Raw genomic sequence first — 55,313 nt, 5'->3', positions numbered from 1 at the left:
TCCGTAGGTTTGAAGCCGCGCCGGGCCGGCCGCCCGGCAATCAAAAGGAGTGATGAAAATGTTTGGAGTTTGGACCGCCGTACAGGTGAAAAATGAAGAAAACCCGCGTTACGGCCAGGCCGGCGTGGTGTTTGGCACGCACCCGGAGCACCCCACGGAAGTGGCGGTGAAATTCGATCTGGACTTTGCCATTGTGCTGGTCCCCATCGCTGATCTGCGGGCGCTGTAAGCCATGGCCCGCATCGGCGAAATCAAGTGCTGCAACCCGGCATGCGCGTGCGCCGATGCGGCGGTGCATCGCACGGCGGGCGGCAAGCTCTCCGCGCGCTGCCACAAGTGCGGCACGGAACGCTGGGCGCCTGTCGGCACCAAGGCGCACCGCGACATGCTCGCGCAAACCACGCTGGACGATCAGGCGGAAGAGCCTGAGTCGAGTACTTTGCCCGCTCCGGCGCCTGCGCCGGCTGCGGTCACGAAACCAATGAAACGCGCGTCGGTACCGTTCGCGCTGGGGAATCTCTGATGGCTGAAAAAACCGATGAATTGAGCGCGCTGGCCGGGCAGGCTGCAGGCCTGGAAACCGCGCAGGAACAGGCCGCCGAGGGGCAGGGCGGGGCGCCCGCGGCGCCCGTGCAGACGAACGCGCAGATACTGGCCGGCGCGTTCCACCTGGGCCGCGAGGTGAGTTGCGCGGTCCTGGGTCTGCAGTCGCCGCGCATGGTGCTGGACGATCCAACGCTCCAGCAGTTGGGCGACGTGTGGGGCGCGGTGGCCGACAAACGCGGATGGGACATTTCCGCGATCCTGGGCGACTACGCCGCGGAGGTGGCCGCCGTCATGCTGTCGATCACGGTCGGCGTGAAGCTCATGAAAGCGGCCGGCGCGGAACTGGATGCGCGCGAGCGCAAGCCCGACCCGGCGCCCTCGCCGGACGCGGTGGGCAATGTCGGGTAAGGCCCTGACCATGGCCGCGTTCGGTGCGCGCGGCACGGGCAAAACGGCCTGGGTCAAGCAGGAAATCGCACGCCAGAAACCGGCCCGGCTGATGGTGTGGGACTTCAAGCACGATCCCTCGCTGATCGGCATCGGCGAGCCCTTCACAAGCCTGCCGGCGTTCATCGAAGCCCTGCGCGAAAAGCGGTTCTCGCTGCGGTATCTGGTCGATCACACGCGCGACGTGCATGCTCAGTTTGAGTTGTTCTGTCAGGCCGCGTGGGTGGCCGGCGACGTGCTCGTTTTTGTCGATGAGTTGCCCGAGGTGACCAAGGCAAACAAGGCCCCGCCCGCGTGGCGCCGGCTGGTCAACGTGGGGCGCGAGTATGCCCACGGCGGCAAGGTCAAGAAGGTGGCGATCATCGGCGCGGGCCAGCGGCCGGCCGAGTGCGACAAGACCTTCATTGCCAACTGCGATGTGGTGCATTGCGGGCGCCTGGGGGACCACGGGGACGCGAAAAAAATAGCCGGGTCGTGGGGCATCAATCCGCAGGAACTGGCCGCGCTGCCGGATCTGCACTGGATCGAAAAACGGGCCGACAGCATCGAAATGACACGCGGTGTGCTGTCTTTTCGCAACGCGGCGAAGCCCGTGAAACCGAAGCCTTAGGCGCTGCGCCTGAGGCGCTCGATTTTGCGAATGGTGCGTGCTGGGGTGTGATCGGGCCTGTCTCGATCAACCCCATTTCTTTTCACGGAAAAATCAGCATGGCTACCATGACTTCCTCGCAAATGACCAAGCTCGCGGTGGCCCTCGCTGCCTGCTTTGCCGCCTACAAATTCGTGCCGCACCCGGCTGCAAAGGCAATGGCCCTGGGCGTGGCCGGCGTCATCGTCGGCAAGCAACTGCCCTACGTCAGCGACGCGCTGTAAAGGGACCGCGGCATGAACAAGCAAATGGTCATGGACCCGTTTCAAAACGTGGTCGCATCGGGCGTCGCCATCGGCGACATGAACAAATTCCTCGGCACCGTGCTGGAGAAGATCACCCTCACGCTGGGTGGCACGTTCACGAAGGCGATGATTTCGAAGATCGAATTGAAGGCCAATGGCAAGGTCATTTTCGAGACGGACGGCGCGAAGCTGGACGCCTCGAATCTGTACCTGGGTGCCACGGCAGATGCGACGGTGCTCAAGATCGATTTCATGGACCGCAAGGCCATCTCCGCCAACGCGCGGCAGGCCGGCGCCATCGATCTGTCGGTTGGCTCGGGCATTACCACGCTGCGCCTGGAGATCACCATCGCCGGTGCCACCTCGCCCACGCTGGTGGGATTCTGCGACGTGTCGCCGCCCACCAACGACCCGGCCGAACAGGGCATTCGCGGCCTGATCGCGCGCCGCCATCGTGCCTCGTACGTTGTGGGAGCGGCCGGCATGTTCGCGCTGCCCATTCCCCACGTTGACCCAGCGGGCGGCGGCTCCAACTACCGGCGCATCTACTTCTACTCGGCCAACATGACGGCGCTCAAAACCGTCCGCGAAGGTGTCACGGAACACGAACTCACGAAGCTGCAAAACGAAGCCGCGCAGAAGGACAATTTCCGCGTGCCGCAGGCCAATCTGATCGTGTTTGACCCGGTGCAGGACGGCCAGCTGAGCGGCCGCACCTGGGACACGCGCCCCGCGGCCGGCGTGCGCTCGGCGCAGTACTACGCAACGTTCTCGGCCGGTGAAACCATCGTGATCGAGACCGAAGAACTGCTGCCCTACTCGGCGTACTAAACATGGCCGGCGAAGTCACGACCCTGGAGGCGCAGCAGGATGCGCTGCGCCCCATCCGCATGTTCGTGGGCGGGCTCACGGGCGTGCTGATGGGCTACGACCAGACGTATGCCGGCGCCGATGGGACCAGCTGGAACACGCCCTACCGGTACCAATCGGTAGGCCCCTATGGCGTGGCCGTCGAGGGCGCGCCCATCAGCACCACGCCGGGCGGCGGGCTGTACGTGTCGCCCATGCTGGTGATGCTGGCCCTCGGCGCCGCCGCCGTGATGGTCTGGAAGCGCTGACGCATGGCCGGGCTCTCTTTCGCACTGCCAGGCGGCGGCGGGCTCAACCTGGGTCTGGGCGGCCTGCCGCCGCTGCAATTCAGCTCGTCGGCGGCGTCCGGCCTGGACAACCGAGGGGCGAACTACTCGGCCTCGGGCGCGGGCGACTGGGTGGTGAACCTGGGCGGCTCTGGCACCGCGTTGCAGGCCGCATCGGGCGGCATCAACTGGCTGCTGGTCGCAGCGGCTGTGGGGGCCACATGGCTGCTGATGCGCAAGTGATCCGGCGTGCCTGGGATGCCTCGCACGTCGAGGCGTTGATGCCGTCCGTGCTGGCGAGTCCCTGGCCCCTGGAGGGCGCGCGCGACGTGCTGCAGGGCGCGCTGCTCTACGAATTCAGCCAAGGGCGCAGCCATGCGCTGCTGGCCGTGCGGCCTGTGCCGCTGGCGGGCGGCCTGCGCCTGGATGTGGTCGGGCTGGTGAGTGATGGCGAGCGGTTGCAGGGCGCGGCGATTGACGCCGCGGCGGTTCAGGTGGCGCGGTCCCTGGGGTGCCAGGCGCTCGCCATGTGCACCGTGTCGGCCCATGTCGAAAAAGTCTGTGCGCGCACCGGGTGGGAGCGCGCGGGCGTGGTGATGCAAAAAAGGGTGGGTCATGTCCAGTAGCAACAGTCGCAGCGAAGCCACCACATGGCAGCAGGACAACCGCCGAGTGATCGGTGAACACGGCGTGTCGGCCGAGGGCGGTTCGACCGTCAACTACACGGTCAATTCGCTCGATAAGGATGTGGTCAACCGGGCCTTTGACTATGGGCGGGATGTGTCGCGCGATGCCTTCGATTTTGGGCGCGATGCACTCGATTTCGGCTCGGACGCCCTGGGCTTCGCGAGCGACTCGCAGGGCCGCGCCTACGGCTTGGCGGGCAGTGCGCTCGATACCGTCAACGATGCCCTGGCCAATAGCCTGGACTTCGGCAAATACGGCATCCGGGCCATGGCCGATGCCAACGCCGACGCGCTGGGCTTCGCCAGCGACAACGCCAACCGCTACGCCACGATCAACGCCAACCTGTACGCCGATGCGCTGGCTTCCAATAGCGATGCGGTCAAGTCGGTGCTGACGCTGGGCGGGGGTCTGCTGAGCGACGGATTTTCGATGATCGGGGCGACGAACAACCTCGTCAAAGATGCCTACGCGGACGCGAAGGGGCGGGGCGCTCTCACGGACAAAATGATCATGGCCGCCATTGCCGCCATGGCAATCGTTGCCTTCATGGCGGTGCGCAAATGACGGTCAAGCCAAGCAAGATTTACGACTTCGTGGTACCGGCCAATGGGCCGTTCCTGCTCACGGTCGCGGGCGACTACTTCAAGATCCTGGCCTCCACGGGGGCGCTCAACGTCAAAGCCGACTGGGGCGAGTTGAGCGGGCTGATTGCGGGCCAGGGCCTGGAAGACAGCCCGTTTCAGCGGCTGTATTTCACGGACGTTTCCGGGGGCAGTAACACGGTGAAGCTCTTCATCGGCGATGAGAAATTCATCGACGGAATGAGCGGCACTTTCAACATCGGCACGGGTTCGGTGCAGGTAACGGCCACTGTGCAGCCGCTGGCCGTGCTGTCGAATCTGCAAAAGACTGTCACCAGCGCCAGCACCCAGTTGCTCGCGGCCAAGGCCGGGCGCAAATACCTGCTGGTGCAAAACCGCGATGGCGCGGCCACGGTGTACCTGTCGTTCGGTGCGGCGGCCACGGTGGCGGCCGGCGTGCGCATCGTGCCCGGCGGCGCCTTCGAATTGGTGGGTACCTGCACGGATCAGGCCATCTTCGCGATTGGCGACGTGGCGAGCCAGTCCAACGTGGTGACTGTGGAGGGCTGACGCATGCCAGTGACTGCAGGGACTGGCGGCGGCGTCCCGAACATGACGCTCAAGGCGTGGGCCTATGTCACCAGCGCGGGCGCGCTGGTGCGTGGGTTCAACGTGGCGTCGGCGAGCCGCGCGGGCCTCGGGGCTTATCAGGTGAATTTCTCCGCCGCCATGGCGACGGCCGAATACGTGGGCCGGGTCGTGGTGGTTTCTTCCGCGTCGAGCGGTGTCATTGCCACCGTGGTGACCAACGGCACGGGCAGTTGCAAAGTGTTCCCCAGCAGTGGCGGCGGTGGTGGCGGTGGCGCGGACTCGGCGTTCTATGTCGAGATTTACGAATGATCCGGGACGCGCTCGCGGTCGTGCTGGTGGTCTGCGGGGCTGTGTGGCTGGCCCAGCAGCGCGCGCCGGCCGCAAGCGGTGGCGGCACCCTCTTTCTGCCGGATGGGTGGGCCGGTGATGCGGCCGGCGAGCCCATCGAACCCGACCAAGGCACCACCATTTTTGAGGACGTGATTGTGAGTCTGACCCCTTCCACCTACGCGCCGGCCGCTGTGACGCCGGACGTTGCATCCCGCAACCAAAAGGCCTTCCTCGACATGATTGCGTTCGCCGAGGGCACGGCCGGGCGCGGCGACGATGGCTACAACATCCTGTTTGGCGGGGCCGAATTTGACGGCTATGCGCGGCACCCGCGCGTGTACGTCCCATTTGGAAACACCACCAGCAGCGCGGCCGGTCGATACCAGTTCCTCGCGCGCACCTGGGACGGCCTCGCGGCAAAGCTGGGCCTGCCGGACTTCGGCCCGGCCAGCCAGGATGCCGGCGCGCTGGAGTTGATCCGCGAGCGCGGCGCCCTGGCCGATGTGCAGGCGGGTCGCACGGTCCGGGCCATCAACAAGGTGGCGCGGGTGTGGGCCAGCTTGCCAGGGGCGGGCTATGGACAACCGGAGCGGCGCCTGTCGGCACTGCTCAACGCATACGCCCAGGCGGGCGGGATTTCTGAGGTCACCACGGCATGAGCGCTGCAGCACCCAACCCAAACTCGAATCTCCTGCTCCTGGCCGTCATCGGCATCGGGGCTTACTACTTCATGTCGCGGCGCGCCGTCGCGCAGCCGGTGTACGCCAGCCAGCAGGCGGCAAATGCTGCCAACAACGCCGCGCGGCTCAACCTGATCAACACGGGCGTGTCCACCATCGGCAAGATTTTCAGCGGCCTGAGCGGCGGGAATTCGGGCGGCTCGATACCGCTGCTGGGCACCTATGACGGCCGGTCGCAAACGCCCTGGGACGTGACGCCCGAAGGCCCCAGTGGGCCGCAGTACAACAACCCAAGCGCCTACGTGGCGCCGAGTGCGCGCGACGATGGCATTGCGGCCAACACGCCCTACGGTGACCCCTGGGCCTACTTCGGTTGATCGACATGGATCGCAAAACCCTGATGGTGATTGCAGCGGCCGGCGCGGTGCTGGTCCTGCTGCGCATGCGCAGCCAGGCGGCGACGGTGCCTGCTGCCGGTGCGGCCGGCTCTGGCACCGGCAGTGCTGGCGTGCCGGCGTCGTGGACCAGCGCGCTCGCGGGCCTCATGTCGCCGCGGCCCAGCGGCAACAACACGAAGGCGCCGCCCGTGGTGGACCACTCCACCGCGCCCGCGCCATCGTCCGCGCCGGCCGTGATCCAGATCGCGCCGCCCGCGGCCCCGGCCCTGGATGGCGCGGCCTGGGGCGGCCAGTCGTACACGCCAGCCGCAGGCTTCAGGGTGACGGTCAACGGATCGGGCCTGATGACCTACGGTGACGGCAGTACGCACCAGATGACGCCCAGCGAATACCACGCCTGGAAGCTCCAGCAATGAGGATCGCGCCCGTGTCCGGTGATCTGCTCGTCAAGCTGGCACTGCTGGCCGGTGGCGCGCTGCTGGCCGTGTACGTGGTGCGGCGCGCAACGCAAGCGGCAACGGATGCGGCGGCGGCGGTGTGGGCGCCGGTCGATGCGGCGGCGCAGTGGGTGAGAAACCAAACGGCGTATGTCGGGGAGGCCGTGGGCGGCGCGGCGCAGTGGGTCAACGATGAAATCCATTTTGAGAACCACCCCGAATACGAATTCATGGGGCCGCCGAATCCCTATGAATCGGGAAGCAACGGCGACTACACCAGCGTGACGCCGCCTGTCACGGGGTCGGGGGGCGCAGCATTTGGCATGTACCCAAGAGTGATTCGGCGGCCCGTGAATACGGGTGGCGCGGAGGGGTCTTGGTGATTTTTTATAGAGGGAAACCATGAAGTACTTTTTGAACCGTCTGCGCGAGCCCTCCACCTGGGCCGCAATATCCGCTCTGGGCGTGGTCTTCGGCCTGCCGCCTGGAACGATCGATCTGGCCGCCCAGGTGGCGGTGGGAATCACCGGCTTGGCCGGCATCGTGCTCAAGGATAAGGGCGATGCACCCAAGTGACGCGCTGCAGTGGCTCAACCTGCTGTTGATCCCCATGGCTGCGCACATCATCCGCACCGAGGGGCGAATCAACCGCATGGAGGCGCAGATCGAACTGATGCTGGAAAGGCTGCTGCCATGAAGCTGCCGGCATTCGTCCCTTCGCCGGCTGAGGTCGGACGTGAAACCATCATCCTGATCTGTGGGGCGCTCCTGGCCGCGCTGATCATGAGCAACTGGCCTGCGGGCCGGACCTACATCCGCAACGCCTGGGGCGAACCCGGCACCCACTGACGAAAGGAGGCACCATGGCACGCAAACGACGCACGCCGCCGCGCGGCAAAAACGGGCGCTTCAAAAAGCGCCGCTGACCCAAGGGGCCGCCGAGTGCGGCCCTTTTCTTTGGGTGTCGTTGGCGCAGCCGAAATCACCGATTCGCTCCAGGCGAGTGATGCGGGCTTGCAGATTCGCCATTTCAAGACCCTGCGATTCACTCAACCTTTTGAACACCATGGCGGTGTTGAAAAGCTCCGCGTCGAGCGCGGACAGGCCGTAACTCGATTCCCAAAAAAGCGCCAGCAGCGCGGCCCGTGGCGCCCGGTCCTGGGCACGCCAGTGGTAAACGGTGCGCTCCGACACGTCCAGATAGGCGGCCACCTCGGCCGGCGTGGGGTCGCCCAGCACGGGCAAAAGCTGGGACAGGGCGGGCAGTGCGCGGGGTGCGATTTGCTTCATGTCGGGGATGCCATGCGGTTGCTGATGCGTGCATTTGGCGTCATCATGAGTAACGTCAAAGCGGCAAAAAGCATGGTCATTACGACTAGATACGATGTATATTCTCAAGCACCTCTTTTGAGGGTGAGCAATAATCACATCTGATTATCTTGAGAATATAAAAAGATAGAAGCATTGCGCCGACCCCTCCGCGCTGAATCAGGTACATAACCTGATTCAGCGAGGATTCCATGCTCACACTCACCGTCGTCGCCACCAAGGGCGGCGTAGGCAAAACCACCCTCTCGGCCAATCTGGGAGGGTTGCTCGCCGATCTCGGCTACCGCGTCCTTCTCGTCGATGCGGACGTTCAGCCATCGCTCACGCGGTATTTCAAGTTGTCCCATGTGGCCGATAACGGCCTGACCAACATGGTAATGGGCGGCATTTTGTCCGCCGACTGCGTGAGCCATATCGAATTGCCTCCGGAGGATTTTCCGGGAGACCATTCTCGCTTGAATGTGCAGGGTGGTTTCATGCACCTGGTCGCCTCCGATACACGCGACGGACGGCTGCAGGACTGGCTGTCCAACCGCCTGGATCGCCTGGTGCGCATCCGCATGTCGCTCGCCAGCGCCGACGTGCAGCGCGACTATGACGTGGTGATCATCGACACGCAAGGCGCGGTGGGCCATCTGCAGGATGCTGCCGTCAACGCGGCCGACATCCTGATCGCCCCCGCCTCGCCCGACATCGTGTCGGCGCGTGAGTTCGTGGACGGCACGCTCAAGCTGCTGGAGCGCCTGGAGTCCTCGGTGAACATGGGGTTCACCGTGCCGGCCATGAAGGCCATCATCAACCGCGTGGAGCGCACCGTGGATTCGGACGCCATGTCGGGCCTCATCCGAAACCAGTTCCTGGAGATGCGCGGGCGCGTGTCCGTCCTCTCCACCACCGTGCCCAGCACGGTCGCCTACAAGAAAGCGGCGACGGCGCAAGTGCCCGTGCACTGGATCGACCCCATCAAGGCGGGCGACGTGATGCATGCGCTGCTTTGGGAATTGATCCCCTCACTCGTCAACAAGTACGCCCCGAACCACCGGGGCGAGATCGTGCAGGCCATCCGGCCAGCACATGAGTCTCCGGCCGAGCCGGAGCCCAAGGAGGAAGCCGGCCCTGCCGGCAGCACGGCATCAGCGTGAGAAGGACGGTGGTGAAACCCCATGCCTTCGCACACCCCCGAAACGCTGACGGCGGCGCAGCGGGCCGAGCGCCTGCGCCTGAGCGGTCATGATGCCGGCCCCTCCACAACACAGGACGCCACCATGAGCACCGAAACCAAACCTGCCCCTACCGCCCCCGCCAAAGCCGCGGCCAAGCCGGACAGGAACGAGAAATACCGCGAGCAGGCGAGGGCGGCGCTCGCGCTGCCGCCCTTGCGCAACGCCACCGAGGGCCTGGACCCGAGGTCCGACATGGACATGTCGTTCTCGCTGCTGTCCGTGGACGACGTGGAGCCCTACGAGCACAACCCGCGCACGCAGCCCAATCCGCTGTATGACGAGATCAAGGCGAGCATCCAGGCCGATGGCATCACCAATGCGATCACGGTGACCCGCAGGCCGGGCCAGGAGCGATACACGACCTACGGGGGCGGTAACACGCGCCTGATGATCGCCAAGGAATTGTTCAAGGCCGGCGACCCGCGCTTCGCGCGGCTGCACGTCATTGTCAAGGCCTGGGCGGGCCATGCCCGCACCATTGCCGCGCACTTGGCCGAGAACAAGATGCGGGGCGACATCTCGTTCTGGGAGAACGCGCAAGGCGTGAACACCTTCAAGGCCGAGTTGGAGAAGGAGCGTGGCAAGGCGCTCACGGCGAGTGAATTGAACAACGAACTCAAGACCATGGGTCTGGGCTTCGGCCTCAAGGTGCTGCAGAACTTCGCTTTTGCAGTCGAATTCCTGGCACCGATCGGGCCTTGGCTGCGGGCCAGGGAAGTCAATTCTGAAATACGGCCATTGGTGGGCGCGCTGCACCAGATCGGCGATCGACTGGACCGGCGTGTGGAAGTTCAGCAGGCGATCCAGGAGACGCTGCGTGGCCACGCCAGCACGATGGCTGCGCAGGCTGCAGCGAAGACAGCGCAACAGCAGCAAGCTGGCAGCGAGGAGAAGGTGACGCCGCCCACGCTGGACATACCGTTGTTGGTGCAGGACTTGCACGACACCGTGGCTTCCGTGCTCAAGGTGGATGCGCAGACCGTGCCCGCGATGATCTCCGCCCTGGAGAGCGATGCCCGCATCTCCGCCGAGACGCTGCGGCAGGTCAAGGTCGCACCGCCTGCGGCCGCGCCGGTGCCGATGCCGACCCCGCACCAGCCGCCGCTGGCCGGCATGCTGGCGCCTGTTCCTACCGCCCGTGCGCCGGCACCCATGGCTGCACCTGCCGCCAGGCCCCCCGTGCCGGCCCATGCCCCCGATCTCCCTGCGCCGGTCCCCGACTCGTCCCTGCTGATGGCCGAATCCCCCAATGCCAACCTGCAGGGCCTGGTGCTGGAGCACCTGAGCAATCTCAACGACGTCGTGCCGTTGCACGACATCCTGTGCCACGCCCAGAGCATGCCCTTCGGCTACCTGGCCGATCTGCCCGAGCAGGATATCGCCCATGCCAGTGGGCAAGCCCTGCCCGAGGCGCAGGTGGTGCTGCGCGCCGCGCTCTGGAAGGTGCTTGCCGCCCTGTCGGGCCAGTACGACCGGCGCGTCACCGCAACGATTACCGACGTGAACGCATCGCGCTGGACGCAGGCCGTGGCCAAGGGTCCCCAGGGCTTCGAGGAAGCGTGCCTGGAGGCCGCGACCGTGCAGGTGCAGTCCCTCGATGGTCAGCCAGCCATCGCGCTGCCGGACCTCTACCAGGTCCTGGCCGCGCCCGACGTGGGCTTCTCGCTCACCCGGCTCATGGCCGTGATGGAGCGCATCCGGCTCAACCACCCCGAGCGATTCCTGCCCGGGTGGGAGCCGCTCTTTTGATGCACCCGGCCTGACACGCCAGGTCAGATCCACAAAACGCGGCACTGCAAGAAATCGAAGCAAAAGGAGAGGTCACATGCCCGCCACGTTCGTCCACAGCGACGGCACCGAATTCATCGCCGAGGGCCTCGCCCACGGCATCCCCATCGATCCCGGGATGCCCGAGGGGTTTGACGACACGCCCAACGATGCGCGTCCGCCCTCGCACGGCAAGTGGTGGTACTTGCCTTTCATCCGCACCGAGACCATCGAAGCGATGGATGCGTTCTACGCCCAGCGAACGGACGAATACGCCGCCGCAGGCCGGGCCCACTGGCGCGAGAACCGCGCAAAGTGGCTCGCCGCCTGGCCCTCGGGCACCCGTTACGACGTGCGGTGCCTGGATGGCGGCGCCTGGGACCGCTCCACCAATTGGGGATCGTTCCCGACGCTGGAACAGGCCGTGGAGTGCGCTTTGACCCGGGGCGCAGACATGAATCGCATCGTCTGCGCGATGCCGGATGCGGTCACCCCAGGAGGGACGCTCTGATGGCGGTCGAATTCTTCCTCATCGATGCGCCGCATACGGTGCCCGTCAAGCACGCTGCTTGGCAGGAGGCGCTGGCAAGGTGGCGCATCGCTGCCGATCGTGTCTTCCAGTGCGAGAGCTGGGACCACTCGCAATTCGAGCGCCTGAACCAGGTTGCCGTGGACGCCAAGCAAGAGGCCGATCGCCTGGAACAGGTCGCGCGCATGGCCTGGCGCAGTGCTCCTCAATCGAACGGGAACTGCTGACCTATGTTGGCCATCACCAACCCCATGCTCAAGCGCATGCTGCTGGAGCACCTCGTGGAGCACATGGACCAGGGCGGCTTCGATGCCTTGTTGACCGCAGGCTTCACGCCCGAGTTCCTGGACAGTCTGCGCCACCGGCCCGCACGCGACCTGATCAACATCGCGCAGACCGAGCTGGACATCCGCGTCGCGCTGCCGCAGCGCGCGATCGCCGCCTGCCTGCAGCGCCTGGACTGGCAGCGCCGGGACGCGCATCTGCGCGAATACTTCATCCGCCACGGCGCCTCGCGCCAGATGGTCTGCCAGTTCTTCAAGTTGACGGCCGATGAATTCCGCGATCTGCGGGAACTGCTGGTCCCCGATGGCGTGCCCAGCGGCCGGCCCTCGATGCCCAGCGAGCGGCTGCGCGACGAGATCCACCGGGTCTGGCACGAGATGGAGCGCTCGGGCGAGCATTCCACGCTGCGCGAGCGCATCTACGCGCTGCACCAGCGCTTTCCGGACCTGCGCATCCAGGCCCTGCACGCCACCGTGACCGAGTTCGACGAGGCCGTGGCCACGGTCGGCGGATCGGTCGGTGCTCCCAGCAGCAACTTCGGCTCTCTCTGAAAGGACACACCCATGGGCGCGAACAAAGTCACCCACCTCTCCAACCGGCATGAGCGGCGCGCGCGCCGGACGACCAGCACGGCAGTGGATATGGCGATCGCGCCCACGGACCCCTCCTCCATGGAACAGACATCCATGCAGGGCCTGACGCCCAGCCCGACCGCGGCCAACGATCTGCACGGTGCGCTGCTCGGCCAGGCGGTCCTGCTCGACTGGCTCGGGCAGGCCCCCATCTCGTTTCACCGGGCCTACGTGGACATCGCCGGTGGCGTGGTGCCGGCGCTGTGGCTGTCCAGCGCCATGGCGCGCATGGTCCATGCGCCTCGGGAGAGCTTCCAGGGCGACACCTTCGTGTTCGCCATGTCGGCTCAGGAATGCGAGCAGGAAACCGGCATCAGCCGCGGACAGCAGGAAACCTGCCGCCGTCAGCTGATCGCAGCCGGCCTGGTCTCGGAGCAGTCCGGCCAGCGCAAGCCCATCGTCTATCGCCTGCACCTGGATGCCATCGCACGGGCCCTGATCGAGCAGGCCGAGCCGCTCGCGCAGATGCTCCATTTGCTGCAGCCGCAGGATGCCGCAATGGATTCTGGTTTTCCTGCGCTGCCTGCTGCGCGGCAAATCGCCAAGTGATCACAGGCCTTCGGCGGATCGAATCCGCCCCAGAGCAGCCCTCGTTCCACGGCTCAGCAGCGCCGGACGAGGCGCTGCGCCTGCTCGCGGCCCAGGGGTTCATCCAGTTCCACCCGGCCCTGGCCGAGCGGCTGGACAACTTCAAGGCCGCGGTGTTCCTCGGGCACGCGCTGTATTGGACGCGGCACCTGGCCAAGACCGGCGCGCACCGCGGTGGATGGTTCTTCCTCACCGCCAAGCAGTGGCAGCAGGCCACCGGCCTGACGACGCGCGAGCAGACGACCGTGCGCGAACTGCTGGTGCGCGAGCAACTGCTCTCCGAGCATCTGGCGGGCAAGCCCGCACGGCTGCACTTCAAGGTCAACCTGCAGCAGCTTGCCACCTGGGCCAACCTGCCGCAGGAGCAGATCGTTTCCAAACCTGGCTCACCGCTGGGCTGGGAGGCGCTCGCACCCTGGTTCGGCCAGTGCGTGAGTTTCTACCGGCCGCTGTCCGATCTCACGGGCAGCGTGGCCGGTGGCCTGTACCTGTCCTATCTTCTGCAGCAGCAGCGCCGCGCGCTGGTGGCCAGGGCGTCATGCCGAGGGCCGCAGGGCGACGGCTACTTCCGCGTCTCCCAAGAGGACATCCGCATCGCCCTGTGCCTTGGCCCCAAGACACAGCGCAATGCGCGCGATCGGCTCAAGCGGGCCGGTCTCGTCCATGAATACTCCACCACGGTCCGGCTCAACCTGGGCGCGATCATGGCCTGCCTGCAGGGCCAGGAGCAAAAGCTGCTGCCCTCCCGGGGCAGGAAGCCGCAGCAGGCGATGCATCTCGTGCCGGCTCCGGCCACGGTCCCGTCCGTTCCGAAGCCCACGTCGGTCGCCCCGATCGCACAACCCGTGCGCCAAGTGTCGGCGATCCCGGCCGAGCCATTGCGGCGCTGGCTGGCCTCGCCCGACAAGCCCGCGGCAAAGCAGCTCCCGCTGTTCGGTCCCATGGTGGCGCGGCCAGTACCTGGTGCGATCGACACGCAATCCGAGGGCCGCGCGGCCAGCAGCGCGCCGGTCTCCCAGGTCATGAGTATGTTCGCTCCCCGGGCGCCCAGCACGTCGATCCGCCAACGTACACAGAATTCAACAGGGCAGAACGCGGTCCCATCCGCGTCCGCTCCACGTTCGGACACGCCCGAGTGTCAATCGTTTGCCCTTTTGTCGAAACTTGAATCGACAAATGCCGAAACGTCGAAACTTGAATGCCCAAACGTCGAAACTAAATTGCCGTTTTGTCGAAACCATATAAATAGGGTATTCAATAAACCTCCAACTCCTCTTACGCGCGACCCTGGGCAGCCTCGCCCTGTGGACAACTCGGCGGTACAGCAGGACGCGGAGTGTGGTCGTGGTCGGAACGTTGATCCTTCCCCGGACAGCCGCGAAGAGACCGCTGCGCCAGCACCAGTGCAGCAGGAACCCGTTGTCCAACAGCGAGAGGCATCGGGGCCACCGGGAAGTCTTGCCGACCAGCCAGTCCACCAGCCGGCACCCGAGCCGACCCATCAAGGCGATTCGCTGGTCATGCCCGAACGGCTGGAGTCGGAATGGCACGTAGGGGTGAACAAGGTCATGGCTACTGCGCCGCAGGCCATTCGGCAGCAGCTGCTGGACGAGTTGCAAGGGCATCTGGCCGGCAACAAGGCGATCCATAACCCGCCCGCCTGGCTGCACGCCCTGGTGCGACACCACGAAAAGGGCACGCTGGTGTTGACCATGGCCGATCGGGTAGCGGCTCGGCGCGAGGTCGAGCGCGAGCGCACGGCAAAGCAAGAAGCCCGTTCGGCCAGGGAATGCACCGAGGCGCAACAGGCTGCCGCGTCCGAGCCGCACCGCAACGACTCGGACACCGCGCTGTCCGCACGGGCCAAGCTGGACAAGCTGCGCCAGGAGCTTCGGCAGAAGACTGGAACGACCGGCATCTGGCGGGGAAAGGCTGGGTCACGATGAGCCGTTGCAGCCGACTTCAGCATGGGGCAGGAACACGTCATCACCACGTGGAGCGTTTTGCACCAACCGGTAACCGTTACCACGTGGAGCGTTTTGCACCAACCTGTTCCTAGGCCACTCAATTCACTATTTCATCAACTCAATAAAAGGGAAGAACCATGGCTAGAAAAATGACCAGCGACCGCCTGTTCGTGGAGCTTTTGCACCGTCTGGGCAAGTACAGCGATGCATTGATGCTTCATACCGCGCTGCGGGAGCAAGCAGATGTCGCAGAATGGAAGACCGCAGTCACTCAGGTTTCGCAGTTCGCTTTGGACGGTCAGATCAACAAGTGGCAGGCACAGCGCGCACTGGACCGTCTTACCCAGTTGGGCCTGATCGAAGTGCGCATCCACGCCAAGACTGCGACCCTCATCACGGTGGACCGCGATGCCGTCATGGAACTGCTCCAGCAGCCCGTAAGCAACACGCTGCCCGGCATGCGCAGAGAGGATTTCGCGTTCCTGCAAGCCTGGAACGACTCTGCCGCCGCTGCTGCGTCCGCCGTCGAGGATGCCGCGTGATGCTGCGTATCGGTGTTTTTCGATCCTGCCTGCGGTGGGCAGGCGCCGTCCTGGCCTCGGCCGGCACGACGACGGCCATGGCAACCACCGCCAGTCAGGCCCAGTTCGAACTTTTGTCCATCGTCTTCTTCGAGGCTTCCTGCTCTGCCGATGGGCAGTTCCAGGCAACCGACGCCTGGATGATGTACTTCATGCCGCAACTGATCCTCGTACTCGCCCTGGGCATGATGGTCCTTCTAACTGCGTACGCTGCGATCTGGATCGCACGCGAAGGCCGGTCCCACGATTTGAAGGTCTTGTATTGGCCATGGCTCCGATTGAATTGGCTCCCTGCCGTGGTCGCCACGGTGCCCGTGAGCGGGCCTGCTATTTTGACCATGGCCTACATCGTTCTCACCGGCCGCATCGATCCGGTCAATTCCGTCATGGTCACCCTCGGCCAATGCACTTCCGCCACTTCGTTCACCCTCACACAGGGCTGGGGTGCGTTCTTCATCGCAATGGTCATCCTGTCCTTCCCGCTCGCATGGCTCCTGCTGTTTCGCACCAGCTTCCCCTTGCTACGTGCGCTTGAGCGCCATCCTCAAAGAAAGATCACGTGAGTTCAACCACCGCGTTTGTCCTTCCAAAAACCGAATAAAAGTCCACCGACGGGCCAAATCACCAACAAAAACAGTATGAGACCTACCGCAAGACAACTCAATTTCCAGAGAATGGATTCCATAGTGTTCACTCGCACTTCTGATGGTGTATTGAAGGTGTATGACGTCTGGCTGGGGCGCTGTTGCACAAATCGAATTGCAGACGGCATGACCCCAACCCCAGACGGACCTATGCCACAGCAGTCACCGACACGGTGTGAGGACGGCCGATCTGACTGAACCGATTGAGCAAGGCCACGCGGACATGCAGCTCCACAACCTGGCGGTCGAACGTGCGCGCGATCACCCGTTCGCCCAGTCGCTTGAAGCAGTGCATCTTCGTCTCCACAAGGCTGCGCCGGTGGTAGCCGCTCCACTTCTTCCAAATGCCGCGACCCAGGCGCTGGCACGCCCGAATGGCCTCATTACGATGCGCCGAGCCCGGACTCGACTTCTTCCAATGGCTGGCGTTCTTGCGGGGCGGGATCACCGCCATCGCGTGCCGCTCGGCAATGGCGTCCAGGCAGGCGCGCGTGTCGTAGGCGCCATCGGCACTGACGCTTTCGATGGATTCGTCAGTGGGAATCTGAGCCAGCAACCCGGGCAACATCGGCGCATCCCCAATGGCGTTGCTGGTCACCTCGATGGCGCGTATTTCCAGCGTCTGCGCGTCGATGCCCAGATGGACCTTGCGCCATTCGCGCCGGTATTCAGCACCATGCTTCTTGCGTTTCCACTCTCCTTCGCCCAGGAACTTGATGCCGGTGCTGTCCACCAGCAACTGCAGCGGCGAGTTGGTTCGCTGGTAGCTCAGTTCGACCTGCAAGGTCTTTTGGCGCCGGCAAACAGTGCTGAAGTCAGGTACCGGCCAGTCCAGCTTTGCCAGCCGCAGCAGGCTCTGCACCATGCCCAGCGCCTGTCGCAAGGGCTGGCCGAACAGGCACTTGATGCTCAGGCAGAACTGGATTGCTGCGTCCGAGAAGGTTCGGCTGCGTCCACGCCTGCCGGTCGGCGTGCCAAACCACTGCATGCCCTCATCTAGTGTCCTGTCCCGTTAATTCGCCCGCATAGTCTGGCGAGTTTTTCGAGGATGGAGTCTGCTGTAGCTGTCCAAGTAAACGGCTGGCAGGACTGGTTGTAATTCGCGATGAATGTGTCGATCTTGTTGATCAGATCCTTCACGCTGGTGAACGAGCCACGGCGGATTGCCCGCGTGGTGATGATCGAGAAGAAGCGCTCGACCTGATTGAGCCAGCTTGAATAGGTCGGAACGAAGTGCATGTGCCAGCGAGGCCGCTCGGCCAACCAAGCGCGCACCTTTGGATGCTTGTGGCTGGCGTAGTTATCAGCTATGCAGTGCACATCCAGTTCGTCGGGCACTGCCTTGTCGATGGCGCGCAGGAAGGCAAGGAACTCTTGATGACGATGCCGGGGCCGGCACTGCGCGATCACTTGGCCATTCATCACGTTCAGGGCCGCGAACAAGGTGGTGGTGCCGTGGCGCACGTAGTCGTGCGTGACACCTTCGACATAGCCAAACCCCATTGGCAGCATCGGCTGCGTACGCTCCAAAGCTTGGCATTGGCTCTTCTCGTCCACGCACAGCACCAGCGCGTTGTCAGGTGGGTTCAGGTACAGCCCCACAACGTCGCGCAGCTTCTCGATGAACAGCGGATCGGTCGACAGCTTGAAGCTGTCGGCCCGGTGCGGCTTGAGGTTGAAGGTCTGCAGATAGCGCGCCACCGTGCTCTTGCTGATGCCCGTATCGGCGGCCAGCGTGCGGGTGCTCCAGTGGGTACCCCCATCAGCAGGCTTGGTGTGCAACGTCTTGGTAATCAACTCAGCAACACGCTCGTCATCTACCGTGCGGGGGCGACCCGGGCGCAACTCGTCGTAAAGCCCTGCAATGCGATGGCGCGCATAGCGCCCGCGCCACTTGGTGACAGTGCTACGACTGATCCCCAGAGCCTGCGCAACCGCGGTGCTGGCTTTATCTGTGCCTTCGCAAGTCAGCACGATGCGCGCCCTGAGCGACAACGCCGCTGGCAGCGAACGTGATCGCGCCATGGACGTCAGTTCCGCGCGCTCCACTTCACTAAGCGCAATTTCTGTTCGGGTCGTTGCATTGGGCATGGCGGCACCTCAAGGATGGCCCGAAACCATGCAGCTATCGTGCCTGCGAATTAACGGGACAGGACACTAGATGAGGGCATGCAGTGGTTTGGCACGCCGACCGGCAGGCGTGGACGCAGCCGAACCTTCTCGGACGCAGCAATCCAGTTCTGCCTGAGCATCAAGTGCCTGTTCGGCCAGCCCTTGCGACAGGCGCTGGGCATGGTGCAGAGCCTGCTGCGGCTGGCAAAGCTGGACTGGCCGGTACCTGACTTCAGCACTGTTTGCCGGCGCCAAAAGACCTTGCAGGTCGAACTGAGCTACCAGCGAACCAACTCGCCGCTGCAGTTGCTGGTGGACAGCACCGGCATCAAGTTCCTGGGCGAAGGAGAGTGGAAACGCAAGAAGCATGGTGCTGAATACCGGCGCGAATGGCGCAAGGTCCATCTGAGCATCGACGCGCAGACGCTGGAAATACGCGCCATCGAGGTGACCAGCAACGCCATTGGGGATGCGCCGATGTTGCCCGGGTTGCTGGCTCAGATTCCCACTGACGAATCCATCGAAAGCGTCAGTGCCGATGGCGCCTACGACACGCGCGCCTGCCTGGACGCCATTGCCGAGCGGCACGCGATGGCGGTGATCCCGCCCCGCAAGAACGCCAGCCATTGGAAGAAGTCGAGTCCGGGCTCGGCGCATCGTAATGAGGCCATTCGGGCGTGCCAGCGCCTGGGTCGCGGCATTTGGAAGAAGTGGAGCGGCTACCACCGGCGCAGCCTTGTGGAGACGAAGATGCACTGCTTCAAGCGACTGGGCGAACGGGTGATCGCGCGCACGTTCGACCGCCAGGTTGTGGAGCTGCATGTCCGCGTGGCCTTGCTCAATCGGTTCAGTCAGATCGGCCGTCCTCACACCGTGTCGGTGACTGCTGTGGCATAGGTCCGTCTGGGGTTGGGGTCATGCCGTCTGCAATTCGATTTGTGCAACAGCGCCCAGGGGCATCTAAACCGCTGGCGGTTAGTTCTGATTTGCGTCTTTGACTTTCATTCGGGGCGCAACTTATAACGGTCAGGCGTGTATGGATATAGCCCACGATAAGTCGTGTTCGACTCCGAATAATGGATCGTCGAAGAAAAAAGCAAGCCATAAAAAAGCCACACGAATGTGGCTTTTTTTGTTGGCTAAGAAGCGTATTAGGCTTCCTTGTTTTCCTTGATGTTGAAGCCCATTTGGCTTTCCGCACCCTTGCCGCCTTGGTTGGTTTGTTCCCAGTACTGGGTCTTGACCTTGGCTGCCTGGAAAGCATAGTTCACCAGGACAGAGTCGCTGCCGTCGGTACCGCTGACGGTCACGCTGGTCACCATCACGTCGGTCAGGGTGATCTTGCCGAATTCGATTTGCGTGCCGCCGGCCTTGCAAAGAGAGATTTCCACTTGGCCCAAGTGCTTGCCGGTGGAGCAGTGCTTGAGCACGGCCGGATAGCACTTGTCGATGGAGGCCACGATGTTCAGGTCATGGAAGGTGACCTTGCCGGCGCCGGCACCACCGCCGCTGGCCATGGAGTTCGGCTGGGTGGCACCCCAGGTGAACGAGTTGATGTCAGTCCAGCCCTTGTGGTTGGAGTCTTGCGACTCACCGCTGGCGCCTTCGACCTTCATGAACATATCGACTGACATTATTGCTTCTCCTGTAGTTGCGATGTTTGGTACGCAAAGTCAATGAAAAGTCTGCGGGCCCTTCAACAGACGGGACGCGCTGACCTGAAGAAACAGTCACTGTGTAGAAAGGCAGCAAGAGGGGAAGATAAATGCCTGTGCGGGCGATCTCCCTCTGGACCGCGATTGCGATGCCGATCCGTGATCTGTTTATCTGCCGGCGATCATAAGAGTGCCACGTGTCATTTCGGTGATACAAGTTCGGACTAATTGGCGCCTCAAAGAAACAGAAGAAACAATTTGTTTTGTGGTTTGAATTGGCTTCAATAGGTAACGGGGTTACCGCATGTGAAGGTAGACTCGCCATTTCCAAAAAATGGACGTGATGGCAAGGGGTCTTGTTTTGGATGCTGCGATCTGAGGGGTCTACAGCGTCCCGGGCCTATCGCTGTTCTATGATGCTGCGGCAGCACGCCAGGGCTAGACCCGGGTCGTGCGTGCAGGAACCCCGTCCACAATCCCACTTGGCCTGTTTGGCGGCAAGTGCCCCTGCTTTTCATCTCTGCCTTGGGGCTCGGTGCGCAGGGCACTCAGAGTTGACTTGATTCGTTCTTCAACTTCCACGACATAGATGCGCAAAAGCGTGAAAACATGCACAAGGAAATAAGTGGTTCGGCGAACTGCCTGGCTCCCGGTGTCCAGGTTGGTGAATACCGACTGAGCGATGTCATTGGAGAGGGCGGCTTTGGCATCGTCTACCGGGCCAGAGACTTGAGTCTTGATCGCATCGTGGCGATCAAGGAGTACATGCCATCGACGTTGGCGGGCCGCAAGGAGTCCAATCAGATCCACGTCCGCTCCCAGCACCGTGGTGCTTTCGATGCGGGGCTGCGCAGTTTCATCAACGAAGCGCGTCTGTTGGCGAAGTTCTCGCATCCTGCGCTGGTGCATGTCTATCGCTTCTTTGAGGCGAACGGTACTGCATACATGGTCATGCAGTATTACGAAGGCCAGACTTTCCGGACGTTTTTGAACCAGCAGCCGAAGGCCATGGACGAACAATGGCTGTCGACCATCATCGCCCCCATCCTCGATGTGCTGGAGATGTTGCACGCTGCGGACTGCTACCACCGGGACATCGCGCCGGACAACATCTTCCTGCAATCTTCCGGCATGCCGGTGCTGCTGGATTTCGGCGCAGCGCGGCGAATCATCGGGGACATGACCCAGGCCCTGACCATGGTCTTGAAGCCGGGCTTTGCGCCCATCGAACAGTACGTCGATGACGGCGCCATGCCGCAAGGCGCCTGGACGGATATCTACCAGTTGGGCGCGTTGCTTTATCTCTCGATCACCGGTCGCCCGCCCGCAACGTCGGTGGCTCGGATGATCAACGATCCGGTGTCCACCCTCGTGCCTGAAAACTGTCCAGGTTTCAGTGCCAGATTCCTCAGTGGCGTGCACCACGCTTTGGCGATCAAACCCCAGGACCGCCCGCAGTCCATCGGCGATCTGCGGCACCTCCTGGGTTTGAAGACGGTCACCTTGTCGTGGCCCAGCTCCGGTTTGATGGGGCTCAGTGCGGCCGAGGAAAGTGATCCTTCGATGGATGCGCCCGTGCACGTCCCATCGGCGGTCGCGGCTCCAGCGGCATTTACCGCACCGCAGCTTCCTGCAGAGGCCGTTGCGCCGGTCGCTCCTCACCCCGATGCGCGGCATGGCGCCGTGCCCAGCGAGGCACATGCCCCCGTTGTGTCCGGCTTGGATACCACGCACCAGCACCGCCCATCCACCGAAGTTCGGCCCTCCAAGGCTGTCAATGCGCCGCTGCATGCGCCGCCATCGCCCTCTGCAGAGTCATCTGCCAAAGCGCATTCCCGGAAAACCAAGCCTGCAGCCAGCCAGCAAGGTGCCGGGCACTCACCGCCCACCAAGCGCCCCGTGTGGCTGATTCCTGCATTGGGCTTCGCTGCGTTGGTTGTTGTGGCAGGCGGTGCATGGTGGATAACCAGCGGTGATGACGCCGCGAAGACAGCGGCCGTGGCCCAGGATGCCCAGGAATCGGACCAGTGGATGTTGGCCGCCCGCATCAATACGCCCGATTCGTTGCGGACTTATTTGAGTCTTTTTCCCAATGGTGCGCACCGTGCTGAAGCCGAAGAGCGAATCGCTGCGCTGACGTCGGCCGTGGCGCCGGCCTCCGCCCCCGTGGCGCAGCAGGTCCCGGCTTCGGCGCCCGTGGTCGCCGCATCGGCACCCATGGTGGTGGCGGATGTTGCGCCCGCGAAGGTGCCTCCCGCATCCGTGCCGACGCCGGCGGCTTCGGCCCCGGCAGCGCCGAGTGCTCTGCCCACGCCTGAAGAGGCCGTGCGTGTACCTGCGCAGGCGACCCGCATGGCAGATGCCGAGAACAAAGGCAAGATTATTTTGCGCGTCATGCCATGGGGGAACGTGTCGGTCGACAGGGTTCCCGCAGGAACGACTCCACCCTTGACCCAGTTGACCCTGTCCGAGGGGCTTCACCGCATCGACATCTCCAACCCGGTGGCACCCACCGTGACACAGATGGTGTTGGTGAAAAAGGGCGAGTCGGTCGTTTTAACGCACAAGTTCGAATGATGCATTTCAGGCCATTCATTGCGCTTGGACGCGTTGCTTGTCTGGTGGCGCTGATTCACGCGCCGTTGCTCCACGCCGCTGCAGATTGCGACGAAAAGGCTGCACCAAGCAGGGCTGAAACGTCCCCGGTCAACACCGGTCGGCAATATTTGGGTCAAGGCATTGCGCTGTTTGACGCCAAAGACTTTCAGACCGCCGAGTGGGCGTTTCAATCGGCCCTGTTTGCCGGCCTTCCGGATGGACAGGCGCGCGCGTCAGCGCATAAGTATTTGGCATTCATCTATTGCACGAACGGAGAGGGCAAGCGCTGCGAATCGGAATTCGACGCGGCGTTCGCAGTACGCCCTTCCTTCAAGATCGATGGTTATGAACTCAACAACACGCCCTGGCGCAGCGCTTATTTCCGTTCGCAGGCACGATGGGCCACCCGCTGCGGTAAACCGGTGCTGGATGCCTCTGCAGACCCTGGGACAACACCGGGCACTACCCGTGCCGCGGATGCGGTCGCCGCAGCCGCGGTTCCCGCATCCGGGGTGACTGCCGCTCAGACATCGAATTCCGTGCCGGTCAGCTCGCTGTTCAAGACCGCAGAGAAAGACGCCGCATTCAATGTCCGCATTCGGCTGTCGCCCTGGGGCCAAGTGCAAGTCGATGGCAAGGCGATGGGGGTGAGTCCTCCATTGACACAGTTGAAGTTGCCGGCTGGCTCCCATTCGCTGGAGTTGTCTAATCCAGGCTTTGAAACCGTTAAGAAAGTGATCACGGTCATCGATGGTGAAACGTTCACCATCGAACATGATTTTGATGCGAGGTAGCATGAAATACAGATTTCCTTTGATTGTTGGCCAGTGCATGCTCGGCCTGTTGCTGACTGCCTGCCAGACGCCCCCTCAGGGCGCGGCGACGCCGGGAGCGGATGCCGCAATCCAGCAGCCTGCCGTGCCTGAACCTGCCAAGCAAGATCCGGTGGCAGCCAAGGAACAAGCGCTGGCGCGTGCTTTGGATGTGTACGCAGATGGTCGTTACGACGATGCGATTGCTGCGTTGACCCCTTTGATCGGCGCTCCTGAACGGCCACTTGCCTCCCAGGTGAAAGTGCTCAAGTTCATCGCTTTCAGCCACTGTGCGATGGGCCGGCTCAGGCAATGCCGCCAGCATTTCGATCTGGCGCTCGAACAAGATCCCACCTTTCAGTTGACCGAGGCGGAAAAGGGGCACCCCGTTTGGGGCCGGGAGTTCAATGCGGCGCGCGCTGCGGCAGCCCGTGCAAAGCAGCGCAGCAATCGAAAAGCCCCTTAAGCAAAGCGGATCAGTCAGGCACCGTCCATGGATAAAGTCGAACTCAGAGTCGTTCAACAGGCCGATCTTGCAGTGGATCGGACTTGGTCTGCAGTTTTCGGCGTTGCCGGAGGCACCATCGGCCGAGGAGGGCAGAACAAGTTGGTGCTGCCCGACTCCGATGCCAGTGTGGCCCGCGTGCATGCGATGGTCCGCATGGAGTCCGAGGCGGCTTTCATCGCCAACCTGTGCGAGCGCCGCTCCATCACTGTGGCTGGACAAGAGGTACGCTCTGGCGAAGAGGTGCCGCTGGCGGTCGGTGATGAAGTGGTCATCGGCCCTTATCGCTTGTACGCGTTGCTGCCAGGGCAGGCCTTGCCTGCACCAGCAGCGCCAGCTTTCGTGCCAGCCGTCAAAGCAGACGTTGCGCCAGTCGCACCCCTGCAGGCCCCCGCTGCCGCTCCGCAGGCGCCTGCAAGCGGCCTCCTGGAGGAGTTGCAAGCCCCGGCTGATGCGGGCGACAGCAATCCTTTTGCCATCCTGGGCCTGGTATCAAATCCCATGGATGCATCCGCCGACGCAGAACGGCCGGCCGTGCCTGCGTTCATGGCGATGCCGCAAGAAGCGGCGGGCACTGCCGAGCTGCCCTCAGGTGTGGCAGCCGAGACTCTCGTCTCCGATGCCTCCCGGGACGCCGGTTTGCAAGTGCCTGTAGTGCCGGCAGACCTATCTCCGGCCGCAGGGGCTGGCACTGCGCCGCGGCCTTCCGGATGGGACGACACCCCCTTGCCTCGGAGCGCGCCAGCAGTTGCGCATCGTGCACTGGTCATCCCGGACGATTTCGATCTGTTTGCACAGGACCCGAAAAAGCAGGCGCAAAAGGGCGACCCTTGGGCCGGTGGCTTGCAGACGAAGAGTCTGACGGACGTCGCCAATCTTCGCCATGACGAGTTGCTGAAAGCGTTGCCGGTCTCCGGACGCTTTGAGCATCAGATGGACAATCCTGCCCATACAGGCCTGCCCAAGGCGCTTGAACCCCGCAACGAGTTGGACCCGTTGCGTCTGTTCCAGCAGGACCGCGAAACGCCAGCCCTTCAAGACAATTCACTCGCAGTGCCTGGATGCGATCTATCGCAGGCTTTCAGCATGCCGAAGAGCGCGATGGCTGGAAGCGGTATGGACGAGCGTCTTCCTGTGGGGGCGTTGGGAATCGAGGCCATCAGCGTCGATGCGGCGGTGTCCTCCACGAAGGCCAAGGTCGCGCCTGTCGATCTGGCGATACCGGTACCGAACGAGCCTTTGGTAGCGCCTTTGCCAGGCCTTCGCAAGGTGGAAGGGCTGAACCTGGACAGCTTCGGAGGCGGATTGCCTGCAGCGGATTCCAATTGGCTGCCTCCCATCGAGCCGGTGTCTCCGGTCTTGGAAAAAAGTGCAGTCCCGCCGGCCTTCTTGGAGGATCGGCCAGTGCAACACCGGGACGAAATCATGTCCTTTGCGGCACCTGTGGAGCCGCTTCCGCCATCCAATTTGCCTGCACCTGCACCTGCACCTGCACTCTCGCCTTCGCCTTCGCCTTCTTCCGACTTTCCTGCACCGGCTACCTTGCCAGGACTGGCGGCCATGCCTCCCGCGGAGTTGAGCGCGTTGGTCACCGCTTTTCTGGACGGCGCCGGGGTGTTGCCGAAGAAACTGGAGCCCACGCTCACGCCGGAGTTCATGCGATCTTTTGGCGAGGCGTTCCGTGTCGCAGTGCAGGGAACCATTGACTTGCTGGCAGCCCGCTCCGAGATCAAGCGGGAGTTTCGCGCGGGCGTCACGGTGATCGCCTCCGGTGCCAACAACCCGCTGAAGTTCTTGCCAACACCGGATGGCGTCATCATGCAGATGATTGGACAGAATTTTCCGGGGTTCATGCAGCCAGTTCCGGCCATGAAGGACGCCTACCAGGACCTGTGTGTGCACCAGTTGGCATTGATGGCCGGTATTCGGGCGGCCTATGCCGAGGCGCTGGCGCGCTTTGATCCGGTCGAACTGGAAAAGCAGGCTGCTTCCATCGGCGGGATGCTTGGAAAGGTTTCCTCCATCGGCCGCAAGGCGGCTTTGTGGGACGAATACAAGAAAAACTTTGATGCCATCCGCCGGGATGCGGAGGACGATCTCACCGCCTTTTCTGGCCAGGCTTTCCTGGAAGCCTATGAGAACGCGGAAGCCGCTGCAAAGGCCAAGTTGTGATTGCACATGTTGTTGGCGATCAGTATCGGTTCCGTCTCACCGCAGCGTCGCTCTCGGACAGGGGCTCGCGCGCGACCAATGACGATTTCCTGGGAATGGTGGATGTGGGAGGCCGCGGGTTTTGCTGCGCATTGGCCGATGGGGCTGGCGGCCACGGCCATGGCGGATTGGCTGCGCGGCTGACGGTCAACGCGGTTCTGGATGGCTTTCGCCACAACCCGCTGTTCGCGCCCGCAGGCCTGGCCTCGTTGATTTCGCTGGCCGAGCATACGGTCGCGGTGGAGCAACCGTTGTCGGTTTCCCGTCGACACATGAGTGCCACGGTGGTCCTGCTTTGCCTGGACTTGGCCAAAGGCCGTGCGCTCTGGGCGCATTGGGGCGATTCACGCCTGTATTGGTTCAGGGACCAGCGAGTGCATCGCATGACGGAAGACCACAGCGTGGTGCAGCAACTGCTGCACGCGGGGGTCTATCGCAACGAGGACCCTCGGGATCTTCCGAACCGGAGCGTTCTTGCGGGCGCCATCGGGGCCGAGTCGCAGATTCCTCCCACGGTGCTTTCCAAGGCCGTCGATCTGGTTGCAGGAGATGCCTTCCTGCTGTGCTCGGATGGGCTTTGGGAAGGCATTCATGAAGACGATATGGAAGAGGCATTGCGGCTCAGCCAGAACCCGGAAGATTGGCTGGAGCACATGGAGGCCACGCTGCGTGCGCAGGGGAAGCCGCATCAGGACAACTTCAGCGCATTCGCCATTTGGGTGTCACCCAGTGAAGACGGGCTGTGAAAACAATTCTACCAACAAAGGAATCGACGATGCTTGATCGGGTTTATGGATTGCGCCGTGCTTTGCTCGGAGGGGCCGTGGGTGTCGGTGTACTGGGCCTTGCCGGATGCGGTGTCATCAGTTCTATGAATCGCCCCCAGGAAGCCCCTACTGCCGTTCCGCCGGCCATTTTCGAAGTGGTCGCCGACGCCAAGCTCAATCCCGATGTGCATGGCGCTCCCAAGCCTATCTTGCTTCGGATGTACGAATTGCGTGCCACCGCGGCGTTCGACAAAGCCAGTTTTCTAGACCTTCAAGAAAAAGACGAAACGCAACTGGCAAGCGACTTCGTGCGACGCGAAGAGTTTCTGGTGGTGCCCGGAGAGCGGCGCGTCTTCGAGCGCAAGGGAAGTGCCGAGGTCCGTGCCTTTGCATTTTTCGCGGGCTACCGTGACCTGGAGAAAAGCACTTGGCGCGCCACTGCGCCGGCACCCAATTCGGTGGAGATGCGCCGGCGCTGGTGGGGACTGGGTGAGACTGAACGCTTGAAGCCCGTGCGCTATTTAGTCACCGTCTCCCAGGACGCCGTCAAAGTTCAAATCCAAGAAAAATCGCAGTAACTATCATGGTCTGGCAGCGCAAGGTCGTATGGGCGGAGGGCATGTTCTTGCGCCCTCAGCATTTTCAGCAGCAAGATCGATTCACCGATTTTCTGGTGCAGGCACGCACGCTGCCCACGCAGTTCTTCTTCTGGGGGTTTTCGAGCCTCGTCCTGGATACGGAGCTTCTCGCGCTGGGCAAGATCGGCTTGATCTCTGCCGAAGGGGTGTTGCCGGACGGCACGCCTTTCAGCTTTCCCTATCATGACGAGCCCCCGCCCGCGTTGAGCATCGGCAAAGACGTCAAAGACACGGTCATTCACCTGGCTTTGCCGATGCGCCGGCGCATGGCTGCTGAGGTGTCCCTGGGGTCAGAGCCGAGCGCGCTCGTGCGCTATGCCGCAGAAGTGATCGAAGTGGCGGATTCCAACGACGTCGGCGCGCAGGCGGCCGAGGTGCAGGTCGGACAGATCAAGCTCGCACTGCGTGCATCGCAGGACATTGCCGATGGCTGGGTCAGCCTGCCGTTGGTGCAGGTGGTGGAGCGCCGCGCAGATGGCTCGCTGCTGTTGGACCCCACCTTCATACCCACGGTCGTCACCAATGCCGACATGTCCAACCTCGCAGTGTTCTGCCGTGAGCTGTTTGGCCTGCTGCGCCAGCGTGGCGCTGCGTTGGAAGAGCGCTTGACCCAGCCGGGTCGCGGCGGCGTGGGGGAGGTCGGTGACTTCCTGATGCTCCAGTTCCTGAACCGCTGGGAGCCGGCGGTGGAACACTGGGTTCGTATCCGCGCCATCCATCCGGAGCGGCTGTTCGATGACCTTCTCAAAATGGCGGGCGAACTGGCTACCTTCACGCGCGACCAGCGGCGTCCTGCGCCCATGCCTGCCTATGACCATGACGATTTGCGAAGCTCTTTCCTGCCATTGATGCTGGAGCTGCGGCGTGGCCTGTCTTCGGTGCTGGAGCAAAACGCCATCCAGATCGAACTGCAGGAACGCCAGTATGGCGTGCATGTTGCACTGATCCCGAGCACCGAACTCTTGACCAGTTGCGACTTCGTGTTGGCGGTGCATTCGCAGGCGACGGTGGAGTTTCTGCGGGCGCACTTTCCGACCCAGATCAAACTGGGCCCGGTGGAGCGCATTCGGGACTTGGTCAATCTGCATTTGCCTGGCGTCACTCTGCGGTCCCTGCCGGTCGCTCCCCGCGAAATTCCCTACCACGCCGGTTACTCGTATTTCGAGTTGGATACGGCGCACGACCTGTGGCGCCAACTTCAAAACTCCGGCGGCCTGGCCTTGCACGTCTCCGGCGAGTTTCCTGAACTGCAGCTTGAGATGTGGGCCATTCGCCGTTAAGAACCGATATGTCCATTCAAACCTCTGGCAATGTATTTGCCTTCGATACGGGCACCGGAACCGCCGTGCCCCGGGCTGGGGCCTCGGCACCCCAAGCCTCTGGCGGCGCGGTGCGCGAAACGGCGCTTCCGGATGTCGTCAGCGGGGGCAACCCCCTGGTGGCTGCCTCCAACACGCTGCTGAATCTGATCCCTCAGATCCGGGCCATGGCCACCAATGGCGACCCTGGCGGATTTCAGCAGTTTCTGCTGGAAAACATACGGCAGTTCGAAAGCCGGGCCGGCAACACCGGCGTGCCGATGGAGACCATCATCGGCGCTCGGTATTGCATCTGCACGGCGATCGACGAAGCGGCGGCGCAGACTCCTTGGGGTGGCTCGGGTGTCTGGCCCAAATACAGCCTGCTGGTCGCGTTGCACAACGAAACCTGGGGCGGTGAGAAGTTTTTCCAGCTGCTCTCCAAGTTGGTGCAAACGCCCAACCAGCACATCGACCTCATCGAGTTGATGTATTTCTGCCTGATGTTGGGTTTCGAAGGCCGGTACCACGTCGTCGAAAACGGCAAGAGCCAGTTGGAGAGCCTCAAAGCCCGTCTGCTTCAGGTCATCGAAGGGGCGAGGGGGGACCGCAGCGGTGCCTTGTCGCTGCATTGGCGTGGCGTTCAGCGCGCGGCGGTGCCGCCGTGGACCTTGATTCCCTTTTGGGTGGCGGCCGCACTGGCCTTGCTGATCGCGTTTTTGATCTTCCTCTGGTTCAACTACCGTTTAGCATCGCGGTCCGACGATCTGTTCGCTTCGATCAACGGCATTCGCCTTCCGCAGGCCCCTGCCGTCATCGCCGCTGCGCCCAAGCCCAGATTGCGCCAGTTCCTGGAGCCCGAAATTCGAGAGGGCCTGGTGGAGGTGAACGACCTGGCCGACCGAAGCATCATCATCCTGCGCGGTGATGGTTTGTTCGATGCCGGGGCCACGGTGGTGAAGCCTCGGTATGTCGGCGTGATCGAGCGCATTGCCGCCGCGTTGAACGAGGTGTCCGGGAAAGTGGTGGTCAATGGTTACACCGACAACTCTCCCATTCGCACCGCTCGGTTTCCTTCCAACTGGCATTTGTCCCAGGAGCGTGCGCAGGCCGTCACCACCATGCTGACGAAGAGCGTCTCCGATGGGCGCCGGTTGCATGCCGAAGGCCGCGCAGAAAGCGATCCGGTGGCGCCCAACACCACACCGGAGGGCAGGGCGCTCAATCGCCGCGTGGAGATCGTTTTGCATGTTGCCCCGCAGACCCGTGACAGCGAGCTGCAGATCACCCCGGGTGCCAATCCCCGGGGCGGCGCCACCAATCAAAAATAAGCATGTTCCGCAAGATATTCGATTTCCTGTTCAACCGGTTCACGCTGGTCCTGCTGGGACTGGTGCTCTTGAGCTTGGTCATCTGGTTCATCGGACCGCTGATCTACATCAAGCCTTACCAACCCCTGGAAAGCCCTCAGGTCCGTGGCTGGTTGATCTTTGCGATCTTCGCGTTCTGGTTCTTGAAGCTCTTGGTTCAATGGTGGCGAGCGAAGCAGGTGAACGCTCGCCTGCTGTCCCAACTGGCCCGTTTCGGCACGGGTGACCGGCCGGCTGAAAAAGCCGGTCCAGGGGAAGAAGAAGTTGCCGAACTCGAAACCCGCTTCAAGGAAGCGATCAGCGTTTTGAGCAAGACGCGCTTTGGACAAACGGAACAAGGCTGGTTCGGACGGCTGAATCGCCGCTACATCTACCAGTTGCCCTGGTATCTGATCATCGGCTCGCCCGGCTCGGGCAAGACCACGGCGCTGGTCAATTCCGGTCTGGACTTTCCGCTGGAGGCGCAGTTCGGAAAGGCTTCGATTCGAGGCGTGGGTGGCACGCGCAATTGCGACTGGTGGTTCACCGATCAGGCGGTGCTTCTGGACACCGCAGGACGTTACACGACCCAGGAAAGCGATGAGACGCAAGACAAGGCCGCCTGGGGCGGATTCTTGTCTTTGCTGCGCCGATTTCGGGGGCGGCAGCCTGTCAATGGCGTGCTGGTCACGTTGAGTGTTCAGGAGTTGCTGAGCAGCACCGACGCGGAGCGTGAACGCTTGGCGCGGCTGATTGGCATGCGCCTGGGCGAACTGTGCGAAGAACTCGCGATCAAGTTCCCCGTGTATGTGCTGGTCACCAAGACCGACTTGCTGGCGGGGTTCAACGAATTCTTCGGCAACATGAACCGTGAGGAGCGGGCCCAGGTCTGGGGGTTCACCAGCCCATACAACGAAGGGGGGGTGCAAGAGGAGCCGGCAGCCCGCTTCCGCGCTGAATTCGACGAACTGGCAGGGCAGATCAATCGCCTGTTGCCGCAGCGCCTGCTCTCCGAGCCTGATCTGGCGCGCCGGGGCCTGATCTATGGCCTGCCGCAGCAGTTCGTCGGTTTGCGCGATGTGTTGCAGGAAACGCTTTCCACCATCTTCGCATCGTCCCGGTTCAAGGAAAAGCCGCTTTTCCGGGGCGTGTATTTCACCAGCGGAACGCAAGAGGGCATGCCGTTCGACCGGGTGCTTTCGGCACTCTCGCGCCGGTTCGCGGTTCCTTCCCCTGCAGGGGCTTCGGTGGGTGCCAAAAGCGGCAAGAGCTATTTCATTGAAACGCTGCTCAAAGGCGTGATGTTCAATGAAGCGGGCTTGACTGGCCGCAATGCCAAGAAAGAACGGCAGTTGCGCCTTGCCCAGGCAGGAGGGCTCATTGCCCTGGTTCTGGCCCTGGTCGGTGTGACCGTGGCCTGGACCGTCAGCCACGACAACAACGTGGCCTACATCGGAGAAGTGAAAGACCGGGTTCCCGCGCTCAAGCAGGCGGTCAACGATGCCCGCGACGCCGACCCCGAAGACATGGTGAGCTTGCTGCCGCTGTTGAACAATGCGGAGTCCCTGGCCGTGAGCCAACGCTACGAGGGCGACTCCGCCCCGTTGAGCTGGCGCCAGGGCTTGCTGCAGGTGCCCAAGGTCCAGACGGCTGCGGATGCCACCTACATGCGCCTGCTCGAAGATGCCTGGTTGCCGCGCCTGTCCCGGCATTTGCGCCGGTCGCTGCAGCAGACGTCCACGAGCAACCCGGAGGCGAGCTTCGAAGCGCTGAAGGTCTACCTGATGCTGTACGAGCCCGAGCGCTTCAATGCCAAGGCCATCCGTGCATGGATGGTCAACGATTGGGAAACGTCTCTTCCGCCTGGTTTGGTGCAATCCGGCGTCGTCAACCAGCTCGCGCATCACCTCGACAATCTGATGGAAGACCGCGCGCTGGTGGCCCCGGTGCCGATGGATCAGCAGCTGGTGGCCGAAGTGCGCCAGCGGCTGGCCCAGATGTCGCCGGCACAACGGGCCTACAGCCGGCTCAAGCAATTGCTGCTCACGGGCAATTCGTTGCCGCCCGAATTCACGGTGGTTCGCGCCAGCGGTCCCGAGGCGCCACAGGTGTTCTCCCGCCGCAGTGGCCGTCCGCTGACCCAGGGCATTTCCGGCCTGTTCACCTATGACGGGTACTACGGGGCGTTCGCGCAGGAGCTGCCCAAGGTCACGGCGTTGTTGTCCCAGGAGGAAAGCTGGGTGCTGGGCAAGGCCGATGGGCGGCGCAGTACGGCCAACGAAGTGCTGACTGGTCAGCTGGCGCTCGAGGTCAAGCGGCTTTATCTGATGGAGTACGCCAAGCTCTGGGAGGACTTCCTGGCCGATGTGCGCCCGGTGCGCATCGCATCTCTCGATCAGGCGGGCGAGCAGGCTCGCCTTTACTCTGCCGCCAATTCCAGCCTGGAGCAGTTCATTCGAGCCGTCGCGAAGGAAACCACCCTCGGCCAGCGCCCTTCCGCGGGGGGCGGAACCAGCAGTTGGCTGGGCGAGAAAATCAACCGCATCAAGGAAGAGCAGGAGCAGTTGAGCCGCCTGACCGGCAAGCAGGTGAATGTGGCGGGGCTGACCTCCAGCGGTACGCTGGAGGCGGATCTGGTCGATTTCCGCTTCCGCGAGTATCGGCGGCTGGCTACTTCGAACGGTTCGGGCCCTTCTCCCATGACCGCGAGCCTGCAGGTGCTGAACGAGGCGGCGGCGGTGATCGCATCGGCGAGGCAGCAGGTCAGTGCCGGTGGCACGGTGCCGCCTTCGCTTTCTGCCACGCTGGAACGGGTGCGCACGGAAGCCAAGCGCGTGCCGCCACCCCTCAACGTCATGTACGAAGATCTGGCAGGAGCCACTTCGGCTTTCGTGGGGCGAGATGTGCGCGCCGCGGTGGGCGGAAGTCTCAACGCCACGATCGGCGCCTTTTGCCGGCGCGCGATCCTGGGTCGCTATCCCTTCACACGCAGCGCAGGCCGCGATGTGACGACGGATGACTTCGCCCGCCTGTTCTCCGTGGGCGGCACCATGGATGAGTTTTTCCGCACCACGCTGCAGCCGATGGTCGATATTTCCACCAATCCCTGGAGCTTCAAGCAGGGGGTGGACGGTTCGCCCGTGGGCGGCTCTGCCGCGCTGGCTTCGTTCCAGCGCGCCTCCGTCATTCGGGATGTCTACTTCCGGGCCGGCGGCAAGGCTCCCTCGATCCGGCTGGACATCAAGCCCTTGGAGATGGATGCTGCCATCACGCAAATGGTGCTGGATGTCGATGGCGAAGTACTGCGCTACCAGCACGGGCCTCAGATTCCGAAGTCGGTGAACTGGCCGGGTGCTCGTGGCACGGGGCAGGTCCGGCTGCAGTTGACCGGATCGGGGGCCGAAAACACCGGCTTGGTCACCGAGGGGCCTTGGGCATTGCACCGGTTCTTCGACCGGGCGCAGATTCTGTCTGGCAACGCACCTGAGCGCTTCATCGCCGCTTTCAATATCGATGGGCGTCGCCTGCGATTCGAGATCACCACAGGCAGCGTGCTGAATCCTTTCCGTCTCAAAGCCATGGAGGAGTTCGAGTGTCCTGGCAACCTGTGAGTCAAGCGTCGCCGCAAGTGCAGTCCCGCATCGCCTGGTTTGGAAAGCTGCCGGGGCAGGGCGATTTCGTGGGACGCAGGATGCCCCGTGCCATCGGTGACGAATGGGACGCCTGGTTGAGCCGTGGGCTGGAGCAATTGCGCGCGCAGGGCCCGGGGCAATGGGAGCCTGGCTTTATTCAATCACCGCTGTGGTTCTTCATTGCCAGCCTGGGCGGGAAGACCTTGCCGGTGTGCGGCGTGCTGGCCCCGAGTGCGGACCGCATCGGGCGGTGCTATCCCATCACGGCGGTGGCCATCGCCACCGATCGGACCAGCGCTTTGGTATCCGACCCGACGCTGGAGCGGTTCTTCTCTGGCACGCGGGACGCCATCATCGAGGCCCGCAGGCTGGCCCTGCCTGCGGAAGAGCTGGATGCACGGCTTTCTTCGTTGCCATGGCCGTTTCACGCAGACAAGCCTGCACCTGCACCAGCGGCTGCGCCTTCGATGGCGGGCATCCTGGCGGACCTGGGGCTGAGCCCATCGTCCGGTGGCGGCACCGTCAATGGCCGGCCCTGGAGCGCCGGGCGCGATATCTTGCGCTCGCAACAGGCGCGCAGCGTCTGGTGGTCCGATGCGGCGGGGGGCAGCGAAATGGTGGAGCACGGAGGTGCCTTCGATGGCCATCTGTTCTCTCGGCTTTTCAAAAAGGCCCCCTAGCCATGTCGGTGCCCTTCTTTCTTCTTTTATTGAGCCCGAGCGAGCATCTTCGATGCGAACTGACAGGTATTTGAATGATCGATCTTGACGCCCTGCTGGCGCCCACCAGCGATGCCCCACCTTGCGGTGAGGATCTGACGTACGACGCCGACTTTCTTGCCCTGGAAAACGCCGCGAATGGCAAGCCGGAGCAGCAGTTCGGCGAGACCGTGATCCCGGCGGAGCCGCCGGACTGGCGTGACGTGGAAAAGCGCTCCACGGCGCTCCTTTCCCGCACCAAAGACATCCGGGTGTTGGCCAAGCTGTCCCACGCCCTGACCAACACGCAGGGCGTTCGCGGCATGTCCCAGGGGGTGCAGCTGATGTCTGCCATGTTCAGCCAGCATTGGGATCACCTCCATCCGCTGCCGGAAGACGGCGATCACTTCATGCGAATGAATGCAGTGGCTTCGCTGAACGACGTGACCGGGCAACTGCGGGATCTTCGCCAACAGGATTTCTTGCGGTCTGCTGCAGGTGCGATCAATGTCCGGGATGCGGAGGCCCTGGCGCGCGGCACGGCAGCTGATGGCACCATCAAGATGTCGCTGGATCAATTGCGTGGCGCCGTGTTCGACGCCTGGCGGCAGGGCAACGAGACGCTCCGCGCGTGGGTCGTGGCCAGCGAGGCTTTCGATTCGATGCAAGCCATCTTCCGCGATCAACTCGACGCGGACCAACGACCCGATCTGGAGCAGATTCGCGGCGTGTTCAGCGTGCTTCGCGATCTGATTCCCAAGGATGCCGATGCTGCCGCGCCGGTGTCGGACGCGGAGGAAGAGGCGGGGGGCGTACCTGTTGAAACTCCTCTGGCTACTGCATCCAACCAGGGATTTGCGCTGCGCACGCGGTCCGATGCCGTGTCGCGCCTGATGGAGATTGCTGAATTTCTGGAACGCACGGAGCCCACCAATCCTGCTCCCTTGCTGATCCGAAGGGCCGTGCGACTGATGAGCCTGGACTTTCTTGACATTCTTCGTGAACTGTCTCCAGACAGCGTGGCCCAAGTGGAAAATATCACTGGCGTGAAGAGCCCTCTGTAAACGTTTTGTAGCATCTAAGCGCGAAGGGCTGGAGATACTTGCGGGACGGAGCGCAGTGCGGATACTACAGCCTGTCCAAAGTTCCATTCATGGGTTTGAGTCTGGATCCGCGGACCCTCTCTGCGGTATGTTCCAGTATCGGAGTGGTAATCCAGCCGACCAAGAACGGTGATGCGGCGTGCCCAAAGAAATGGGCGTTCCATTTTGTTATGAATTTGTAAGTTGGTGTTGTTGCGAAGTCGTTGTAATTGCGATGCCTTCACAAGACCCTACGCTCACGTTTTATAAATCCTAGGAAAAGAGAAGTTACATCATGACACTGAGCAAAACGGGCAAGAGTGGTCAGAAATTCATCGCTCGCAATCGCGCCCCCCGGGTCCAGATCGAATACGACGTGGAAATCTACGGCTCTGAAAAGAAAGTGCAGATCCCGTTTGTGATGGGCGTGATGGCCGACTTGTCCGGCAAGCCTGTCGAAGCGTTGCCGGAGATTGCCGACCGCAAATTCCTGGAAATCGACATCGATAATTTCGATGCGCGGATGAAGTCCATCAAGCCCCGCGTCTCTTTCAACGTGCCCAATACCCTGACCGGCGATGGCCGCCTGCACATCGAACTCACGTTCGACAGCATGGAGGATTTTTCCCCCGCGGCCATCGCCCGCAAGGTCGGTGCGCTCAATTCCATGCTCGAGGCACGCACGCAGTTGCACAACCTGCTGTCGTACATGGACGGCAAGCAAGGGGCCGAAGAATTGATCAGCAAGGTCTTGAAGGATCCGGCACTGCTCAAATCGCTCGCCGCCATGCCCAAGCCGGCCGACAGCGCTGAACCATCGACGGACGTGAAATAAGCGAGGAGTGACCCGACCATGAATGCACGCCAAATGGAAGCGGCACCAGCCGCCCAGACACTCGAAGGCAACGAATTCGCTTCGCTGCTGCAAAAAGAATTCAAGCCCAAGACCGATCAGGCACGCGAGGCCGTCGAAGCCGCGGTGCAGACCTTGGCCCAGCAGGCCCTTGCGGCCTCCGCCACGCTGTCGGATGACGCCTATCAAACGGTGCAGGCGATCATTGCGGAAATCGACCGCAAGCTGTCCGAGCAGGTGAACCAGATCATTCACCACAGCGAATTCCAGCAACTGGAAGGCGCATGGCGCGGTCTGCACCATCTGGTCCACAACACCGAAGTGGACGAGATGCTCAAGATCCGCGTGATGAACATCTCCAAGAAGGAACTGCATCGCAACATGCGGCGCTACAAGGGAGTGGGCTGGGACCAGAGCCCCATCTTCAAGAAGGTGTACGAAGAGGAATACGGTCAGTTCGGTGGCGAGCCCTTCGGCTGCCTAGTTGGCGACTACCACTTCGACCACAGCCCGACCGATGTGGAATTGCTGGGCGAACTGGCCAAGGTGTCCGCCGCGGCGCATTGCCCCTTCATTTCCGGCGCCTCGCCCGCCATGATGCAGATGGAATCCTGGCAGGAACTGGCCAATCCCCGCGACCTGACGAAGATCTTCACCAACACCGAGTACGCCGCCTGGCGCAGCCTGCGCGAGTCCGATGATTCGAAGTACATCGGCCTGGCCATGCCGCGTTTCCTGGCGCGCCTTCCCTACGGCGCCAAGACCAACCCGGTGGACGAATTCGATTTCGAAGAGGAAACCGCCAGCGGCGATCACAGCAAGTATTGCTGGGCCAATTCGGCCTATGCGATGGCCGTGAACATCAACCGCTCGTTCAAGTACTACGGCTGGTGCACGTCCATCCGCGGTGTCGAGTCCGGCGGTGCGGTGGACAACCTGCCTGCCCACACCTTCCCAACGGACGATGGTGGCGTGGACATGAAGTGCCCGACCGAAATCGCCATCAGCGACCGCCGCGAAGCGGAGCTCGCCAAGAACGGCTTCATGCCCCTGGTGCACCGCAAGAACTCCGATGTGGCCGCATTCATCGGTGCGCAGTCGCTGAACAAGCCGGCCGAGTACTACGACGCTGACGCCACGGCCAACGCCAATCTGTCCGCGCGCCTGCCTTACATGTTCGCCTGCTGCCGCTTTGCGCACTACCTCAAGTGCATCGTGCGCGACAAGATCGGATCGTTCAAGGAGCGTTCCGACATGGAGCTGTGGCTGAACGACTGGATCATGAATTACGTCGATGGCGATCCAGCCAATTCGTCGCAGGAAACCAAGGCCCGCAAGCCTCTGGCGGCTGCCGAAGTGCAAGTGGAAGAGGTCGAGGGCAACCCGGGTTACTACACCTCCAAGTTCTTCCTGCGTCCGCACTACCAGCTCGAAGGCCTGACTGTTTCGCTGCGCCTGGTTTCGAAGCTGCCGTCGGTCAAGCAAGCCGGCAACTGATCCAGCGCTCTTGCGACAGGCGTCGGGGGTCATGACTCCCACGCCTTTGGATTCACCACAGCGCTGACTTTCGATGGGTGCAGACCACGGGGTGCCTGACATGGCATCGGCCCTGGTCTCGCGCCGGCTTCCCGCCGGGAGGATGCATCGGCGGCGCTGTCTTCATGCCCTTTCGTTCAAGGTCCCATCCGTCCCATGATCTTTGATTCCAAGCTTCCGTTGGATACGCAGCTGAGTTCGTTGAAGGAGGCCATTCGCAAGGATCCGGCGGATGCGTCTCTGCGCGTTTACTACTTCCAGATGCTGGTGCTGTTCGGCGAGTGGCAGAAGGCGCTCGACCAATTGCAGATGTGCGCGCAACTGGACAGCAAGACGGCGCCGATGGCCAAGGCCTACCGCGAGGTGATTCTTTGCGAAGTGGCTCGGCGGGACGTGTTCGCTGGCCGGCGTACGCCGCAGATTCTGGGGGACCCACCGGCCTGGCTGGGCTGGATGGTCGAGGCGCTCCAGTGCGCGGCGGACGGCCAGGCCGAAAAGGCCGCCGAACTGCGCAGCAGTGCCTTCGACGAGGCACCCGCTTCGCCGGGTGAACTGGACGGCAGCCCGTTCGAGTGGCTGGCGGATTCCGATGCACGGCTGGGCCCGGTCTGCGAGTTGTATGCCAACGGCGGGTACTACTGGGTTCCTTTCACCGCGATCCAGCAGATCAACTTCGAAAAACCGCAGGACTTGCGCGATCTGGTCTGGTCGGCCTGCGAGGTGACGCTGGTCAACGGCGGGCAGATGCTCGGATTCATTCCCACCCGGTACCCGGGCTCGGAAAGCGTGGCATCCGATGGCGTGCGCCTGTCGCGCACCACCGAGTGGAGCGATCTGGGGCAGGAGCAGGTGGCTGGCCTCGGTCAGCGCGTGTGGATTTCCGAGCAGGCAGACCATGCACTGCTCGACGTGCGCCGCATCAAGTTCTCGGCCGAATCGACCCAGGGCTGACCCGATCCATGGCGACCACGCGCCCCAATGACAACTTCGGCAACGGAAAGGACCGCCTGCAGCCGGCCCTGCTGGACCGCCTGACGGACCACGAGCCCAGCAAGCGCACCGAGCGTGCCGATGCCGTCTATGTCACCGAGGTCCGCCTGCGCCAGGCCCTGTTGCGGGATCTGAACTGGTTGCTCAACGCCTCGGATGCGACCTCGCACATCGATTTCGAAGGCCTTCCCGAGGCCGAACGGTCGGTGATCAACTTCGGCATGACGCCACTGGCAGGCCAGTTGCTGTCCGAGCTGGACTGGAAGGACATCGAGAAAGCCATCCGCAAGTCCATCCTGGCCCACGAGCCCCGCATCCTTCGCGACACGCTGACGGTGGCCCTGGCCCCCTCCAGCAAGCTGTTCAGCCACCACAACACGCTGCAGTTCGAAATCCGTTGCCAGTTCTGGTCCGCGCCTTATCCGATGGAATTGCTGCTCAAGACCAGCCTGGACCTGGAAACCGGGCAGGTGGTCGTCTCTGATTTACGGTGAAGTGATCCAGGCCATGCATCATATTTGCGCCATCCGACCGGTCCTCGATGTGCCGGAGGGCATGTCCCGATGAATCCTCGCCTGGTCGAGTACTACAACCGGGAGCTCAGCTATCTGCGGGAGCTGGGCGCCGAATTCGCGGCCGCCTTTCCCAAGGTGGCCGGCCGCCTGTCGCTGCGCGAGCTGGAGGTGGCCGACCCCTACGTGGAGCGCCTGCTGGAAGGGTTCAGCTTCCTGACCGCCCGCATCCAGATGAAGATGGACGCGGAGTTTCCGCGGCTCTCCCAGCGCATTCTGGAAATGGTCTGTCCGCACTATCTGGCCCCCACGCCGTCGATGGTGGTGGTGCAGATGGACCCCAGCGCGAGCGAAGGCAGCCTGGCCGATGGCTACACGCTGCCGGTGGGCAGCGTGCTGAGGGCGCGCAAGACGGCGGAGGAACAGACGCCATGCGATTTCCGCACCGGGCACGAGCTCACGTTGTGGCCGATCGATCTCACGCAGGCCCGTCTTGGCGGCCCGCCGCTGGACCTGCCGCTGTCGCGGCTGCGCCTGCCCGAAGAGCCTGCGGCACACCTGCGCATCGACCTGTCCACCCGTGGAGCGCTGCGTTTTTGCGACCTGCGCATGGACCGGCTGGAGGTGCACATCTCGGCAGGCGATGCGGTGGCATCGCACCTGCAGGAGCTGATCCACGAGTCGCTGATCGGCATCGTGGTGCACGATGCGCAGGACCCCTCGCGGGTCTGGGCCCACCTGCCGGCCGATGCCCTGCAGGCAGAAGGCTACGAGCAGTCGCAGGCCCTGTTGCCGTACTCGCACCGCAGCTTCCAGGGGCACCGGCTGCTCCATGAGTATTTCGCGTTCCCGGCGCGGTTCCGGTTCTTCTCGATTCGCGGGCTGCAGACCGCTCTGGCCAAGGCCGAGACCAAGGCCATTGCGATCACCTTGCTGCTGCGCCGTGCCCAGCCTGCGCTGGAAGCCCAGGTGGATCGGCACAAGTTCCTGCTGCACTGCGTGCCCGCGATCAACCTGTTCGAACGCCCGGCCGACCGCATCCATGTGGCGCCGAACGTCAACGAATACCACGTGGTGCCCGACCGCACCCGCCCTCGGGATTTCGAGATCTACAGCGTTCTGGGCGTGACGGGCCACCGCGAGGGGCAACTCAACGACCGCGAGTTCGTGCCGCTGTTTTCTTCCATCCATGGCATCCGGTCCAGCGACCAGGCCTACTTTGCTGCGCGCAGAGAGCCTCGCCTGTTTTCGGAACATGCGGCGCGCTTCGGCCCCCGAACGCAGTACCTGGGCAGCGAGGTGTTCATCTCCCTCGTGGATCAGCGGGAAGCCCCGTTTTCGGACGATCTCAAGCAGCTGAGCGTGCGCACCCTGTGCACCAACCGCGACCTGCCGTTGCTGATGGGCGGGCGCAGCAGCGAGGGCGACTTCACCACGGTGGAATCCGTGCCGGTGGACCGCGTTCGCACTGTAGCGGGCCCCACGCGGCCCACATCCAGCGTGGCCGAGAACGAGATCACTTGGCGCCTCATCTCGCACCTGTCCCTGAACTACCTGGCGATGACCGACCTGTCGGAAGAAGAGGGCGCGGCCACGCTGCGCGATCTGCTGCGGCTGTACCTCGACCTGGGCGACAAGGACCTGTCCGGCCAGGTCTCCAGCATCAAGGGCGTGGGCATTTCCGCCATCACCCGCCGCCTGCCTCAGCATGGGCAACTGGTCTATGGCCGTGGCGTGGGGGTCTCGGTCGGCGTGGACGAAAGCTCCCTGGCCGGTGTCAGCCCCTGGCCGCTGATGGCCGTCCTGGAGCGCTTCTTCGCGCGGCACGTGGGAGTGAACAGCTACACCGAACTGGCCCTCGATTCGCGCCAGCGCGGCCGCATCGCGCAGTGGCGGGTGCGGCCTGGCCAAAGGCCCTGCACATGAGCCGTTTGCCCACGCTCGACGCGGGCGACGCCCGGCAGGCGCGGATTGCACGGCCGGCAAGCGAGGCCGGGGTGGCGCTCTTTTGGCAGAAGCTGAAAGACAACCCGCACGAATTCGATCTGTTCTTCACGTTGCGGCTGCTGCAGGCCCGCCAGCCCGAGTTTCCCCGGTTCGGCCGGGCACTGCGGCCCCAGGGCGAGTCCCTGCGCCTGGGCCAGGACCCGTCGCTGGCTTTTGCGCCGGCGACCCTCGCGGAGGTCCTGCCCGCTGTGGCGGGCCAGCCAGAGCGGCTGATGGTGTGGAATTTCGGGCTCTACGGGCCCAACGGGCCGATGCCCACGCACCTAACAGAGTACGTGCGCGAGCGCCTGCGGCAGTACGACGACCCGACGCTTGCGCGCTTTTCGGACATCTTCCACCACCGGCTCTTGCTGCTGTTCTTTCGGGCGTGGTCGGACCCGCAGCCGACCACCTCGCTGGACCGGGCGGGCGACGACTCCTTCGGCCGGCATGTGCGCAGTCTGGTGGGGCTGGGCGAGCCCACACAGCGGTCCCGCGACGCGGTGCCTGACCACGCCAAGCAGTACATGGCGGGCCACCTCACCCGCTGGACGCGCAACCCGGAAGGCCTGACCGCCGCCATTCGCCTGTATTTCGGCGTGCCGGTGGAGTTGATCGAATACGTACTGCACTACCTGGAACTCGAACCCCGCCAGCAAACGCGGCTGTCGCGCAATGCCTGCAATTCACAGTTGGGCGTGGACACCGTGGTCGGAAGCCGGGTGCCCGATGCACAGAGCAAGTTCCGGCTGCGGATCGGGCCGCTCACGCTGGCGCAGTACGAACGTTTCCTGCCTTCGGGCGAAGACTTCCAGGCGCTGGTGGACTGGGTGCGCAACTACCTGGGCATCGAGTTCGCGTGGGACTTCGAACTGGTGCTGCGCCGCGAAGACGTGCCCCCCTGCCAGCTCGGCGGCGCCACGCGGCTGGGGTGGACGACCTGGTCCCTGTCGGCGCCCGCCACCCGCGATCCGGACGACTTCCGCCTGGACCCCGAGCACTGGCTGACCCTGCGCAAGGGCGCTGCCCGCCGCGCCACCTCGCCACCCACATCCGCGCACGCCTGATGCGCTCCCTTTTTAAAAACTGACTCACCGAGGTCCCATGTCTGAAATTAGCCGGCAAGCCCTTTTCGGAAAATTGAATCCCCTGCTGTTCAAGTCGCTGGAAAGCGCTACGGTGTTCTGCAAGCTGCGTGGCAACCCGTATGTGGAGCTGGTGCACTGGTTGCACCAGTTGCTGCAGGAAACCGATTCCGATCTGGTGCGCGTGTTCCGGCACTTCGAGATCGACGCTGAAAAGCTCGCGGCCGACGTGCTGCAGAGCCTGGACCGCCTTCCGCGCGGGGCCACCTCGATCAGCGATTTCTCGGCGCAGATCGAGACCGCCATCGAGCGCGGCTGGGTCTATGCCACGCTGATGTTCGGCGAGTCCCAGATCCGCAGCGCCTACTGGCTCTCCGGCATGGTCCGCACGCGGGCAATGGCCAATGAACTGCGGGCCATTTCCAGCGAACTGGGCCGTTTGACGGAGCCGGCCTTGAGCGACGCGTTCGCGAAGCTGCTGCCCGATTCGCCGGAATCGCGCCTGGGCGCGGCAGACGGTTCCGGCCTCTCGGGCGTGCCCGGCGAGGCCAGCGGTGCCACGGGCCCGACCGGCACGGGGCGTGGCGAGGCGCTGCAGAAATACACGGTCGATCTGACCGAGCGCGCGCGCCAGCAGGAACTGGACCCCGTGACCGGGCGTGACGAAGAAGTCCGCCAGATGGTCGACATCCTGATGCGCCGCCGCCAGAACAACCCCATCCTCGTCGGCGAGGCCGGCGTGGGCAAGACGGCCGTGGTCGAAGGCCTGGCGCTGCGCATCGCGGCGGGCGACGTGCCGCCGCCGCTCAAGGACGTGCAGCTGCGCGTCGTGGACATCGGCCTGCTGCAGGCCGGCGCCAGCATGAAAGGCGAGTTCGAGAACCGCCTGCGGGCCCTGCTGGACGAGGTGCAGGCCAGCACGGCGCCCATCGTGCTCTTCATCGACGAGGTCCATACGCTGATCGGCGCGGGCGGGCAGGCCGGCACGGGCGATGCGGCCAACCTGCTCAAGCCCGCGCTCGCGCGCGGCGTGCTGCGCACCATCGGGGCCACCACCTGGGCCGAGTACAAGAAGTACATCGAGAAAGACCCGGCGCTCACCCGGCGCTTCCAGCTCGTGCAGATCCACGAGCCGGACGAAGCCAAGGCCGTGCTCATGCTGCGTGGCGTGGCCGCCAAGCTGGAAGGCCACCACCGCGTGCGCATCGGCGACGACGCGGTGGCCGCCGCCGTCAGCCTGTCGCACCGCTACATCCCCTCGCGACAACTGCCGGACAAAGCGGTGAGCCTGCTGGACACCGCCTGCTCGCGCGTGGCGATGGGCCTGCATGCCACCCCGGCGCGCCTGGAGGCCGTGATCCGGCAACTGGAGTCGCTGGCGGTCGAAAAGGACATCGTGCAGCGCGAACTGGACCTGGGCGTGGGGGAGACCGAGCGCTTCGACGAAATCAATGCGTCGCTGGCGCGGCTGGAGGCAGAGCATGAGGTGCTCAAGGCCCGCTTCGAAAGCGAAAAGGCCATGGTGCAGCAGATCGTGGACGCGGAGGCAGCCGTGCTGTCCCGCCGCGTGGCCAAGGAGGCCGCGGCCCAAGCTGCGCCGCCCGCCGAAAGCGCCGCGCAGGGCGGCACCGTGGCATCCGCCGATGTGCAGGGCCCGGCCGATTCGGCACCTGCGCCAGCGCAGGGCGATGGTGCGGACCCCGCGGCCGTCCAGCAGTTGAGCGGCCTGCGCGGTGAACTGCTGCGCATGCAGGGCGAGGACCCGTTGCTGCAGCCCGTGGTCGATGCCAGCGTGGTGGCCGCCGTGGTGGCGGAGTGGACCGGCATTCCGGTGGGCCGCATGGTGCGCGACGAAGTCAAATCGGTGCTCACGCTGGCGGACACGCTGGAAAAGCGGGTGATCGGCCAGCGGCATGGCCTGGAGGCCATCACGCGGCGCATCCAGACCGCCCGCGCGCAGCTGGACAACCCGGGCAAGCCCATCGGCGTGTTCCTGCTGGCGGGCCCGTCGGGCGTAGGCAAGACCGAGACCGCGCTTTCGCTCGCCGAGGCGCTGTACGGTGGCGAACAGAACCTCATCACCATCAACATGAGCGAGTTCCAGGAAGCGCACACGGTCTCGACCCTGAAGGGCGCGCCGCCCGGCTACGTGGGCTACGGCGAAGGCGGTGTGCTGACCGAAGCCGTGCGCCGTCGGCCCTACAGCGTGGTGCTGCTCGATGAGATCGAGAAGGCCCACCCCGACGTGCACGAGCTGTTCTTCCAGGTGTTCGACAAGGGTTGGATGGAAGACGGGGAAGGGCGTTACATCGATTTCAAGAACACGGTGATCATCCTGACCTCCAACGTGGGTTCGGAGCTGATCGCCGGCATGTGCCGCGACCCCGATCTGGTGCCGCCGCCCGAGGCCCTGGCCAAGGCCGTGCGCCAGCCGTTGCTCGAAAAGTTTCCGGCTGCGTTGCTGGGCCGGCTGGTGGTGGTGCCGTATTTCCCCATCTCCGACGCGATGCTGGACCAGATCATCCGCCTGCAGTTGCAGCGCATCCAGACCCGCATCCTGGAGCGGCACAACGCGCAGTTCACGTTCGACGAGGCCGCGGTGCAGCTGATTCGCCAGCGCTGCAGCGAGGTCGAATCCGGCGCGCGCATGGTGGACGGCATCATCACGCAGAACCTGCTGCCGCGCCTGGCCATGCAGTTCCTGCAATCGTCCGTGGACGCGCACGTGATCCGCCAGATCCAGCTCAGCGCATCGGACAGCGATTTCGAGATCGTGTTCGGTTGATGCCGACGCTCCATGGCCCCTGGCGCAGGGGCCATGGAGGCTGGCGCCAGCCCCAGGACGACCAGCAAGGAAGAGGGAATGGTGCTGGCGGCAGGCGTTCGCACGCCGGTGAAGGCCGCGCGGCATTGCAGTCTGGAAAGGACGCCGTTCATTCGTTCGAACGGATGCATTCATCGCAAAAAAAGCCTGGCTACGCGAGCACGCCCGTTGGCTGGCAAAAAACGACCCTTCGGACGGAGAGTCCGGGAGTCGCCCCACGATGAAACCGATTGGGGGCTGACCGGATTGGCGGTGGATTCTGAGAAGAACCACCGAACACCCTGGCCAGCGATTGACGCCAGTGTATCATTAAATGAGAATGGTTATCAATCAAATGTGCCGCGCTTGCAGCGGCACCTCAGCAGTTCACTGTGGGTCGAGCAGGGGCGCAGCCGGGTGCGCCTTGCTGGCATCGGGCTCGTCCCGCATCGGTTTGAAAAGGGAGCGCAGATGACCGACACGCCGTTGGAAGATCTCATCGAGGAACACCGGGTCCTTCTGGACGGGTATGGGCGGGCGCAGATCCGCTGCAGCCGTTTACTGGCCATGCAGGCTTCAGAGATCGAGCGCCTGCAGGCCCAGTCCATCCGCCTGCGGGCACGGGCCATCGTGGCCGAGACGGCGCTGGCATTCGCCCGGGAGGAGGCCGCCGAAGGGAATGCCGCTGCGCTCCAGGGCCCGGCGCGGCGGCGTGCCATGGGCCGGCAGATCGAAGCCCTGGGGCAGCGCATCCATGAGCTGATGCGCGAGGTGCTGCACTGGCAGTGGCGGGCCGCGCGTTCCCATCACACCATGCCATTGCCTGCCATGGCGTTGCGGGCGGTGGCGACCGAGGGCCTGTCGGCCCGGCCAGGACGCATGCGGTCCGTGGTTTGCATTGCGCCGGATGCCGCGGGCAGCCTGATCGCGCAGCCGGTGGGCCGCAAGCCGGAAGCGGCGGTGGAAGAAAGCGCCGCCGCATTGCCCGGCGGAAATGCGGCGCTGGAAGCCAGCCTGATCGCCGCCGACTTCGTGATCTGCCAGACCGGCTGCGTCGGCCATGACGACTATTGGCGGGTGCAGGACCACTGCAAGCGCACGGGCAAACCGTGCGTGCTGGTGGACCAGCCCCAGGTCGTTCAGATCATGCGGGGGCTGGCGCATCCGCAGGACGAGCCCGTGCTGCAGCGGTAGGCAAGTAGCCCACGCACCGCGGGCTTCGGACGGGCGCGATCGGTAGCGGCTGATGATCGGTTGCTATGAAATTTATAGCTATATGCCCTAGTCGATCATGTGCTGGAGGCCATTTTGACTATCAGCCTCTTGTCACGCATCAGTCCCGTGTCAGGCCATGGTCATCAGGCTGGCATTGCCGCCGGCCGCTGCGGTGTTCACGCTCAGGGCACGCTCGATGACCAGCCGCTCCAGCGGTACCACGGTGCCCCCCGCCGCCAGCGTGGTGATGCCCACGATGGGACCCGGCCGCTGCGCCATCTGATGGCACAGCGCCGCCAGGGCCTCGGCGCTGCCCTGGTGCAGCACGGCGTCCAGCGCCACGCTGGGGCTGCGCCAGTCGTTCGCCAAGGCCACGCGCGTCTGCACGCTGGCGGGCAGCCGGGCATGCAGGGCGCTGGCTTCGGCCGCCGGCCACACCGCGCTGCCCCCGACGGCCATCACCGCCGCCAGCTGGGTCAACCGATCGCTGTCGTTGTCGGCCAGGCAGAGCGTGCGGGCGCGGGGCGCCAGTGTGTACTGGTTGCGCTCGCCCGTGGGGCCCGGCAAGGTGCAAGCCAGGCCGGCCACCGCGGCATCGGCCAAGGCCTTGCAGGTGGCTGCAAGCGTGCCATGGCCTGCGCCCGGCGCCCAGGCGGCCAGGGCCTGCAGCGGGGCCTGCAGCACGGCGCGCGCAGCGGCGTCCGGTGGGGCGGCGGCCGTGCTGCCGATCGCGGCACACGCGGCGTCGGCCGGGTGCTGGGACAGCAGGCGCAGCAGGTACAGCGGCCCGCCGGCCTTGGGGCCCGTGCCCGACAGCCCCTCGCCACCGAAAGGCTGTACGCCCACGACGGCGCCCACCATGTTGCGGTTCACATAGACATTGCCCGCGTGCGCGCGGCGCACCACGCGCTCCACCGTCTCGTCGATGCGCGTGTGCAGTCCCTGCGTGAGGCCGTAGCCCGTCGCGTTGATCTGGTCGAGCAGGGTCTCCAGCCCATCGCTGGCGTAGCGCACCACGTGCAGCACGGGGCCGAACACTTCGCGCTTGAGCTCGCCGATGCTGGACAGCTCGATCAGCGTCGGGACGACGAAGGTGCCGCGCGCCAGCACTTCGGCATCCACCGCTGGGCGGAACACGGCGCGGCCTTGGGCGCGCAGCGTGGCCACGTGCTCTTCGATGCCGGCGCGGGCCTCTTCGTCGATCACCGGGCCCACGTCCACCGCCAGCAGGCCGGGATCGCCCACGGTCAACTCGGCCATGGCGCCCTTGAGCATGGTGATCACGCGGTCGGCTGCATCGGTCTGCACGCACAGCACGCGCAGGGCGGAGCAGCGCTGGCCGGCGCTGTCGAAGGCCGAGGCCACCACGTCGCCCACCACCTGCTCCACCAGCGCGGAGGAGTCCACGATCATCGCGTTCTGCCCGCCGGTTTCGGCAATCAGCGGAATCGGGCGGCCCTGCGCGTCGAGCCGTCCGGCCACGCTGCGCTGCAGGATGCGCGCGACTTCGGTGGAACCGGTGAACATCACTCCCATCACACGGGCATCGCCCACCAGCCGGGCGCCCACCGTCTCGCCACGCCCTGGCAGCAGTTGCACCGCACCGTGCGGCACACCTGCTTCATGCAGCAGGCGCACGGCTTCGGCTGCGATCAGCGGGGTTTGCTCCGCCGGTTTGGCCAGCACGGTGTTGCCGGCGGCCAGGGCGGCGGCCACCTGTCCCATGAAGATGGCGAGCGGAAAATTCCATGGGCTGATGCAGACCACGGGGCCGATCGGGCGGTGGGTCTCGTTGTCGAAATGGCCCTCGGTCTGCACGGCGTAGTAGCGCAGGAAGTCCACCGCCTCGCGCACTTCGGCCACCGCGTTGGCGCAGGTCTTGCCGGCCTCGCGCATCAGCAGGCTCATCAGCTGGGGCAGGCCCGCCTCCAGCAGGCCGGCGGTGCGCCGCAGCGCAGCAGCCCGTGCGTTGGGCGCCGTGGCGGCCCAGCCGGGGCCGGCATCGCAGGCGGCCTGCAGCGCGCAGTCCACGTCGGCATCGGTCGCCTCCTGCACGTGGCCCACGACATCGGTGGGGTCCGCGGGGTTGCGCACGGCGAGCGTTGTGCCTGTGTCGGCCACCGGTCCGTCGATGAGGGGCTCGGCCTGCCAGAACTGCTGCCTTTCAGCGGCCAGCGCATTCGACAGCCGGGCCAGCACGGATTCGTTGGACAGGTCCACTCCCGCCGAATTGGCGCGGCGGGCCCCGTACAGGTCCTTGGGCAGCGGAATGCGGGGATGGGGCAGAGCGGTGGTGCCTTCCGCCGCCGCGGCGGCATCCACCGTGGCGACGGGGTCGCTCACGAGCGATTCCAGCGCCAGCGTGGTGTCGGCCACGCGGTTCACGAACGAGGTGTTGGCACCGTTTTCCAGCAATCGGCGCACGAGGTAGGCGAGCAAGGTTTCGTGCGTGCCCACTGGCGCATAGATGCGGCAGGGGCGGCCCAGCTTGCCGTCCGAGGGTGCGCCCACCACCTGCTCGTACAGCGGCTCGCCCATGCCGTGCAGGCACTGGAACTCGTACTGTCCTGGCTGGTAGCCGGGGCCCGCGAGTTGGTAAATGGTGGCCAGCGTCTGCGCGTTGTGCGTGGCGAACTGGGGGTACACCACGTCGGTGGCGGCGAGCAGCTTGCGTGCGCAGGCGATGTAGGAGACGTCGGTGTGCGCCTTGCGGGTGTACACCGGGTAGTCGGACAGGCCGTCCAGCTGAGCGCGCTTGATCTCGCTGTCCCAGTAGGCGCCCTTGACCAGACGGATCATCAGGCGGTGCCCGGTGTTGCGCGCCAGGTCGATCACCCAGTCGATCACGTGCGGACAGCGCTTCTGGTAGGCCTGGATGACGAAGCCGATGCCGTTCCAGCCCGCCAGCGACGGGGCGCGGCACAGCCGCTCCAGCAGGTCGAGCGACAGCTCCAGCCGGTCGGCCTCTTCGGCGTCGATGTTCAGTCCGATGTCGTACTGGCGGGCCAGCTCGACCAGTTGCAGCACCTTGGGGTACAGCTCGTCCATCACGCGGGCATATTGCGCCCGGCTGTAGCGCGGGTGCAGCGCCGACAGCTTGATCGAGATGCCGGGTCCCTCGTACACGCCGCGGCCGGCGGACGCCTTGCCGATGGCGTGGATCGCCTCCACGTGGGAGCGCAGATAGCGCGCCGCATCGTCCGCGGTCAATGCGGCCTCGCCCAGCATGTCGTAGGAGTAACGAAAGCCCTGTGCTTCCATCGTGCGGGCGTTGGAGAGCGCTTGATCGATCGTCTCGCCGGTGACGAACTGCTCGCCCATCATGCGCATCGCCATGTCCACGCCCTTGCGAATGAGGGGCTCGCCGCCCTTGGCGGTCAGGCGCCGCAGCGCGGAGGTCAGGCCGCGCTCGCTGTGCGTGGCCACGAGCTTGCCGGTGAGCAGCAGGCCCCAGGTGGCGGCGTTCACGAACAGCGAGGGGCTCTTGCCCAGATGGGGCTCCCAGTCGCCCGAGCGGATCTTGTCGCGGATCAACGCGTCGCGCGTGGCACTGTCGGGAATGCGCAGCAAGGCCTCGGCCAGGCACATGAGCGCAACCCCTTCCTGGGACGACAGGGCGAACTCCTGCAGCAAGCCCTGCACGATGCCCGCCCGTCCGCCAGCGCTCTTGCGGTGGCGCAACGTGTCGGCCAGGCGCAGGGCCAGCGCCTGGATGTCGCCGGACACACTGCCCGGCAGGCGCGCCAGATCCAGCAAGGGGGCCAGCGCCTGCGGCTCGGGCCGCCGGTACGCGGCGGTAATGGCATGGCGCAACGGATGGCTGTCCAGGGGGCGGGGCGCGAAGGCGAAATCGTCGGTTGCGGGTGCGGCAGAGTCGGCGGAGAGGGACATGGCGGCGTAGGAAGACCAGTGAGCTGGAGGTCTGTGCATCATGCAAGCGATTAATTTGAATTACTTTCCAAAAAAACCCGATAGAACAGAATAAAAATCCAAAGATGCAAGACGCCGAACCCTCCCTGGATCGCATTGATCGCCGCATCCTCAAAACGCTTCAGGAAGACGGACGCATCGCGAACCTCAAACTGGCGGAACGCGTGGCGCTGTCGCCCACGGCCGTGCTGTCCCGCGTGCAGCGCCTCACCCGCGACGGATACATCTTGGGTTACGAGGCGCGGCTCAATCCGCTCAAGCTCGGGGCCGGGCTGCTGGTGTTCGTGGAGGTGTTGCTGGACCGCACGACTCCCAATGTGTTCGACCAATTCAAGGCGGCGGTGCAGGTGCACCCCGAGATCCTGGAGTGCCACATGGTGGCGGGCGGGTTCGACTACCTGCTCAAAACCCGCTCGGCCGACATGACGGCCTACCGCGAATTTGCCGGCCATGTGCTCTGGCAACTGCCCGGCGTGCGCGAGACGCGAACCTACGCCGTCATGGAGGAGGTCAAGCACTCCACCCACCTGAATCTGGGCTGAACGGGGCGCCGTCTGTCGCACCGGGGCTCCCATCGCTGATCCGCCGTGGCATGAAGTCCGCAATAATCGGCGCCATTCACCTGTGATAACGCACCGAGGAAGGGATCCCACCATGCTAGCCATCCGCTATGCCGCCGCCGCGCTTCTGGCCGGCTTTTTCTCCCAGGGCGCGTCTGCCGCCTGCTACCTCGTCTATGGCGCCGACCAGCAGGTGCTCTACCGCTCGCAACGGCCTCCAGTGGACCTGGCCCGCCAGGTGCACGAAACGCTTCCCCGCGTGGTTCCCGGAGGCACGCTGGTGTTCACGCTGGACAACTATGGCTGCGAATTGGAGATCAACCGGCTTCCCGTGTCTGCATCCATGGGCGGCGCTTCGGTGCAAGCGTTGCCTGCCACCCCGCGCCGCGCACGCGCCGACCGCAGCTGACGCCTCGCGCCGGTAAGGGCGGCCCGGCCTGAGACAATCGGGGGATGAGCGACCCCACAGAAACACCGATCCCCACGAACGAATGGCCGCAAGGCTGGCTGGAAGTCACGTCCATGGACATGGACGCCCAGGGCGTGGCCCGCAAGCCCGACGGCAAGGTCGTCTTCATCGACGGCGCATTGCCCCTGGAACTCGTCACTGCCAATACCCACCGCAAGAAGAACAACTGGGAGCAGGCCAGCCTCACGGCAATCCACCGTGAATCGTCGCAACGCGTGCGCCCGGGCTGCCCGCATTTCGGCCTGCATGCCGGAGCCTGCGGCGGCTGCAAGATGCAGCACCTGCACGTGGCTGCCCAGGTGGCCGTGAAGCAGCGGGTGCTGGAGGACAACCTCTGGCACCTGGGCAAGGTCAAGGCCGAGACCATCATGCGGCCCATCGAAGGCCCGGCCTGGGGATACCGCTACCGTGCGCGCCTTTCGGTCCGCTACGTGATCAAGAAAGGCCAGGTGCTCGTCGGCTTCCACGAGCGCAAGAGCCGCTACGTGGCCGACATGGAGGTCTGCCCCGTGCTTCCCCCCCATGTGAGCGCCATGCTGGTGCCGTTGCGCGCCCTGATCGCCTCCATGGAGGCCCGCGACACCTGCCCCCAGATCGAACTGGCCTGCGGCGACCACGTCACCGCCCTCGTCCTGCGGCACCTGGAACCCCTGAGCACGGACGACCTGGCCAAGCTGCGAGCCTTTGCGGCCGAGCAGGGCGTGCAATGGTGGCTGCAGCCCAAGGGGCCCGATACCGTGAAGCTGCTGGATGCCGATAGCGAGCAGCTGTCCTATGCACTGCCTGATTTCGGCATCACCATGCCGTTCAAGCCCACGGATTTCACGCAGGTGAATCCGCACATCAACCGCGTCCTGGTGTCGCGTGCCTTGCGCCTGCTGGACGCGCGCAAGCAGGAGCGGGTGATCGACTGGTTCTGCGGCCTGGGCAACTTCACGCTGCCCATCGCCACTCAGGCGCGCGAAGTGCTGGGCATCGAAGGCAGTGAGGCCCTCGTGGCCCGCTCGCGCGAGAACTACCGGTACAACCAAGCCTTGACCGCCGAAGGGCAGCCCCTGGCCCCGACGGACTTCGTCGCGCGGAATCTGTTCGAAATGACCCCGGAGATGCTGGTGACCGATGGCGTGGCGGACAAATGGCTGGTCGATCCACCCCGCGAAGGGGCCTTTGCCCTCGCCAAAGCCCTGGCGGACATCCACCAGGCACGCCTGGGTGCTGAAGAGGCGCCTGCGCTGCCGGCAGGGGCCGAAGGTTGGGTGCCGCCCCAGCGCATCGTGTACGTGAGCTGCAATCCGGCCACGCTGGCACGCGATGCGGGGCTGCTGGTGCACCAGGCGGGCTATCGGTGCGTGGCCGCGGGCGTGGTCAACATGTTTCCCCACACGGCGCACGTGGAAAGCATGGCAGTGTTCGAGCGCGCCTGACGGCGCCGTCGACGCTGGCTGACCAGTGTGGCGGTCAGCTGCGGTTGCGGGAGGCGGCGCCGGACTCGCCAGACTCCCCGGCTTCACTGCCGCGGCTGGCGCGATCGGGCTTGGCCTCCAGCTTGCCCAGCACCGAGGGCGAGCCCTCGAGCTTGTTGTCACGCATGTATTGATCCATGTCTTTCCAGCCGGCAAAGACAGAGGCCTTGGCGGCCTTGGGATTCAGCGTGAAGCAATCCTCCAGGCCGCGCAGCGCATGCCGGCAGGCGCCGCCGATCGCCTTGGCTTCGGCCTCCTTCTGAACCAATCGGGGATCAGGTCCCAGGCCCGGAATCTCGCAGCCGGACAAAAGCACCAATGCCAGGGATGCAGCGGCGTAGCGCGGACGGAGGAGGGGGGCTGGAAGATGAGCCATGTGACTTGATTATCGGCACGGCGCCTGGAGGATTGAGGGCGAGGCCCTGCTTTTCCGTGGAATATTCCCGAACGCATTGATGCAACACCCCCTGCACCATGGAAAAAGGCCTCTTGCGAGGCCTTTTTTGCGTCAACGTTCAATCAGAGCAGCGCATCAATCGCGCTCGCCACCCGCGATGCCCAGCAGGGCCAGCAGGCTTTGGAACACGTTGAAGATGTCCAGGTACAGGGCCAGCGTGGCACTGATGTAGTTGGTCTCGCCGCCATCCAGGATCTGCTTGAGGTCATACAGCATGTAGGCGCTGAAGATGCCGATGGCGGCGACCGAGATCGCCATCATGCCGGCCGAAGAGCCAACGAACACATTGATGATGGCGCCGACCATGAGCACCATCGCGCCCACGAACAGCCATTTGCCCATGCCCGACAGATCGCGCTTGATCACGCTGGCCAGGGTGGCCATCACGAAGAACACGCCTGCCGTGCCGGCAAAGGCGGTCATGATCAGATCGGTACCGTTCTTGAAGCCCAGCACCATGCCGATCAGGCGAGACAGCATCAGCCCCATGAAGAACGTGAAGGCCAGCAGCACGGGAACGCCCGCAGCAGAGTGCTTGGTCTTCTCGATCGCATACATGAAGGCGAAAGCGCCGCCCAGGAACACGATCAGCCCGACACCGCCACGCAGCGACTGGGTGATGCCGGTTGCGACGCCGACCCACGCGCCCAGCACCGTCGGCAGCATGCTCAGCGCAAGCAGCCAATAAGTATTGCGCAGCACTTTCTGCCGCTGCTCCTGCGAGACCCCATATCCCGCTGAGCCCAGGGTGGTGACTTGGTCGTTCATCTTCTATCTCTCCTTTGAGGCCTGCACAGCGCAGACATACAAATTCTAGGTGGTGCCGATCCCGGCGCTTTCAAATACCCTCTCTCGATCCCGTACTTTAAGGATGCAGTCTTTTGCCTTGGGCCCGCAGAGCGCCGCCATGGGGAGCCGGTATGCTCGTGGACTTCGTTGAGCCATCGGCCCTGCCTTCCCTGATTTGAACTGGACTGGACTGCTACCGCCATGAAAACCAAACCCGAACTCGAAGCCGCCGACGTCAAGAAGATCGCTGCGGCGGCCGAGGCCGAAGCCCTCAAGAACCAATGGGCGGTCACGATTGCCATCGTGGACGATGGTGGGCATCTGCTGTCCCTTCAGCGCCTGGATGGGGCCGCTCCGGTGTCGTCCCACATCGCTCCCGGGAAGGCCCGCACGGCCGCACTGGGGCGCCGTGAAAGCAAGGTCTACGAAGACATCGTCAACGGGGGGCGCACGGCCTTCCTGAGCGCTCCATTCATCGACGGCCTGCTGGAAGGCGGCGTGCCGATCATGAAGGACGGTCAGTGCCTGGGCGCAGTGGGCGTGAGCGGCGTGAAATCGACGGAAGACGCGCAGATCGCCAAGGCGGGCATAGCCGCATTGGGCCTTTGAATCGACCGTCGTCGGGATGCCGAGCCAATGCCGTGTCGGGCATTACGCGCGGCAGACGCCGGATCCGCATGGCACATGAAAAAACCGGCCCTAGGGCCGGTTTTGTTTTGGGTGGGGTGAAAAAAAGCCTGGCTACGCGGGCAACCCGTTGGCTGGCAAATACGACCCTTCAGGCACTGAGGTGCCCTGGAGTCGCCCCACGATGAAACCTATTTGGTCAGAATCAGTTTGCCCAGTTTGGTGGCCTGCAGGCGGTAGACCAAACCGTTGTGGCAGATGGCCACGGTCTTCTGGCCTTTGAGCAGTTCCCGGCTATCGACAGCGGGTGCGGAGCTTGCCAGGTGCGCGGCGCCGGACGGCTCGCGCTCCTGAAAAACGGTGGAGCCAAAAAAAGACGAAGAAGGCAGGGCGTTGAGACTGGCGTGCA

The 55,313-nt window shown here is 64.1% G+C and carries 59 protein-coding genes and 2 pseudogenes (2 of these 61 cut by a window edge); 53 read left to right on the top strand and 8 right to left on the bottom strand.

Going from position 1 to position 55,313, the window contains the following annotated elements; translation table 11 throughout:
- The 20 genes from M5C96_RS14690 to M5C96_RS14595 form a co-directional block, all read left to right on the top strand.
- On the top strand, positions 1-53 hold the 3' portion of the coding sequence (locus M5C96_RS14690) for a replication endonuclease (RefSeq protein WP_272563900.1). It extends 1,969 nt beyond the left edge of the window; only the last 53 of its 2,022 coding nucleotides appear in the window; its start codon lies beyond the left edge, outside the window; its stop codon occupies positions 51-53.
- Positions 53-229 (top strand): hypothetical protein, encoded by a 177-nt coding sequence (locus M5C96_RS14685; protein WP_272563899.1) that lies wholly within the window; start codon positions 53-55, stop codon positions 227-229. Before M5C96_RS14690 ends, M5C96_RS14685 begins: the two co-directional genes overlap by 1 nt.
- Positions 230-232: 3 nt before the next feature.
- Positions 233-523 carry a hypothetical protein gene (locus M5C96_RS14680; RefSeq protein WP_272563898.1) on the top strand — a complete coding sequence of 97 codons (291 nt, stop codon included), beginning with the start codon at positions 233-235 and terminating at the stop codon, positions 521-523.
- Entirely contained in the window at positions 523-954 is a 432-nt protein-coding gene (locus M5C96_RS14675; RefSeq protein WP_272563897.1) for a hypothetical protein, read from the top strand. Before M5C96_RS14680 ends, M5C96_RS14675 begins: the two co-directional genes overlap by 1 nt.
- A gap of 10 nt (positions 955-964) precedes the next feature.
- A complete protein-coding gene (locus M5C96_RS14670; protein WP_272563896.1) occupies positions 965-1,603 on the top strand; it encodes an AAA family ATPase in 639 nt (212 codons plus the stop codon).
- Positions 1,604-1,710: 107 nt separating this feature from the next.
- Complete coding sequence (locus tag M5C96_RS14665) at positions 1,711-1,866, top strand: hypothetical protein (RefSeq protein WP_272563895.1); 156 nt, start codon at positions 1,711-1,713, stop codon at positions 1,864-1,866.
- 30 nt (positions 1,867-1,896) lie between these two features.
- The gene (locus M5C96_RS14660) at positions 1,897-2,718 is read left to right on the top strand and encodes a major capsid protein P2 (RefSeq protein WP_272563894.1); all 822 of its coding nucleotides are present in this window, start codon (positions 1,897-1,899) and stop codon (positions 2,716-2,718) included.
- Between the two features lie 2 nt (positions 2,719-2,720).
- On the top strand, positions 2,721-3,005 hold the full coding sequence (locus tag M5C96_RS14655) for a hypothetical protein (RefSeq protein WP_272563893.1): 285 nt from the start codon (positions 2,721-2,723) through the stop codon (positions 3,003-3,005).
- A 3-nt stretch (positions 3,006-3,008) separates the two neighbouring features.
- Positions 3,009-3,266 (top strand): hypothetical protein, encoded by a 258-nt coding sequence (locus M5C96_RS14650; RefSeq protein WP_272563892.1) that lies wholly within the window; start codon positions 3,009-3,011, stop codon positions 3,264-3,266.
- Positions 3,245-3,649 (top strand): hypothetical protein, encoded by a 405-nt coding sequence (locus tag M5C96_RS14645; RefSeq protein ID WP_272563891.1) that lies wholly within the window; start codon positions 3,245-3,247, stop codon positions 3,647-3,649. Before M5C96_RS14650 ends, M5C96_RS14645 begins: the two co-directional genes overlap by 22 nt.
- Positions 3,639-4,274 (top strand): hypothetical protein, encoded by a 636-nt coding sequence (locus tag M5C96_RS14640; RefSeq protein WP_272563890.1) that lies wholly within the window; start codon positions 3,639-3,641, stop codon positions 4,272-4,274. The genes M5C96_RS14645 and M5C96_RS14640 overlap by 11 nt, the downstream gene beginning before the upstream one ends.
- The gene (locus M5C96_RS14635) at positions 4,271-4,861 is read left to right on the top strand and encodes a hypothetical protein (protein ID WP_272563889.1); all 591 of its coding nucleotides are present in this window, start codon (positions 4,271-4,273) and stop codon (positions 4,859-4,861) included. Before M5C96_RS14640 ends, M5C96_RS14635 begins: the two co-directional genes overlap by 4 nt.
- 42 nt (positions 4,862-4,903) lie before the next feature.
- The gene (locus M5C96_RS14630; protein ID WP_272563888.1) at positions 4,904-5,191 is read left to right on the top strand and encodes a hypothetical protein; all 288 of its coding nucleotides are present in this window, start codon (positions 4,904-4,906) and stop codon (positions 5,189-5,191) included.
- The gene (locus M5C96_RS26850) at positions 5,188-5,871 is read left to right on the top strand and encodes a glycoside hydrolase family 24 protein (RefSeq protein ID WP_336297860.1); all 684 of its coding nucleotides are present in this window, start codon (positions 5,188-5,190) and stop codon (positions 5,869-5,871) included. The genes M5C96_RS14630 and M5C96_RS26850 overlap by 4 nt, the downstream gene beginning before the upstream one ends.
- Positions 5,868-6,269 (top strand): hypothetical protein, encoded by a 402-nt coding sequence (locus tag M5C96_RS14620; RefSeq protein WP_272563887.1) that lies wholly within the window; start codon positions 5,868-5,870, stop codon positions 6,267-6,269. Before M5C96_RS26850 ends, M5C96_RS14620 begins: the two co-directional genes overlap by 4 nt.
- Positions 6,270-6,274: 5 nt before the next feature.
- Entirely contained in the window at positions 6,275-6,706 is a 432-nt protein-coding gene (locus M5C96_RS14615; RefSeq protein ID WP_272563886.1) for a hypothetical protein, read from the top strand.
- A gap of 11 nt (positions 6,707-6,717) precedes the next feature.
- Positions 6,718-7,110 carry a hypothetical protein gene (locus tag M5C96_RS14610; RefSeq protein ID WP_272563885.1) on the top strand — a complete coding sequence of 131 codons (393 nt, stop codon included), beginning with the start codon at positions 6,718-6,720 and terminating at the stop codon, positions 7,108-7,110.
- 19 nt (positions 7,111-7,129) lie between these two features.
- Entirely contained in the window at positions 7,130-7,303 is a 174-nt protein-coding gene (locus M5C96_RS14605; RefSeq protein WP_272563884.1) for a hypothetical protein, read from the top strand.
- Positions 7,290-7,424: a hypothetical protein gene (locus M5C96_RS14600; protein ID WP_272563883.1), complete on the top strand. Its 135-nt coding sequence runs from the start codon at positions 7,290-7,292 to the stop codon at positions 7,422-7,424. Before M5C96_RS14605 ends, M5C96_RS14600 begins: the two co-directional genes overlap by 14 nt.
- Positions 7,421-7,576 (top strand): hypothetical protein, encoded by a 156-nt coding sequence (locus M5C96_RS14595; RefSeq protein WP_272563882.1) that lies wholly within the window; start codon positions 7,421-7,423, stop codon positions 7,574-7,576. The genes M5C96_RS14600 and M5C96_RS14595 overlap by 4 nt, the downstream gene beginning before the upstream one ends.
- A 60-nt stretch (positions 7,577-7,636) precedes the next feature.
- Here M5C96_RS14595 and M5C96_RS14590 read toward each other — a convergent pair whose 3' ends face one another.
- Positions 7,637-8,017, bottom strand: a complete 381-nt coding sequence (locus M5C96_RS14590; RefSeq protein ID WP_272563881.1) for a helix-turn-helix domain-containing protein — start codon at positions 8,015-8,017, stop codon at positions 7,637-7,639.
- A 230-nt stretch (positions 8,018-8,247) separates the two neighbouring features.
- On the opposite strand from M5C96_RS14590, the gene M5C96_RS14585 reads away from it, so the two are divergent.
- From M5C96_RS14585 to M5C96_RS14545, 9 genes are all read left to right on the top strand, one after another.
- Complete coding sequence (locus M5C96_RS14585) at positions 8,248-9,198, top strand: ParA family protein (protein WP_272563880.1); 951 nt, start codon at positions 8,248-8,250, stop codon at positions 9,196-9,198.
- Between the two features lie 21 nt (positions 9,199-9,219).
- Positions 9,220-11,028 (top strand): ParB family protein, encoded by a 1,809-nt coding sequence (locus M5C96_RS14580; RefSeq protein WP_272563879.1) that lies wholly within the window; start codon positions 9,220-9,222, stop codon positions 11,026-11,028.
- A gap of 76 nt (positions 11,029-11,104) precedes the next feature.
- Positions 11,105-11,557, top strand: a complete 453-nt coding sequence (locus tag M5C96_RS14575; protein WP_272563878.1) for a hypothetical protein — start codon at positions 11,105-11,107, stop codon at positions 11,555-11,557.
- Positions 11,557-11,802 carry a hypothetical protein gene (locus tag M5C96_RS14570; RefSeq protein ID WP_272563877.1) on the top strand — a complete coding sequence of 82 codons (246 nt, stop codon included), beginning with the start codon at positions 11,557-11,559 and terminating at the stop codon, positions 11,800-11,802. The genes M5C96_RS14575 and M5C96_RS14570 overlap by 1 nt, the downstream gene beginning before the upstream one ends.
- 3 nt (positions 11,803-11,805) lie before the next feature.
- Positions 11,806-12,411, top strand: coding sequence for an STY4526/YPO1902 family pathogenicity island replication protein (locus M5C96_RS14565; RefSeq protein ID WP_272563876.1), 606 nt, complete (start codon positions 11,806-11,808; stop codon positions 12,409-12,411).
- Positions 12,412-12,423: 12 nt separating this feature from the next.
- The gene (locus tag M5C96_RS14560) at positions 12,424-13,041 is read left to right on the top strand and encodes a hypothetical protein (RefSeq protein ID WP_272563875.1); all 618 of its coding nucleotides are present in this window, start codon (positions 12,424-12,426) and stop codon (positions 13,039-13,041) included.
- Positions 13,038-15,026: a hypothetical protein gene (locus tag M5C96_RS14555; RefSeq protein WP_272563874.1), complete on the top strand. Its 1,989-nt coding sequence runs from the start codon at positions 13,038-13,040 to the stop codon at positions 15,024-15,026. Before M5C96_RS14560 ends, M5C96_RS14555 begins: the two co-directional genes overlap by 4 nt.
- Before the next feature lie 170 nt (positions 15,027-15,196).
- Entirely contained in the window at positions 15,197-15,589 is a 393-nt protein-coding gene (locus M5C96_RS14550; protein WP_272563873.1) for a hypothetical protein, read from the top strand.
- Positions 15,586-16,191, top strand: coding sequence for a hypothetical protein (locus M5C96_RS14545; RefSeq protein WP_272563872.1), 606 nt, complete (start codon positions 15,586-15,588; stop codon positions 16,189-16,191). Before M5C96_RS14550 ends, M5C96_RS14545 begins: the two co-directional genes overlap by 4 nt.
- Before the next feature lie 229 nt (positions 16,192-16,420).
- On the opposite strand, the pseudogene M5C96_RS14540 reads toward M5C96_RS14545, so the two are convergent.
- Together M5C96_RS14540 and M5C96_RS14535 are read right to left on the bottom strand one after the other, a co-directional pair.
- Positions 16,421-17,272: pseudogene (locus M5C96_RS14540) on the bottom strand (IS5 family transposase); the annotation flags it as partial.
- Entirely contained in the window at positions 17,269-18,363 is a 1,095-nt protein-coding gene (locus M5C96_RS14535) for an IS630 family transposase (protein WP_272563777.1), read from the bottom strand. The gene M5C96_RS14535 and the pseudogene M5C96_RS14540, both read right to left, overlap by 4 nt.
- A 66-nt stretch (positions 18,364-18,429) precedes the next feature.
- On the opposite strand from M5C96_RS14535, the pseudogene M5C96_RS14530 reads away from it, so the two are divergent.
- Positions 18,430-19,281 (top strand): annotated as a pseudogene (locus M5C96_RS14530) (IS5 family transposase); the annotation flags it as partial.
- A gap of 254 nt (positions 19,282-19,535) precedes the next feature.
- On the opposite strand, the gene M5C96_RS14525 reads toward M5C96_RS14530, so the two are convergent.
- Positions 19,536-20,018, bottom strand: coding sequence for an Hcp family type VI secretion system effector (locus tag M5C96_RS14525; RefSeq protein WP_272563871.1), 483 nt, complete (start codon positions 20,016-20,018; stop codon positions 19,536-19,538).
- A 630-nt stretch (positions 20,019-20,648) separates the two neighbouring features.
- On the opposite strand from M5C96_RS14525, the gene M5C96_RS14520 reads away from it, so the two are divergent.
- From M5C96_RS14520 to M5C96_RS14430, 19 genes are all read left to right on the top strand, one after another.
- The gene (locus tag M5C96_RS14520) at positions 20,649-22,616 is read left to right on the top strand and encodes a serine/threonine protein kinase (RefSeq protein WP_272563870.1); all 1,968 of its coding nucleotides are present in this window, start codon (positions 20,649-20,651) and stop codon (positions 22,614-22,616) included.
- Positions 22,613-23,431, top strand: coding sequence for a PEGA domain-containing protein (locus M5C96_RS14515; protein WP_272563869.1), 819 nt, complete (start codon positions 22,613-22,615; stop codon positions 23,429-23,431). The genes M5C96_RS14520 and M5C96_RS14515 overlap by 4 nt, the downstream gene beginning before the upstream one ends.
- 1 nt (position 23,432) lies before the next feature.
- Positions 23,433-23,915 (top strand): TssQ family T6SS-associated lipoprotein, encoded by a 483-nt coding sequence (locus M5C96_RS14510; protein ID WP_272563868.1) that lies wholly within the window; start codon positions 23,433-23,435, stop codon positions 23,913-23,915.
- Between the two features lie 27 nt (positions 23,916-23,942).
- Positions 23,943-26,126, top strand: a complete 2,184-nt coding sequence (gene tagH / locus M5C96_RS14505) for a type VI secretion system-associated FHA domain protein TagH (protein ID WP_272563867.1) — start codon at positions 23,943-23,945, stop codon at positions 26,124-26,126.
- Positions 26,123-26,911 carry a PP2C family protein-serine/threonine phosphatase gene (locus tag M5C96_RS14500; RefSeq protein ID WP_272563866.1) on the top strand — a complete coding sequence of 263 codons (789 nt, stop codon included), beginning with the start codon at positions 26,123-26,125 and terminating at the stop codon, positions 26,909-26,911. Before tagH ends, M5C96_RS14500 begins: the two co-directional genes overlap by 4 nt.
- Before the next feature lie 29 nt (positions 26,912-26,940).
- Positions 26,941-27,510, top strand: coding sequence for a type VI secretion system lipoprotein TssJ (tssJ, locus tag M5C96_RS14495; protein ID WP_272563865.1), 570 nt, complete (start codon positions 26,941-26,943; stop codon positions 27,508-27,510).
- Between the two features lie 5 nt (positions 27,511-27,515).
- The gene (gene tssK / locus M5C96_RS14490; RefSeq protein ID WP_272563864.1) at positions 27,516-28,850 is read left to right on the top strand and encodes a type VI secretion system baseplate subunit TssK; all 1,335 of its coding nucleotides are present in this window, start codon (positions 27,516-27,518) and stop codon (positions 28,848-28,850) included.
- Between the two features lie 14 nt (positions 28,851-28,864).
- The gene (locus tag M5C96_RS14485) at positions 28,865-30,199 is read left to right on the top strand and encodes a DotU family type VI secretion system protein (RefSeq protein ID WP_336297902.1); all 1,335 of its coding nucleotides are present in this window, start codon (positions 28,865-28,867) and stop codon (positions 30,197-30,199) included.
- 2 nt (positions 30,200-30,201) lie between these two features.
- Positions 30,202-33,828 carry a type VI secretion system membrane subunit TssM gene (tssM, locus tag M5C96_RS14480; RefSeq protein ID WP_272563862.1) on the top strand — a complete coding sequence of 1,209 codons (3,627 nt, stop codon included), beginning with the start codon at positions 30,202-30,204 and terminating at the stop codon, positions 33,826-33,828.
- Positions 33,810-34,529: a type VI secretion system-associated protein TagF gene (gene tagF, locus M5C96_RS14475; RefSeq protein WP_272563861.1), complete on the top strand. Its 720-nt coding sequence runs from the start codon at positions 33,810-33,812 to the stop codon at positions 34,527-34,529. The genes tssM and tagF overlap by 19 nt, the downstream gene beginning before the upstream one ends.
- Before the next feature lie 74 nt (positions 34,530-34,603).
- Positions 34,604-35,611 carry a type VI secretion system protein TssA gene (tssA, locus tag M5C96_RS14470; protein ID WP_272563860.1) on the top strand — a complete coding sequence of 336 codons (1,008 nt, stop codon included), beginning with the start codon at positions 34,604-34,606 and terminating at the stop codon, positions 35,609-35,611.
- Between the two features lie 313 nt (positions 35,612-35,924).
- The gene (gene tssB / locus M5C96_RS14465) at positions 35,925-36,464 is read left to right on the top strand and encodes a type VI secretion system contractile sheath small subunit (protein WP_272563859.1); all 540 of its coding nucleotides are present in this window, start codon (positions 35,925-35,927) and stop codon (positions 36,462-36,464) included.
- An 18-nt stretch (positions 36,465-36,482) separates the two neighbouring features.
- Entirely contained in the window at positions 36,483-37,979 is a 1,497-nt protein-coding gene (tssC, locus tag M5C96_RS14460; protein ID WP_272563858.1) for a type VI secretion system contractile sheath large subunit, read from the top strand.
- Positions 37,980-38,174: 195 nt separating this feature from the next.
- A complete protein-coding gene (locus M5C96_RS14455) occupies positions 38,175-38,969 on the top strand; it encodes a type VI secretion system accessory protein TagJ (RefSeq protein WP_272563857.1) in 795 nt (264 codons plus the stop codon).
- Between the two features lie 8 nt (positions 38,970-38,977).
- Positions 38,978-39,502 (top strand): type VI secretion system baseplate subunit TssE, encoded by a 525-nt coding sequence (gene tssE / locus M5C96_RS14450; RefSeq protein ID WP_272563856.1) that lies wholly within the window; start codon positions 38,978-38,980, stop codon positions 39,500-39,502.
- A 69-nt stretch (positions 39,503-39,571) separates the two neighbouring features.
- Positions 39,572-41,446 carry a type VI secretion system baseplate subunit TssF gene (gene tssF / locus M5C96_RS14445; protein WP_272563855.1) on the top strand — a complete coding sequence of 625 codons (1,875 nt, stop codon included), beginning with the start codon at positions 39,572-39,574 and terminating at the stop codon, positions 41,444-41,446.
- Positions 41,443-42,573, top strand: coding sequence for a type VI secretion system baseplate subunit TssG (gene tssG / locus M5C96_RS14440; protein WP_272563854.1), 1,131 nt, complete (start codon positions 41,443-41,445; stop codon positions 42,571-42,573). Before tssF ends, tssG begins: the two co-directional genes overlap by 4 nt.
- 37 nt (positions 42,574-42,610) lie before the next feature.
- Positions 42,611-45,376, top strand: coding sequence for a type VI secretion system ATPase TssH (gene tssH / locus M5C96_RS14435; RefSeq protein WP_272563853.1), 2,766 nt, complete (start codon positions 42,611-42,613; stop codon positions 45,374-45,376).
- A 78-nt stretch (positions 45,377-45,454) separates the two neighbouring features.
- Positions 45,455-46,588, top strand: a complete 1,134-nt coding sequence (locus M5C96_RS14430) for a DUF2325 domain-containing protein (RefSeq protein WP_272563852.1) — start codon at positions 45,455-45,457, stop codon at positions 46,586-46,588.
- A gap of 150 nt (positions 46,589-46,738) precedes the next feature.
- On the opposite strand, the gene putA is transcribed toward M5C96_RS14430, so the two are convergent.
- The gene (gene putA, locus M5C96_RS14425; RefSeq protein ID WP_272563851.1) at positions 46,739-50,500 is read right to left on the bottom strand and encodes a trifunctional transcriptional regulator/proline dehydrogenase/L-glutamate gamma-semialdehyde dehydrogenase; all 3,762 of its coding nucleotides are present in this window, start codon (positions 50,498-50,500) and stop codon (positions 46,739-46,741) included.
- 104 nt (positions 50,501-50,604) lie between these two features.
- Here putA and M5C96_RS14420 point away from each other — a divergent pair, with 104 nt between their 5' ends.
- The 3 genes from M5C96_RS14420 (at position 50,605) to rlmD (ending at position 52,992) form a co-directional block, all read left to right on the top strand.
- Entirely contained in the window at positions 50,605-51,081 is a 477-nt protein-coding gene (locus M5C96_RS14420; RefSeq protein WP_272563850.1) for an Lrp/AsnC ligand binding domain-containing protein, read from the top strand.
- Positions 51,082-51,193: 112 nt separating this feature from the next.
- The gene (locus tag M5C96_RS14415; protein WP_272563849.1) at positions 51,194-51,508 is read left to right on the top strand and encodes a hypothetical protein; all 315 of its coding nucleotides are present in this window, start codon (positions 51,194-51,196) and stop codon (positions 51,506-51,508) included.
- A 44-nt stretch (positions 51,509-51,552) separates the two neighbouring features.
- Entirely contained in the window at positions 51,553-52,992 is a 1,440-nt protein-coding gene (rlmD, locus tag M5C96_RS14410) for a 23S rRNA (uracil(1939)-C(5))-methyltransferase RlmD (protein WP_272563848.1), read from the top strand.
- A 34-nt stretch (positions 52,993-53,026) separates the two neighbouring features.
- Here rlmD and M5C96_RS14405 read toward each other — a convergent pair whose 3' ends face one another.
- Both M5C96_RS14405 and M5C96_RS14400 read right to left on the bottom strand, forming a co-directional pair.
- Positions 53,027-53,407, bottom strand: coding sequence for a hypothetical protein (locus tag M5C96_RS14405; RefSeq protein WP_272563847.1), 381 nt, complete (start codon positions 53,405-53,407; stop codon positions 53,027-53,029).
- A 156-nt stretch (positions 53,408-53,563) separates the two neighbouring features.
- On the bottom strand, positions 53,564-54,256 hold the full coding sequence (locus tag M5C96_RS14400) for a Bax inhibitor-1/YccA family protein (protein ID WP_272563846.1): 693 nt from the start codon (positions 54,254-54,256) through the stop codon (positions 53,564-53,566).
- Positions 54,257-54,478: 222 nt separating this feature from the next.
- On the opposite strand from M5C96_RS14400, the gene M5C96_RS14395 reads away from it, so the two are divergent.
- Positions 54,479-54,886, top strand: coding sequence for a GlcG/HbpS family heme-binding protein (locus M5C96_RS14395; RefSeq protein WP_272552295.1), 408 nt, complete (start codon positions 54,479-54,481; stop codon positions 54,884-54,886).
- Positions 54,887-55,095: 209 nt separating this feature from the next.
- Here M5C96_RS14395 and hemP read toward each other — a convergent pair whose 3' ends face one another.
- On the bottom strand, positions 55,096-55,313 hold the 3' portion of the coding sequence (gene hemP / locus M5C96_RS14390) for a hemin uptake protein HemP (protein WP_272563845.1). 1 nt of this gene lie beyond the right edge of the window; only the last 218 of its 219 coding nucleotides appear in the window; only part of the start codon is in view: it crosses the right edge, with 2 bases visible at positions 55,312-55,313; it ends in the stop codon at positions 55,096-55,098.

The organism is Acidovorax sp. GBBC 1281 (genome assembly GCF_028473645.1).
Lineage (GTDB): Bacteria > Pseudomonadota > Gammaproteobacteria > Burkholderiales > Burkholderiaceae_C > Paracidovorax.
Note: the sequence above shows the minus strand (reverse complement) of the source record. Positions and strands in the feature narration are given on the sequence as shown.

Coding starts and splice junctions, on each gene's coding strand:
- M5C96_RS14685 (WP_272563899.1), top strand. CDS start 53: ATGAAAATGTTTGGAGTTTGGACCGCCGTACAGGTGAAAAATGAAGAA.
- M5C96_RS14680 (WP_272563898.1), top strand. CDS start 233: ATGGCCCGCATCGGCGAAATCAAGTGCTGCAACCCGGCATGCGCGTGC.
- M5C96_RS14675 (WP_272563897.1), top strand. CDS start 523: ATGGCTGAAAAAACCGATGAATTGAGCGCGCTGGCCGGGCAGGCTGCA.
- M5C96_RS14670 (WP_272563896.1), top strand. CDS start 965: ATGGCCGCGTTCGGTGCGCGCGGCACGGGCAAAACGGCCTGGGTCAAG.
- M5C96_RS14665 (WP_272563895.1), top strand. CDS start 1,711: ATGACTTCCTCGCAAATGACCAAGCTCGCGGTGGCCCTCGCTGCCTGC.
- M5C96_RS14660 (WP_272563894.1), top strand. CDS start 1,897: ATGGACCCGTTTCAAAACGTGGTCGCATCGGGCGTCGCCATCGGCGAC.
- M5C96_RS14655 (WP_272563893.1), top strand. CDS start 2,721: ATGGCCGGCGAAGTCACGACCCTGGAGGCGCAGCAGGATGCGCTGCGC.
- M5C96_RS14650 (WP_272563892.1), top strand. CDS start 3,009: ATGGCCGGGCTCTCTTTCGCACTGCCAGGCGGCGGCGGGCTCAACCTG.
- M5C96_RS14645 (WP_272563891.1), top strand. CDS start 3,245: ATGGCTGCTGATGCGCAAGTGATCCGGCGTGCCTGGGATGCCTCGCAC.
- M5C96_RS14640 (WP_272563890.1), top strand. CDS start 3,639: ATGTCCAGTAGCAACAGTCGCAGCGAAGCCACCACATGGCAGCAGGAC.
- M5C96_RS14635 (WP_272563889.1), top strand. CDS start 4,271: ATGACGGTCAAGCCAAGCAAGATTTACGACTTCGTGGTACCGGCCAAT.
- M5C96_RS14630 (WP_272563888.1), top strand. CDS start 4,904: ATGACGCTCAAGGCGTGGGCCTATGTCACCAGCGCGGGCGCGCTGGTG.
- M5C96_RS26850 (WP_336297860.1), top strand. CDS start 5,188: ATGATCCGGGACGCGCTCGCGGTCGTGCTGGTGGTCTGCGGGGCTGTG.
- M5C96_RS14620 (WP_272563887.1), top strand. CDS start 5,868: ATGAGCGCTGCAGCACCCAACCCAAACTCGAATCTCCTGCTCCTGGCC.
- M5C96_RS14615 (WP_272563886.1), top strand. CDS start 6,275: ATGGATCGCAAAACCCTGATGGTGATTGCAGCGGCCGGCGCGGTGCTG.
- M5C96_RS14605 (WP_272563884.1), top strand. CDS start 7,130: ATGAAGTACTTTTTGAACCGTCTGCGCGAGCCCTCCACCTGGGCCGCA.
- M5C96_RS14600 (WP_272563883.1), top strand. CDS start 7,290: ATGCACCCAAGTGACGCGCTGCAGTGGCTCAACCTGCTGTTGATCCCC.
- M5C96_RS14595 (WP_272563882.1), top strand. CDS start 7,421: ATGAAGCTGCCGGCATTCGTCCCTTCGCCGGCTGAGGTCGGACGTGAA.
- M5C96_RS14590 (WP_272563881.1), bottom strand. CDS start 8,017: ATGAAGCAAATCGCACCCCGCGCACTGCCCGCCCTGTCCCAGCTTTTG.
- M5C96_RS14585 (WP_272563880.1), top strand. CDS start 8,248: ATGCTCACACTCACCGTCGTCGCCACCAAGGGCGGCGTAGGCAAAACC.
- M5C96_RS14580 (WP_272563879.1), top strand. CDS start 9,220: ATGCCTTCGCACACCCCCGAAACGCTGACGGCGGCGCAGCGGGCCGAG.
- M5C96_RS14575 (WP_272563878.1), top strand. CDS start 11,105: ATGCCCGCCACGTTCGTCCACAGCGACGGCACCGAATTCATCGCCGAG.
- M5C96_RS14570 (WP_272563877.1), top strand. CDS start 11,557: ATGGCGGTCGAATTCTTCCTCATCGATGCGCCGCATACGGTGCCCGTC.
- M5C96_RS14565 (WP_272563876.1), top strand. CDS start 11,806: ATGTTGGCCATCACCAACCCCATGCTCAAGCGCATGCTGCTGGAGCAC.
- M5C96_RS14560 (WP_272563875.1), top strand. CDS start 12,424: ATGGGCGCGAACAAAGTCACCCACCTCTCCAACCGGCATGAGCGGCGC.
- M5C96_RS14550 (WP_272563873.1), top strand. CDS start 15,197: ATGACCAGCGACCGCCTGTTCGTGGAGCTTTTGCACCGTCTGGGCAAG.
- M5C96_RS14535 (WP_272563777.1), bottom strand. CDS start 18,363: ATGCCCAATGCAACGACCCGAACAGAAATTGCGCTTAGTGAAGTGGAG.
- M5C96_RS14525 (WP_272563871.1), bottom strand. CDS start 20,018: ATGTCAGTCGATATGTTCATGAAGGTCGAAGGCGCCAGCGGTGAGTCG.
- M5C96_RS14520 (WP_272563870.1), top strand. CDS start 20,649: ATGCACAAGGAAATAAGTGGTTCGGCGAACTGCCTGGCTCCCGGTGTC.
- M5C96_RS14515 (WP_272563869.1), top strand. CDS start 22,613: ATGATGCATTTCAGGCCATTCATTGCGCTTGGACGCGTTGCTTGTCTG.
- M5C96_RS14510 (WP_272563868.1), top strand. CDS start 23,433: ATGAAATACAGATTTCCTTTGATTGTTGGCCAGTGCATGCTCGGCCTG.
- tagH (WP_272563867.1), top strand. CDS start 23,943: ATGGATAAAGTCGAACTCAGAGTCGTTCAACAGGCCGATCTTGCAGTG.
- tssJ (WP_272563865.1), top strand. CDS start 26,941: ATGCTTGATCGGGTTTATGGATTGCGCCGTGCTTTGCTCGGAGGGGCC.
- tssK (WP_272563864.1), top strand. CDS start 27,516: ATGGTCTGGCAGCGCAAGGTCGTATGGGCGGAGGGCATGTTCTTGCGC.
- tssM (WP_272563862.1), top strand. CDS start 30,202: ATGTTCCGCAAGATATTCGATTTCCTGTTCAACCGGTTCACGCTGGTC.
- tssA (WP_272563860.1), top strand. CDS start 34,604: ATGATCGATCTTGACGCCCTGCTGGCGCCCACCAGCGATGCCCCACCT.
- tssB (WP_272563859.1), top strand. CDS start 35,925: ATGACACTGAGCAAAACGGGCAAGAGTGGTCAGAAATTCATCGCTCGC.
- tssC (WP_272563858.1), top strand. CDS start 36,483: ATGAATGCACGCCAAATGGAAGCGGCACCAGCCGCCCAGACACTCGAA.
- M5C96_RS14455 (WP_272563857.1), top strand. CDS start 38,175: ATGATCTTTGATTCCAAGCTTCCGTTGGATACGCAGCTGAGTTCGTTG.
- tssE (WP_272563856.1), top strand. CDS start 38,978: ATGGCGACCACGCGCCCCAATGACAACTTCGGCAACGGAAAGGACCGC.
- tssF (WP_272563855.1), top strand. CDS start 39,572: ATGAATCCTCGCCTGGTCGAGTACTACAACCGGGAGCTCAGCTATCTG.
- tssG (WP_272563854.1), top strand. CDS start 41,443: ATGAGCCGTTTGCCCACGCTCGACGCGGGCGACGCCCGGCAGGCGCGG.
- tssH (WP_272563853.1), top strand. CDS start 42,611: ATGTCTGAAATTAGCCGGCAAGCCCTTTTCGGAAAATTGAATCCCCTG.
- M5C96_RS14430 (WP_272563852.1), top strand. CDS start 45,455: ATGGTGCTGGCGGCAGGCGTTCGCACGCCGGTGAAGGCCGCGCGGCAT.
- putA (WP_272563851.1), bottom strand. CDS start 50,500: ATGTCCCTCTCCGCCGACTCTGCCGCACCCGCAACCGACGATTTCGCC.
- M5C96_RS14420 (WP_272563850.1), top strand. CDS start 50,605: ATGCAAGACGCCGAACCCTCCCTGGATCGCATTGATCGCCGCATCCTC.
- M5C96_RS14415 (WP_272563849.1), top strand. CDS start 51,194: ATGCTAGCCATCCGCTATGCCGCCGCCGCGCTTCTGGCCGGCTTTTTC.
- rlmD (WP_272563848.1), top strand. CDS start 51,553: ATGAGCGACCCCACAGAAACACCGATCCCCACGAACGAATGGCCGCAA.
- M5C96_RS14405 (WP_272563847.1), bottom strand. CDS start 53,407: ATGGCTCATCTTCCAGCCCCCCTCCTCCGTCCGCGCTACGCCGCTGCA.
- M5C96_RS14400 (WP_272563846.1), bottom strand. CDS start 54,256: ATGAACGACCAAGTCACCACCCTGGGCTCAGCGGGATATGGGGTCTCG.
- M5C96_RS14395 (WP_272552295.1), top strand. CDS start 54,479: ATGAAAACCAAACCCGAACTCGAAGCCGCCGACGTCAAGAAGATCGCT.